Genomic DNA, 54,969 nt, shown 5'->3' with positions numbered 1-54,969 from the left:
TGGGAATCAGGTAGACGAACTTGGGCTTGTGCTGCGCGATGAGCTGCTCCAGTTCGTCCGCGTTCACGCCGTCGCCGTCCACCGGCGCACTGATGAGCTCCGCGCCGTAGAGACGGAAACACTGGATGGTGGCGAGAAAGGTCGGGCCCTCCACGATCACCTTGTCACCGGGTGAAATCAGCGTCTTGCCCAACAGATCCAGCGCCTGCTGGCTGCCGGTGGTGACGATCAGGTCGTTCGCGCCGACGCCGCCGGCCCCCTTGCTGGCGGCGAACGCGGCGAGCTGCTCGCGCAGCGGCTGGTAACCCTCGGTAGCGCCGTACTGCAGGGCGCCGCCCGGCTCCTCGGCCAGCGCGGCGTTCACCGCTTCGCGAATGCCGTCGACGTCGAACATGGCGCTGTCGGGGAAGCCGCCGGCAAAGCTGATGATGCCGGGCTTGCCCAGCAGCTTGAAGAGCTCGCGGATGGCCGAGGTCTCGACGTTGTTGAGCCGGTCGGCGAAAGGAATGGTGAAAGACATGGTGGCGCTGCTCTCTCGTTCGTGTTCGGAAAATGCCAGGGAAGGTCTGCATTGTCGCCAATTCGTTCGATAGACTCCCTGCCGATGAGCCCCACGCAGATCGAAGCCTTTTTTGCCACCCTCAAGGCCGCCAACCCCAGCCCGCAGTCGGAACTGGAGTACACCACCGTCTTCGAGCTGCTCACCGCCGTGCTGCTCTCGGCCCAGGCGACCGACGTGGGCGTGAACAAGGCCACGCGCCGCCTGTTCCCGGTGGCCAACACGCCGCAGGCCATCCTGGACCTGGGCCTCGAACGCCTGGAGGGCTACATCAAGACCATTGGCCTGTTCCGCAGCAAGGCCAGGCACCTGATGGAAACCTGCCGCATCCTGGTGGAGCGCCACGGCGGCGAGGTACCGGCCACACGCGAGGCACTGGAAGCCCTGCCCGGCGTGGGCCGCAAGACAGCCAACGTGGTGCTCAACGTGGCCTTCGGCGAACCCACCATGGCGGTGGACACGCACATCTTCCGCGTCGGCAACCGCACCGGCCTGGCGCCGGGCAAGACGCCGCTGGCGGTGGAGCAACAGCTCATGAAGCGTGTGCCCGCGGCGTATGCGGTCGATTCGCACCATTGGCTGATCCTGCTCGGGCGTTACGTGTGCCAGGCACGCAAGCCGCTGTGCCCGCAGTGCAAGGTGTCGGCCTACTGCGATTTCAAGGCCAAGACCACCGCCTGAGCCGCGCCGGGGTCAGACCGAGACGCAGGTCCAGCCGCCGGGCTCCGGAGCCTCTTTCGGCCACTCGTCCACCGAGCCCACCAGCGGACGGCCGCTGCGCACGATGTGGCTCACCGCCCGGATGACGCCCGCGTGCGTCACCCACACCACCTCGCGCGAGCTCGCGGGTCGCAGGTCGGCCATGGCGGCGGCCACCCGGTAGAGCAGTTGCTGCGTGCTTTCCGCGCCGCCGAAACGGTGGTGCGCGAAGTCCGCCATCCAGGCGTCGAAGGCGTCGCGGGGAATGTGCTCCCAGGGCTTCAACTCCCAGTCACCGAAGTCCATCTCATTCAGGCGCACGTCGATGCGCGCCGCGCCCAGGTCGGGCCGCTCGGCCTGCAAGGCGCCGGCCAGTTGCTGGGCCCGCAGCAGGCCGGACACCCACACCGGCGTGCCCGGCGCGGGCTGCTGCGCAAAGGCGCGCGCGGCATCGCGCGTGCGCTGCGCGTCGGCGGGCACGTCGCTGGCGCCGTAGCACAGGCCCGAGGGCAGCAACACGGGCGCATGCCGCAGCAGCCAGAGCTTCATGCCGCACCACCCAGCGCCAGCGCCATGCCCAGGTAGAACAGCACCTCGCTCACCTGCTGCGTGGCGCCCAGTCCGTCGCCCGTGAAGCCTTGCAGCCTGCGCCGCAGCAGCCGCCACAGCCAGGCCAGGCCCAGCAACGCACCCAGCACACCGGCCCACCAGGGAGCCGAGGGTTCGCACGCCACCACCAGGGCCAGCGCCAGGCCCCACCACAGCAGGCCGGCCAGCAGCGCGCCTGTGGTGATGCGCTCGGCCAGCGGCTTGCTCTTGGACTGCACCGTGTCGCCCACATGCGGCAGGCCGCGGATGACGAACAGCGGCACCGCACGCGAACTCACATGGGCGGCGAACAGCGTGAGCACCGCCACACCTGCATCCACCTGGGCCAGCAAGGCCAGCAGCGCCACCTTGGCCAGCAGCGCCAGCACCAGCGCGATGGCGCCGTAGCTGCCGATGCGCGAGTCTTTCATGATGTCCAGCGCGCGCTCGCGCTCCAGGCTGCCACCCAGACCATCGGCCAGGTCGGCCAGCCCGTCCTCATGGAAGGCCCCGGTGAGCAGGACGCCGAACACCGTGCTGACGACAGCCGCCACCCAGGGCGCGGCCGGCACGGGCGGCAGCGCCACCAGCATCCCCAGGAACAGCGCGGCGGTGAAGAGACCCACGACCCAGCCCACACCGGGAAAGTGCGCGGCGCTGGCGCGCAGCATCGCCGGGCTGTACCCGACCCACGCCGCGAGCCGGCCCGTCACCGGTATGCGGGTGAAGAACTGCAGGGCCAGCAGAAAGTGGCGCACGAACATTCAGGCCTCGGTCGTCTGTCCGTCGCTGCGCGACACGCCGGCGGACTCAAAGCTCGCCATCTCCCGCAGCAGCGCGCACGCGCTCACCAGCAACGGCCAGGCCAGCGCCGCGCCGGAGCCCTCCCCCAGGCGCAGGCCGAGGTCCAGCAAGGGCTCGGCCCGGAGATGGGCCAGCATGAGGGCGTGGCCACGCTCACCCGAGCGGTGGGCAAAGACACAGCGCTGCAGCACCGCCGGCTGCAGCTTCGCGGCGACCAGCACCGCCGCGCTGGCGATGAAGCCGTCGACCACGATCACCCGGCGCTCCACCGCCGCCTGCTGCACCGCGCCGACCAGCGTGGCAATCTCCAGGCCGCCCAAGGCCGCCAGCGCATCCAGCGGCGCGGTGGCGCCCGCGTGCCGGGCCAGCACCTCGCGCAGCACACCGATCTTGCGCTGCACCGCGTCGGCGTCGAGCCCGGTGCCCGCGCCCGTCACTTCGGCCACGTCCAGGCCGGCCAGTCGGGCCAGCAGCAAAGACGCCGCCGAGGTATTGCCAATGCCCATCTCACCCAGCAGCAGCGCATTGCCCGGCAGCTCGCGCACCAGTTCCCGGCCGTGGTGAATCGCCTGCGCGCATGAGGCCGCGGCCATGGCCGGTCCCGTCAATGCATCGGCCGTGCCATGAGCTACCTTGCGCACGCGCAGGCCCTGGCGCGGCGCGAAGTCGTGGTTCACGCCGCAGTCCACCACCGTCAGGCCAATGCCGTGCTGGCGCGCGAGCACGCTCACCGCCGCGCCGCCGGCCAGGAAGTTCTCCACCATCTGCCAGGTCACGTCGCTCGGGTAGGCCGACACGCCGCGCGCGGCCAGGCCGTGGTCGGCGGCGCAGACCAGCATCTGCGGCTCGCGCAGCACAGGCTGGGTGGTGCCCAGGATGAGCCCGATGCGCAGGGCCAGCGCCTCGATGCGGCCCAGCGAGCCCAGGGGTTTGGTCTTGTTGTCCAGGGCCTGTTGCAGCGCCTGGGCGAGCGCGGGTTGGTGAAGATCGGGAATGTTCATGGTGCGGGGGCGATGAGACGGTCGAGCACGCCAGGCTCGAAGTGGGTCTGAATGAAGTCGGCCAGGCCGTCGAACACCGTGTCCAGCGTGGGGGCGCTGACACCGAACAGCGCGTGCAGCACACGCGGGTCCTCGAACAGGCCGTGCAAGTAGATGCCGAGCACGTTGCCCTGCGCGTTGCACCAACCCAGGCCACCGGGCAGCGCCGCTTGCGCCAAATGGCCCGCGGCGGCCATGGCCGGGTGCTGCGCGGTCTGCCCATGATGGATCTCGTAGCCGGCCACGGCCACGCCCGAAAGCGCGGACCATGCGCCAGCCAGCGTGCCGAACGCCGCCTGCGTGTGCCGCACCGTCTTCTCGCTCTCGAACTGCGTCACCAGCGGCAGCAGGCCCAGGCCGGGGGCGTTGCCGTCGATGCCATGGAGGTCGATCAGCGCCTCGCCCAGCATCTGCAGGCCACCGCACACGCCCAGCACGGCACCGCCACGCGCCGCATGCGCGGCCACGGCCCGGTCCAGGCCCTGCGCGCGCACCCAGGCCAGGTCGGCTGCGGTGGCCTTGCTCCCGGGCAGCACGATCCCGTCGGCGCCGACGCAGTCGGCCGGCGTGCGCGCCCAGACCAGGCGCAGGCCCGGCACGTTCTTCAGGGGCTGGAACTCGTCGAGGTTGCTGATGCGCGGGTAGGCCACGACGGCGATCGTGCGCAGGGCGTGCCCAGGTTCGCCGCCGGGCCGAGCCTCGCCGGCACCCGTTTCCGCAGAAGACGGCGCAGGACGCCCGGCGCCCAGCGTGGGGGCCATGTCGAACACGCCATCCTCCTCCGGCAAGCCGTGCTGCCGCCACATCGGCAGCGTGGCTACGGTGGGCACGCCGGTGAGCGCCTGCAGTTGCTGCGGTGCGGGCGCGAGCAGGCTGGCATCGCCTCGAAAACGGTTGAGCACGAAACCATGGATGAGCGCGCGCTCCTCGGGCGGCAGCAGCGCCCAGGTGCCGTACAGATGGGCGAAGGCGCCGCCACGGTCGATGTCGGTCACCAGCAGACAGCGCGCCTGCGCATGCAGGGCCACGCGCATGTTCACCACGTCGCAGTCGTGCAGATTGATCTCCGCCGGCGATCCCGCGCCCTCGATCACCACCACGTCGTTCTCGGCGCGCAGCGCGTCGAGCGCGGCCGCGAGCTGCGGCCACACCTTCAGGCTGCGCCCGCGCCAGGGCATGGCCGACAGCGCCGCGCTCACCTGCCCCATCAACACCACCTGGCTGCGCGTGTCGGCCTCGGGCTTGAGCAGCAGCGGGTTCATGCGCACGTCCGGCTCGGCGCGCGCGGCCAGGGCCTGGAAGTACTGGGCGCTGCCGATCTCACCGCCTGCCACCACGCGGGCGTTGTTGCTCATGTTCTGCGCCTTGAACGCCGCCACCTTCAGGCCCCGGCGCGCGTAGTAGCGGCACAGCGCGGTGGCCAGCCAGCTCTTGCCCGCGCCGCTGGTGGTGCCCAGCACCATCACGCAGCGCGCGCTCATGGAGCAAGCCCCCGCAAACACCGGTCCCGGTTCATGCCACCGCCTCCCGCTGCGCCAGCAGCGCCGCGCGCAACACGGCCTGCGCGGCCGGTGGCTGCACGCTCAGGCGCCAGTGCCCCGGCAGGCCGAACGACCGCGCATCGCGCAGCTTGATGCCCACGGCGCGCAGCGCGCCCACATCGGGCGGTACCGGCGCGCGGGCACAGAAGTAGTTGGCCTGGCTGGGCAGGCAGGGCCAGCCCAGGTCCGACAGCCACTGCAGCTGCGCACTTTTCCAGGCACGCAACTGCGCCCGGCTCTGCGCCAGCCAGTCCTGTACCTGCGGCCGCCTCCAGGCCTCCAGCATGGCCACCGCGTGCGCGCCCAGCGGCCAGGAGGGCGCCATCGCATCCAGCGCCATGGCCTGGGGCAGGGCCTGATCGGGCGCGATGGCATAGGCCCCGCGCACACCCGTCAGGCCCAAGGCCTTGTTGGGCGACCAGAGTTGCCAGACCTTGGCCAGGTCGGCCTCCGCCAGGCTGCCCGCACCTTCCAGGCGCAACGGTTCGTAGGCACGGTCCAGCACCACGACGGCACCGGACGCGGCCACCCGCCGCGCCTCGGGCTCACCACCGCCCAAGGGGCTGGCGGGTTCACACAGCCAGGCCAGTGCGGCCTGCGCGCCATCCGCCACCGGTTCGAGCCGCCAGGTCTGGGCAGCGGCAGCGTAGTCGCCATACGCCAGCGAAGGCAACCATACCCGCCGGCCGCCCTCGCGCGCCACCCAGGCCGTGATGCGCGCGATGAACTCGCTGGCGCTGCCGGCGAGCACGATGCGCCGGGCATCCACCGCATGGAAGGCCGCCAGCGCCTCGCGCAGCCTGGTGTAGGCGGGATCGGGGTAGCGGCGCGCGTCGGCCTGCTGCACGGCCATCAGTGCCAGCGGGCAGGGGCCACAGGCGTTGGCGTTGGTGGAAAAGTCCCACGCGGGCACGCCCAGGGTATCAGGGCCACCGTGCAGGCGCTTCATGCAGCACCGCCCCAAGCCAGCAAGGCCCACAGGCCGCACGCGGCCGCCAGCATCGCCACCACGCGCGCAGCCTGCCGCAGTGCACGCCCGGTGTCCTGAGGCTGTGCCAGCCGGCCTTGCGGGTGCAGCACGTACACACCGGGCTTGGCCAGGCGCACGCCGAGCGTCAAGGCCATCGCCGCCATCGGCCAGCCGCTGTTGGGCGATGGCGTGAGCCGCGCCTGCGCGAACCACGCCCGCCGGCAACGCCAGGCACGCGGCAGCGCCAGCAGCGCACCCGTGATGCGCGCCGGCAACCAAGACAGCACGTCGTCGGCCCGCGCCGCCCACTTGCCGGCCCAGGTCCAGTCGCGGCCGTCCCGTTGGCCCCGGTAGCCCCACATGGCGTCGGCTGTGTTGGCGAACCGGTAAACCGCTGCGCCAGGCAGGCCCGCCACGGCAAACCAGAACAACGGTGCCACCACCGAGTCGTTGAGGTTCTCCGCCAGCGACTCGATTGCGCTCTCCCGCACCTGCGCGGCGTCCAGCCCCGCCACATCACGGCTCACCAGCCAGGACAGGCGCGTGCGGCCCGCCTCCAGCGACACCGCCAGCGCCGACTCCACCGCCCGCACCTCGTCGCGCAGCATGCGCCAGGCCAGCAGGGGCTTGAGCAGAACGCCCAGGACCAGCACCTGAAGCCACCACACCCACGAGGCCACGGCCCAGGCCGCCCCCCAGGCCAGCGCCGCGACCACGCCCGCGCCCAGGCACCAGGCCAGCGCGCCCAGCACAAAGGGGCGCGCGCGCGCCGCACCGGACGGAGGCGCGATCAGTTGCCCTGCGAACGAGAGGTAGCGGCCGATGGCCACGACCGGATGCCAGCGCGCCGCGGGTTCACCCCACCAGCGGTCGATCGCGAGCGCCAGCAGCATGGCCAGCGGCCAGACCGCGTCGGAGAACGAGGTGTCGGCAAACATGGCGCGCCGTGCTCAGTCTTCAATGCCCCGCTGGGCGGGTATGCCGGCCTTGAAGGCGTGTTTGACCAGGGTCATCTCGGTCACGGTGTCCGCCAGTTCGATGATCTCCCGCGGACACCGGCGGCCGGTGATCACCACGTGCACGTCGCGCGGGCGCTCGCGCAGGGTCTGCAACACCTCGTCCAGCGGCAGCCAGCCGTAGATCAGCGGATAGGTCAGCTCGTCCAGCGTCACCATGAAGTGGGTGCCGCCCAGAATGGCCGCGCGGGCCCGCTGCCAGCCATCGCGCGCGAGTTGCGCGGAATGCGCCAGGTCCTGGCTCTTCCAGCTGAACCCGTCGCCCAAACCCTCGATAGGAATGCCCAGTTGCTCGAACACGCGGTGCTCGCCAAAGCGCGCCGACGGCACCTTCATGAACTGGTAGACCTTGACCGACTTGCCACGCCCGTGGGCGCGCACCGCCAGGCCGAAGGCGGCCGTGCTCTTGCCCTTGCCGTCGCCGGTGTGCACGATCAGCAAGCCTCTGCGTTCGCCCTCGGGCCTTTCGTAGCGCCGTTCGGTGGGGGGTGTCTCGATCTGCATCAGGTTCTCCTTGCCGGGTATCCGTTTCTATCGCGGCAACGCCACCCATTGGTTCCCCAGCGGGTGGATGGCGATGCGGTGGTCAAACACGTCTTCCAGCGCCTGGTGGGTTGCCGCATCGTCGCAGGCACCCTGGTGGCGCACACGCCCCGCGGCCACCACCACCATGGCATCGGCGTGCAGGGCCATGCCGATCTCGTGCAGCACGCTGACCACGGTGCGGCCCTGCGCCACCAGCTCGCGCACCAGGCGCAGCCAATCGGCCTGGTGCGGCGGGTCCAGGTTGGCCAGAGGCTCGTCCATCAGCAGCACGTCGGCGTTCACCGCCAGCAGGCGCGCCAGCAGCACGCGCTGGCGTTCGCCGCCAGAGAGCGCGCCGAGCGCGCGGTCGCGCCAGTCCCAGGCCTGGGTCGCGCGCAGCGCCAGCTCCACGGCGTCACGGTCGGCCGGCGAAGGCGGCGCCAGCCAGGGCTGGTGCGGCAGGCGTCCCAGCATGGCCACGTCCCAGACGCTGAGGTCCTCTGCGCCCTGCTCGCCCTGCCCCAGCCAGGCCAGGCGCCTGGCGCGCTCGCGGCCCGGCCAGTGCGGCAGCGGCCGGCCCAGCAACGCCACTTCGCCCCGATGCGGCAGCAGGCCCGCCAGGGTCTTGAGCAATGTGGACTTGCCCGCGCCGTTGGGGCCGACCACGCTGGTCCAGCACCCGGCGGGCAAGGCGATGTCAATGCCGTGCAGCACCTCGGTGCCGCCCAGCGCGACGCCGATGCCGCGCGCCTGCAAGGCCGGTGTCGCCGCGCTCACAGGCCACCCCCGGGCCGCCGGCGGCGGTGCATCAGCCACAACAGGTAGCTGCCGCCCAGCACGGCGGTGAGCACGCCCACGGGCAATTCCTGCGGCGCGATCACCCAGCGCGCCAGCACGTCGGCCGCCATGAGCAACAGACCGCCCATGCCTGCGCTCAGCAGCACCAGGCGGGCGTGCGTGGTCTTTACGATGGAGCGCACCAGATGGGGCGCCGCCAGCCCGACGAAGGCGATCAGGCCGGTCTGTGCCACCGCCGCGCCGGTGGCCAGCGCCAGCACCGCGACCAGCACCGCACGCACCAGCCCCAGCGGCAGGCCCAGGCTGAGCGCCGTGGACTCGCCCAGTGCGAGCCCGTCCAGCACGCGCCCGGTGCTCGCCGCCACCAGCGCCGCCCCCAGCAACATGGCCGCCATCACGCCGCAGGCCGGCCAGCCCACGAAACCGGTGCTGCCCAGCGTGAAGCCCTGCATGGCCTGCAAGACTTCGGGTGCGGCGATGGTCACCAGGTCGCGCGCCGCGCCGAGCACCACCCCCACGATCACCCCGGCAAGCAACAGCCGCAGCGTGTGCTGCACGCCCTTGGCCAGCACCAGCGTGAGCATCACGCCCAGCACCGCGCCCGCGAAGGCCGCACCGGTCAGGCCCAGCCGCACCAGCCACTGCGTGGCGAACGGCGATGCGCCAAAGAGCGCCAGCGCGAGCGCCACCCCCAGCGCGGCACCCGATGCGCTGCCCAGCAGGTAGGGGTCGGCCAACGGGTTGCGGAACAGCCCCTGCGCCACGGCACCCGCCAGTCCCAGCAGGCCGCCGGCCATCCAGGCACCCAGGGTGCGCGGCAGGCGGATGTCCCACAGGATCTGCCACGCCACCGGGTCTTCATGCGCGCGCAGCACGCTGTCGAAGCCTGTGCTGCCGATGCCCGCGCCCAGCAGCAGCACGATGGCCGCAGCCACCAGCAGCGCGGTACCCAGCCACAGGCTGTGGAGCCGTCCGTTCACGGCAACCCCTTTTCGGCGACGCAGCGCGCCAGCAACCGCGCGGCCTCGGCCATGCGCGGCCCGGGGCGCACCAGCACGTCGGACTGCTCGGCGCTGAACACGCACACCCGTTGCTCGCGCAGCGCTTTCATGCCAGCCCATCCCGGGCGTTGCTCCATGCCCTGCACGTTGCGCAAGCCAATCATGATGAGATCCGGGTTGGCGCGCACCACGTATTCCGGGTTGATGCGCGGGAACGGCCCGAGTTCGGGGGTCACGATGTTCTTCAACCCCAGGCGCGCCATCAGCTCGCCGATGAAGGACTGCGTGCCGGCCGCATAGCCGCCGGTGCTCACCTCGTAGTACACCCGCAGGCCGCGCGCGCCCGGCGGCAGCGACTGGGCGGCGGCGGACACGCCGGCGTCGATGGCGCGCCAGATGCGCTGGGCATCGGCCACCTCCAGCAACTCACCCAGCTTGCCCAGCACGCGCCGTGCGTCGGCCGAGTTCTTGGGTTCCATGGCCAGCACCTTCAGGCCCAGCGCCTCCAGCCGCTGCACGCCGCGCGAGGAGGTGGCCATGAGCACCACGTCGGGCCGCAGCGCCACGATCGCCTCGATGCTGGGGTCTATGCCACCGCCGGTCTTGGGCAGCGACTGCACGGAGGCCGGGAAGTTGGAGTAGCGGTCCACGCCCACCAGCCGGGCGCACTCCCCCAGCTCGCACACCGTCTCGGTGAGCGATGGCAGCAGCGAGACGATGCGCTGCGGCGTGCGAGGCAGCGTCACTGTCACGCCCCGGTCGTCGGTGATGCGGATGTCCGCCGCCCGCGCGGGAACCACCGCACAGAGAGCCAGGATCAGCCAGAGGCTGCGCATCAGGGTCAGCGCTTTCATTCGGATGTGTCTTTCAATATCAGGGGCAGGCCGGCGGCCATGAAGGTCACGCGCTCGCACACGCCCGCCACCGCCTGGTTCAATGCGCCCAGCGCGTCCACGAAGGCGCGCGTCTCCCGGCCCAGGGGAATCACACCCAGGCCGATCTCGTTGCCCACCAGCACCAGCGGGCCGGTCGCGTCGCCCAGGGCATGCAGCAGCGCGCGCCGAGGAGCCTCGGTATCACGGGCCGGCCCTTGCGCCGGCATCATCAGGTGGGTCAGCCACAGCGTGAGGCAGTCCACCACCAGCAGCGTGTTCGCATCCCCGTGCGCGCGCAAGGCCTCTCCCAGCGCCAGCGGCTCTTCCACCGTCAACAGGCCGGGCACGCGCACCGCGCGCTCGCGCTGGTGGCGCTCGATGCGCTCGCGCATCTCGTCGTCCCAGGCCTGGCCGGTGGCCACCAGCACCGCGCGCCGGCCGGGTGCGCCCTGCAGCCACTGCCGCGCCAGCGTCTCGGCCCGGCGAGATTTGCCGCTGCGCTGTCCGCCCAGGATGAGTTCGCGGCGCGCGATGCCGTCAGCCATGGCGCACCATCCAGTCGCTGACGATGCGGTGCAACTGCGCCACGCCGTCGGTCAAGGCGGCAGGGCCCGGCTGCAGGATGTCGGCGGACTTGATCTCGAACAGTTGGGCATCGCGCACCGCGCTCACGCCCTCCCACCCGGCTCGCGCGGCCACTTTTTCCGGCCGGAATTTCTTGCCACACCAGGAGCCGATCACGATGTCCGGGTTGCGCCGCACGATCTCGGCGCCATCCGCGATGATGCGGTCCTTGCCGAGCGCCTGCTGCGCCAGTTCGGGGAACACGTCGTCGCCTCCGGCGATGGCGAGCAGCTCCGACACCCAGCGGATGCCGCTGATGTGCGGCTCGTCCCATTCCTCAAAAAACACACGCGGCCGGCGATGCCCCTGCGCCTGCAGCGCACGGACCTGCTCGCGGATGCCCTCCAGCCGCCCACGCGTCTGGGCTATCCAGCGTTGTCCCTCTTCCGCGCAGCCCACCATGGCAGCCACCTGGTAGAGCATGGACAGGATCTCCTCCACGCTGCGCTGGTTGAACACGGTGACCTGTACACCGGCGCGGATGAGCTCGGCCGCAATGTCGGCCTGCAGATCGGAGAACCCGAACACGCAGTCGGGCCGCAGCTCCAGGATCCGGTCGATCCTGGCACTGAGAAACGCACTGACCTTGGGTTTCTCCTCACGCGCGCGGCGCGGCCGCACCGTGTAACCCGAGATGCCCACGATGCGGTGCGATTGCCCCAGCAGGTAGAGCCACTCGGTGGTCTCTTCGGTCAGGCAGACGATGCGCTGCGGGCCCAGGTCGGCGGCACTCATGCCACGCCCTCCGGCAAGAAAAGCGCGGCGGCGGCCGCCGGGGCCGACGCGAACCACGCATGGAAATAGCTGGCCTGCAAGGATCCACTGCGGTACACCGCCTCTCCCGCCCCGCGCGCACCGCCGCGCGCGGGCATGGTGCACATGGCGGGAGCGAGCGGGGTCTCGCAGCGGGAGTAATGGAAGGTGTGGCCGCGCAGCACGCCCTGGGGGAGAGCCAGTTGCTGCGGACCGAGCGCGGCCAGCCTGGGCTGCATCGCGACCTGCCCCGGCAGCACACCCCACATGGCGTGGTGCGCGCCATCGGCGGTGATCAGGCGTTCAAACAAGGGCATCATGCCGCCGCATTCTGCCCACACCGGCCGTCCGGCCTGCAGGTGCGCCATCACGCTGGCGCGGCAAATGCGGTTGGCGGCCAGCGTGGCCGCATGCAACTCCGGATAACCGCCGGGCAGCCACAGCGCATCGCAGGGAGGCAGCGGCTCGTCCGCCAGCGGCGAGAAAAACACCAGCGAAGCCCCATGCGCCTGCAACAGATCGAGGTTGGCGGGATAGATGAAGCAGAAGGCCGCGTCGCGTGCCACCGCGATGGTGCGGCCCGCCAGCATCCGATCGGGCACCGGTGGCACGGGTGCGGGCGCACCGAAGGGCACGTCCCAGGCCGCGAGCGCCGCCGCGTCCATGCGACCCAGCGGCGTACCCGCCAGCGCATCGGCCGCGGCATCCAGCCGGGCCAGCGCATCCGGCAGTTCGGCGGCCACGGTCAGGCCCAGGTGACGCTCGGGCAGGCTGAAGGCGGCGTCGCGCATCACCGCGCCCAGCCAGGTGGCGGACGCGGGCCCCAGCGCCGCCTGCAGCATCTGCGCATGGCGTTCGCCGGCCACCCGATTGGCCAACACCCCGGCCCACGGCAGGCCGGGACGGAAATGCTGCAAGCCAAAGGCCAGCGCGCCGAAGGTGCCCGCCATCGCCGAGGCGTCAATCACCGCCAGCACCGGCAGGCCCAAGCGCTGTGCCAGATCGGCGGCGCTGGGCTCGCCGTCAAACAGGCCCATCACCCCTTCGACGACGATGAGGTCGGACACCTGGGCGGCCGCGTGCAGGCGCGCGCGCACATCGTCCTCGCCCGTCATCCACAGGTCCAGGTTATGGACCGGCGCGCCACTGGCCAGCGTCAGCCAGTGCGGATCCAGGAAATCCGGCCCGCACTTGAACGCCGTGACGCGCCGGCCCGCACGCGCATGCAGGCGCGCCAGCGCCGCGGCCACGGTGGTCTTGCCCTGGCCGGACGCCGGGGCCGCCACCAGGATGGCCGGGCAGCGCACGCTCATCGGCGAGGCTTCCAGTCCAGCGTGACGTAGGCCGCGCGACCCGGCTGGTTGTAGCCCGCCGCCGTTTCGTAGACCTTGTCGGCCAGGTTGTTGAGCCGCAGGTTCACCGACCAGTCCTTGGCCACCTGGTAGCGGGTGTAGAGGTCCAGCGTGGCAAAGCCCGGCAGCCGCACGGTGTTGGCCGCGTTGTCAAAGCGGTCCGACAGCGCTTGCAGCGAAGCGCCCCAGGTCCAGGCACCGCTCTGGCGATCCAGCGCAAAGGTCAGCGACTCGTCGGCGCGGCGCTGCAGCTTGAGGCGGTTGGCCAGGTTGCGCGCGTCCAGCAACTCCAGGTTGGCGCTCCAGGTCCACGGGCCGCTGGCGCCGGCATAGGACAGCGACCAGCCCTCCATGCGCGCGCGCGGCACATTGGCCACCGCCGGCTGCAGCGTGATGAAACCCCGCACGCGGTTGTCGAACCGCGTGAGCTTGACCTCGTGCAGACCCTGCGTGTAGGTCAGACCCAGCTCGCTGTTCTTGCCACGCTCGGGCTGCGTCGTCGGGTTGCCGTTGAAGAATGGCGAGACGTAGTACAGCGTGTTGAACGACGGCATCTTGAACGAGGTGCCGTAGGCAACGTGCGGGCGCCAGTTCGGCGTGATCTGGTAGCCATAGCTCGCAAAGCCCGTGGTGGCGCCACCGAACTGCGAATTGCGGTCACGCCGCAGGTTGGCCTGCCACAGGTGCGAACCCGCCTGACCCTGGATGCCAGCGAAGGCGGCGTTCGTGGTGCGGCTGTTGACCGCATAGGCCTGCGTGCCGGAGACCTCTTCGCGGATCGACTCCAGACCCACCACCACGTTGCCGGCAAAGGTGTTCCAGTCGTGCTGCAGCGTGGTCTGCGTTTGCGCGGTGTTGAAGCGCGAGGTGTCCGCCGCCGTGAAACTGGTGGACCGGTCGTCGGACCGCGAGAGCTTGAGCTGCGTGCGCGAGTCGGCCGACCACTTGCGCTCCAGGCCCCAGGCCGCCACGCGCGTGGTGACATCGGAACGCACGTTGAAAGCACCCGGGCCATTGTCGTATTCGGTGGTGCCGTCGGCCTGGGTGAAGTTCAGGCTGGTCACCCACCCCGGTGCGATCGCCCAGCGCAGCGAACCCGAGACGCTGTCCTGATCAAAGCCATCGTCATCCGGATTGTGGCTGCCAAAAGCCACGCCCGGGTTGGTGGCGGAGAAGCCCCGCTCGCGCACGGTCCCCAGGTTGAGCGAGTAGGTCACCTCGTCGGTGCCGCCGCTGAGGCCGGCGCTGGCGGCGCGGTGGCCATAGCTGCCCAGCGTGACGCTGGCATTCGGATGGAAGCCCTTGGTCCCCTGCTTGGTGAAGACCTGCACCACGCCACCCACGGCATCGCTGCCGTACAGCGCGGAGGCCGGCCCCTTGAGCACCTCGATGCGGTCGATGATGCCCAGCGGAATGTTGTCGAACGACGCCGAGCCGGCGGTCGAAGAGCCGTAGCGCACGCCATCGACCAGCAACAGGACGTGGCGCGTCTCCGTGCCGCGCACGAACAGGCCGGACTGCTTGCCCAGGCCACCATTGGCCGTCATCTGCAGACCGGCGGCGCGTGTGAGCACCTCGGACAACGTGCGCCCGGTGGATTTCTCCAGAGTGTCGGCATCGATCACCACGACATCGCTGAGCACGGCGTCGGTGCGTGTCTCCACGCGGGTGGCGGTCACCACGGTCTCGGCGAGGACCGCGCGGGCCTCGGTCTGGGCGTGGGTGGGGAATGCGGCCAGAACGGCCAGCGGCAGCACGGCCAGTGGCACGCGCAAGGAACGGTTTTTCATGAAAAGAACACTGACTTGGGTGCCCTCGCCGTCTTCCCCGACGGCGCCTGGGCGTCACGGCGGCGCACCCATCGCTGGACGCACCACCACCTCGTTGGCCGGTATCCGGGCTGGCAGTGCGACCTTCATCGCCTTCCCAGACGGCGGGTACGCCGTCCAGTGGCTGTCTGATGAATGCAGAGTGGCCTGGCTGGCGCCAGGTCTCTCGACTGCTTACCGTTGCGGGGGCAGCGCAGGTTAGGTCCGTCCCGGGGGACATTCCCTCCTGCTTCCCGTTGAACTGCGGCATGCGAACCACACCGCGAGCACCAACACCGGGCATTCTAAACGGCCGCGGCGCGGTGCAACCCTACAATGGGCCAACAGCGAGTCCCGACCATGGCCGACCCCAAGCACATTGACCAGATCACGGAGCGCGTGGAGCGGCTGCTGCTGCGCCACGAGGAACTGCAGCGCACCAACAGCCTGCTCGTCGAGCAGGTGCAAGCGCTGCAGGCCGAGCGCGACTCGCTCAAGTCCCGGCTGCTCGCCGCGCGCGCGCGCATCGACGCACTGCTCGACCGCCTGCCGCCCGGCGTCGCCGAACTGGCCGCCAAAGACCCACGCAAGGAACGCTCATGAACAAGCCCGGCAACAAGCAGATCGAGGTCCAGATCATGGGCCAGAGCTACCTGCTGTCCTGCCCGCCGGGCGGCGAGGCCTCGCTGCTGGATGCGGTGGAACGTGTGGACACGGCCATGTGCCGCATCCGGGACGCGGGCAAGGTCAAGGCGCGCGACCGCATCGCCGTGCTGGCCTCGCTCAACCTCGCCTTCGAACTTTCGCAGAAGGAAGCGGTGGCCTTCCAGGCTTCGTCCTTCGGCCAGCCGGAGAACGGCGCCTTCGCCGAAGCGGGCGGCGCGTTCGAACACGAACCGCTCGATCCGCAGACGCAGTCCCGCGTGGACGACCTCATGCGCCGGCTCGACCAGACCCTGGACAAGGACGGCCGGCTCCTCTGACGCGGCGCCGCCGGTCACTGCGTGCGACCGGATCGACCGATGGCCCGCCAGGGGCTCTTGCAGCGCCTACAATCCACACCGTCTGCGGTGCGCGCCGGGCTTTATATTTCCTTGAACCAATGCTCATTGAGCCCGGGCTTGGTACATTGCGTGGCTGGTGCGAGCGTCTCGCGTCAGACGAACCCGAAGCCCCGCTGCCCTCGCCCACCTGAACCCCCGGTTCAGGATGACGGTCCGGCGGCACTTGCAGACACCTTTCATGCCTCTTGACCCCCTCCTGATCCTTGAACTGGCCCTGCTGGGCATCGCCACGGGCTTTCTCGCCGGCCTGCTCGGCATCGGCGGCGGCATGTTGATGGTGCCCTTCATCACCTTCATCCTCGCGGGCCGGGGCGTGGAGGCCGACCTGGCGGTCAAGATGGCCATCGCCACCTCCATGGCCACCATCATCTTCACGTCCATCTCCAGCGTGCGTGCGCACCACAAGCGCGGCGCGGTGCGCTGGGAGATCGTCAAGGGTCTGGCGCCCGGCATCGTGCTGGGCTCGGTCATTGCCAGCCTCGGCGTCTTCGCGGTGCTCAAGGGCTCATGGCTGGCGCTCTTCTTCGCCGTCTTCGTCGGTTTCTCGGCCACCCAGATGCTGCTGGACAAGAAGCCCGCCCCCACGCGCACGCTGCCCGGCACGCCAGGCCTGCTGGGTGCGGGTGGCGTGATCGGGTTCCTCTCCGGACTGGTGGGTGCGGGCGGCGGCTTCGTCAGCGTGCCCTTCATGACCTGGTGCAACGTCAGCATCCACAACGCGGTGGCCACCAGCGCCGCATTGGGCTTCCCCATCGCGCTGGCCAATGCCACCGGCTATGTCTTCTCCGGCATGGGCGTCAAGGACCTGCCTGCCGGTTCGCTCGGCTACATCTACCTGCCCGCGCTCGCCGTCATCGCCACCACCAGCGTGCTCACCGCACCGCTGGGCGTCAAGGCCGCGCACGCCCTGCCGGTGAAAGCCCTCAAGCGCGCCTTCGCGGGCATCCTCTACGTGCTGGCCGCCTACATGCTCTACAAAGGCCTGACGGCCTGAGTCGACCGGTCAGAGGCGGCGGTCGGCGACGACGATGCCGTCCTCGTCGGCATAGAGCCAGTCGCCGGGCCGCACCCACACGCCCTGGATCATCACCGGCACGTCGCGCTGCCCCTCGGTGCGGCGCTCGGTCGGCAAGGGCATGCTGGCCAGGGCACGGATACCGGTCTCGCACGCGGCAAGCTCTGCCACGTCGCGCACGCAGCCATCGATCACCACGCCAGCCCACCCGTTGCGCGCGGCGGCGGCGGCCAGGTTGCCACCGAGCAGCGCACGGCGCAGCGAGGCACCGCCATCCACCACCAGCACCCGCCCTTCACCCGCGCTCTCCACCGCAGCCTTCACAGGCGTGTTGTCCTCGAAGCACTTCACCGTGACCACGGGACCGGCGAAACGCACCACAGCACCAAAGCTGCGAAAGACCGGCGGCAACACGCGGAACGCGCCGCTCGCGTCGCCCTTGTGCGTATCGCACAGGTCGCAGGTGGCTTTGAAGACATCGGAAGCAGGCATGGCAGAACCCCGGAGACGAAGGAAAACATGACGTGAAACCTGCCGGGAATTGAAGCAGAAACGCCCCACAAATGACGCCCCAGGCAGGTCCTTCCTTGCCCTGCGGCGCACAAGTGTTGTTTTCCCAGCCAAAAACAGGCGTTCCCCCCTCGCAAAGCTTGAAAAAACCGGGCTTCGCACCTTGGATTGCGCAGGCATCTCCATTAGCATGCGAGTCACCAGTGAGAAAGCGCGTTTTCCACTGGGAATACAAGTCCACTTCTAGAAGGAAATTCAACATGGCAACTGCGAAGAAAGCTCCGGCGAAGAAGGCCGCTCCGGCCAAGAAGGCCCCGGCGAAGAAGGCCGCCGCTCCGGCGAAGAAGGCTCCGGCCAAGAAGGCCGCTCCGGCGAAGAAGGCCGCTGCGCCCGCCAAGAAGGCCGCTCCGGCCAAGAAGGCCCCCGCGAAGAAGGCTCCGGCCAAGAAGCGCACCCCCAACGCAGCCTTCATGAAGGCGCTGACCCCCAGCGCTGCACTGGCCGCGATCGTGGGCAACAGCCCCCTGCCGCGCACCGAAGTCACCAAGAAGGTTTGGGACTACATCAAGAAGAACAAGCTGCAGGACTCGGTGAACCGTCGCATGATCAATGCCGACGCCAAGCTCAAGGAAATCTTCAAGAAGGCCCAGGCCTCGATGTTCGAGATGACCAAGCTGGTCAACGACCACCTGAAGTGATCCCGCTCTCCGCGCCCTGCGGGCAGGACGCGGTCCCCTCAGCAAAGCCGACATCCGTCGGCTTTGCTGTTTTTGCGGGGTACCCGGGCTGCCAGGGCGCGGACATATGAGAAACTGCAAGCTGTTACATATACCCGTATAGGCATGACGTCCAGCCCGCCACCGACATCGCCGGCCTCCCTGCCCCCGCAGGGAGATGAGTCGGACGTCCCTCCACTGCCGCAGCAGCGGCACAAGGTCGTGCTGGTGATGGATCTGGTGGAATCGGTGCGGCTCATGGCGGCCAACGAGGCCGCCATCATCAACCAATGGCGCGGCTTCATGCACCACGCCGCCACCCAGGTCCTGCCGACCTGCCGCGGTCGTCTCGTCAAGAGCCTGGGAGACGGTCTACTGGCCGAGTTCGACCAGTCCACGGAGGCGGTACAGGCCGCCCTGGCGCTGCACCGCTATTTCATACCGCTCAACCAGACGCTGCCGGCTTCGCAGCAACTGCACCTGCGTGCAGGCATCAACGCCACCCACATCTACGCCGATGAAAACGACATCTATGGCCAGGGCGTGAACCTGGCTGCTCGCGTAGCCGACCTGGCCTCGCCCGGCGAGACGCTGGTCACCGCCAGCGTTTTCGACGGCATCGTGGTGGGTGTGGACGCGGAGGTCGAGGACCGCGGCGAGAGCTATCTCAAGCACTGGCCGGAACCGGTGCGCACCTGGGCCCTGTACCCATTGACACCGGACTCGGTGGCGGCACGCCCCCGCGTGCCCGAGGGGGTGGCCACGGATTTCCGGCCGTCGATCGCCGTGGTGCCGTTCGAGACGCGCAGCCACGCGGCGGAGCAGTACGTGATCGGCGAGCTGGTGGCCGATGGCGTGATCGCGCAGCTCTCGCGCAGCCAGCATCTGCGCGTGATCTCGCGCATGTCCACGACGGCCTTCCGGGGTCGCCAGCGCAGCGCCGACGAGATCGGTCAGCAACTGGACGCGTCCTTCGTGCTCGGTGGCAGCTACGTGACGTACGGGGACAAGGTGGTGATCATGGCCGAGCTGGCCGACAACCGGCGCGGCGAGGTGATCTGGGCCGAACGGCTCACCGGCGACATCCAGGATCTGCTGGAGACCCAGAGCAGCCTGCTCGACGCGCTCTGCGAGGCCTGTGCCCGCGCGCTGCTCAACGACGTGGTGCAACGCACCCTGGTGCTGCCGGTGCCGCAACTCGACAGCAACGCGCTGATGCTGGGCGGCATCACGCTGATGCACCGATCCACGCCGCGAGACCTGCAGCGCAGCCATCAGTTGCTGGAAGCCGTGGTGGAGCGCCACAAGCGGGTGGCAACGCCCTGGGCCTGGCTCGCCAAGTGGCACATCATGCAGGTGGTGCAGGGTCTCTCGGGCGAACCCGCGCGCGACTTCCGGCGTGCCATCGATACCGCGGACCGGGCTCTGGACCTGGAACCCGCGAGTTCACTGGCCATGGCCATCAAAGGCCACGCGCTGTGCCATCTGGGCGACGACGTCGACACCTCGCGCCGCCTGTTGCAGGAGGCCACGCAGAGCAACCCCAACGACCCCATGGCCTGGCTCTACAACAGCGTGTGGTCCACCATGTGGGGCACCCCCGAGGATTCGCTGACGGAAGCAGAAGAGGCGCTGCACCTCTCGCCACTGGACCCGCAGAAATACTACTTCGAGATGATGCTGGCCACCAGTTGTGCCGCCACCGAACAGTGGGCGCGCGCCATCGATCTGTGCAAGGCCTCGTTGCGCAAGAACCGCTACCACTTGCCGACCATTCGCACCCTGCTGATTTCCCAGTACGAGCTGGGTCAGCGACAGGAAGCCCAGGAGACGTTCACTCTCATGAGGCAACTGCAGCCGCAACTGACGGTGCAGCAGTACCTCGCCGCCGGGGGCAGCAGCCCGCTGCGGCAACGCGTGGCCAAGGCGCTTACCCGCCTGGGTCTGCCAGCACACTAACCCAAGGAGGATCGACATGAGCGGTGGTATCAGTGGAGGCATCAGCGGCGGCATAAGCGGAGGCATCAGTGGTGGGATCAGCGGGGGGGTGAGCACGGGCTCGGTGGTATCGGCAGAGGCGCTGATCCTCAGCCGCGCCGCGATCGTCGGTCCGTATGAGGGAGCGGTGCTGCACGTCCAGCAGCCGGGCTTCGACCAGCCCGACAACCTCAAGCTCTGGGCGGAAGGCCCGCGCCACGAGGCCTGCTTCAGCCAGTTGGTGGAAGGGCTGCTGTTCCGCACGCGCACCGGGCCACAGGAAGCGATTCTGGAGTTCGCCAATCTGCAAGCCAGCACCATCCAGCGCAAGCCGCTGGTGCGCCTTCGCGCTCCGACCAAGGCGCAATTCGAAAAACAGCTGGATCTGGTGGCCGCCTATGCCGACCTGCGCGCCGACCGTGCGGCCGAAATCGTGGACCAGCGCACGCCCCCCATCCAGTTCTGGGCCGGTGTCGCCGGCCTGAGCGCGCACCGCCACAAGAAGACGCTGCAGCTCATCGACCTGGTGTTCTCCCTGGCGGTGCTGGTGGAGATGCGCTTCAAGCAGATCTTTGCCAGCATCCGCCCGGTGCAGTTCTCGCCTCAGATCCAGCCCATGATCGAGACGCCGGGCCATGGCAGTTGGCCCAGCGGCCACGCCACCGAGGCCTTCGCGGTGGCGGTGCTGCTGGAGAAACTGCTGGACACCGCCCCCACGCCAACGCCCCCAGCCAACGGCGCGCGCAGCAACGAGCAACTGCAGCGGTTGGCCGCCCGCATCGCCACCAACCGTGTGGTGGCCGGCGTGCACTACCCGGTGGACAGCGCCTGCGGCCGGTTGCTGGGCACGGCGCTGGCGGAATTCCTGGTGGCGCGCGCCACCGGTACGCGCGTTCACGAGCGTGGCTTCGATGGGCGGCTGTTCGAAAAACCCGACGGCGAGCCACTGGATTTCAACGTGCACGAGTCCATGAACCACACCCACGGACATGCCTACACGCGATCGGCCAGCAGCACCGCCGTGGGCAGCGCTCCCCTGCTCAACTGGTTGTGGGAGGAAGCCCGCAAGGAGTGGCAGTGAGCGCGGCCTGGTCGCCGCTGCCGGCGGGCAGCTTCACGGGCACGCCATGGAGCCTGCCCGGCGCCATCGATGGCGAAGATCCCTACCTGGTGTGGGCCGAGGCGAACCACTTCGCGGGCTACCACTTCAAGCGCGGCAGGAAGCAGCCCAAGTGGCTGCCGATCGTGATGGAGCTCAGCGCGCATGCCGATGTGCCGGCACTCGTAGCCGCCTCCTCCACCGCCTGGCTCCAGATTCCCAAGGTGTACCTCAACGTGCCGGGCCTGCGCTTCTGCAGTGCACGCGTGCGCCGGCGTTTCTTTGAGCGCATGCGCAGCGATGCGCACTTGCGCAGCCTGATCCAGCGCTTCGAAATGGGCCTGCCGGTGGGGCACCATACGCGGGCACTGGTCGATCCCTGCACGCCTGGCTGCACTCCGCTGCCGGTGCCGGGACGGCTCGCTGGCAAGGTGCTGGGCCTGATCGATGGCGGCCTGGCGCTGGCCAACGAGCAGTTCCTGAACGCGCACGGCCGCGCCCGGGTGAAGCACTTCTGGCGGCAGGACGACACCATCAACGGATGCTGGCCGGGCAACCAGCCACACCATCCGGAGCCCCTGGACCCGGCACGCGCAGGGCCCACGCCGCACGACATGGGCTACGGCCATGAACTCAGCGGCGCCGCCATCGACGCCGCGATGGCAGCGCACACCCACGGTGGCCGCCTGGACGAGGACGGCCTCTACCAATACCTGCAGCTGTGGGACCTGAGCCGCCCAGTCAACCATGGCACCCATGTGATGAGCCAGGCCTGCGGTCCCGGCAGCCCGCTCGCGCCGGTGGACGACGAGGCTTCGCGCTGCAACCTGGTGGCGGTGCAACTGGACTGGTCGAACGTGCTGGACACCTCGGGCGGCGCCATGAACGTGAGCGTGCTCGACGGCCTGATGTACATCCTCTCGCGCTGCGCACCGAGTGCCGACGTGGTGGTCAACCTCAGTTGGGGCACGCTGGCCGGACCGCACGACGGCACCTCGGTGCTGGAGGCAGCGATGGACGAACTCATCGGCCTGCTGGGTGGGCGCCTGCGCATCGCGGTGCCGGCGGGCAACGCCTACCAGAGCCGCACCCATGCGAACGCCACGCTGGCGCCCGGACAGGCGGTCGACCTGCACTGGCGGGTGCAACCCGACGACCGCACCGAAAGCTACCTGGAGATCTGGCTGCCTGCCGACGCGCAGGGTGTGGTGATCGAGGTGACGCCTCCGGGGCACGACCACCCTCTTCCCGCCCTGGCCCAAGGCCAGGGCAAGGTGTGGACCGACGGTGGCGAGGCCCCCCTGTGCAGCCTGATCTACCCGACCACCAGTGCGCTCGGCAGCCGAGGCACCTGCGCCCTGCTCGCGCTGGCCCCCACCTTCAGCCGGGAAGGCACCACCGCCACAGCACCGTTCGGCCGCTGGCGCGTCACACTGCGCAACACCGGTCCCGCGGCCACGCTATTCGACGCCTACATCGAGCGCGACGACGTTGCCCTGGGCGTGCACACCGGCGCGCGACAGTCCTACCTGGAGGACCGGCACTACGACATGAGCGGCAACGTCGGCTCGTTCGTGGACGATCCGGCCAACCCCACGCCCATCCGGCGCAGCGGCACCTTCAACAGCCTGTCCACCGGCTACCGCACCACCAGCGCCGGCGGCACGCGCCGCCACGCCTCGCCCAGCGGCCACTTCGCGCTGTACTCGCCGCGCCGCCCGGACCCGGACGCCGGGCGACCGCAGCGCCCATTCGTGAAGAAGGTACCGGATGTGATGCGCCCGAGCGACGACAACCCCGCGCTCTGGGGCGTGCTCGGTGCCGGTAGCCGCAGTGGCAGCGTGGTTCGCCTGGCCGGGACCAGTTCGTCGGCACCGCAACTCGCGCGCGAACTGCTCAACGGCGGCTGAACCGGTCACCCTCCCTGCCGCGCGCGCCGCTCACCAGCGCGCCGGCAGCGGCTTGCACAACCAGATCCAGCGCTCGCGCACCGCGACGTAGCCACCGGTCTCCAGGTCCTTGAGCAGTCGGCTGACCATCTCGCGCGAACAAGCCAGGTGCTGGGCGATCTGCTGGTGCGTCAGGCGTTCGCCCAGACGGCGCTCACCGCGCTCGTCGGGCTCACCCGCCATGTCGTTGAGCAGCCGCACCAGACGCCCGTAGACGTCGATCAGGGCCACGCTGCGCGCGCTGTCGGTGGCCAGCCGGGCACGGCGAATCAAGCGGGCCATGAGTTCAAGTGCGAACTCGGGGTGCGAGGCGATGTAGTCCAGCAAAGTGGCGCGCGTGACCACCGCGCAGGTGCTGGTCTCGGCGGCCTCCACATTGGCCGACCGGGGACCGCCATCGAGCGACATTTCGCCCACGTACTCCAGCGGACCGTACTGTCCCAGGGTAAGTTCGCGGCCCTGGTTGTCGGCCACGAAGGCGCGCAGGCGGCCCTGCAGCACGATGTACAGGGTGTCGCCGGTCTCGCCTTCCTGGATCAGCAGGGCACCTCGCCGGTAGCGGCGCGGGGTGCCGAGCGCCGCAAGGGCTTCAATGTGTCGGTTGTCTGCAGGGGGTGCAAAGGGAACGGCGGCGGCGGGCATCCATGCTCACGGGTGGGAAAACTCCGTGGCATTGTGGGGCATGGGCGTGATGATGCGCAAGGCGGGCACCACCGGCGGCAGGCTGTTGATGCGGTGCAGGAGCCGGCGGATGCTCGACGCACCGGCCTTTTCGCGCAGGGTCTTGATCTGGCTGCGCACGGTCGACTGGGCCACCCCGTGCTGGCGCGCGATGTCCGGAATGCCCAGGCCCCGGCACAGGCCCATGAGCACAGCCTCCTCGCTGGGGCTGAGGCTGAGCGTGCGGGCGAACATGCGCACCGCGAGGTTGTCGCAGGTGCTCTGGCGAGAGAGCAGCACCAGCACGGAGGGAGGGTCGGCCTCCAGCGGATGGCTCAGCGGCGTGAAGGCCAGCGAGAGTTCCCGCTCGCCCTGCACCAGCATGATCAGGCGGCGTTGGCCGCGGAGGGAAGCCTCCATGGCCTGCTGGATCTGCCCGGTGAAGCCGGCATGGCTGCCCAGCAGGCTGTTGCCGTAGGACATGATCATGCGCCCGCTGGCCAGTTCGTGGCGAGCCAGGTGGTTGGCGTGCAGGATGCGGCCCTGAGAGTCGATCACCAGCATGCCGTAGTCGATCTCGTCGAAGACCCGCAGCAGCATGTGCGAAGGCAGCCCGGGGCGCGCCCCCGCGGCATCACCCGCCAGGCCGGCGTCGTTCCAATTCACATCACTGCCTTGCTGCCACATGCCCATCCCCCGTTGTATGGATGGCCCAGTCTAGGCAGCGGGGTCACCCGCAGGGTGTGTGCGGATGCCTGAAATCCTGTGAACTATTCACATCACATCAGCGCTGGGGCGCCGCCCTGAGCGCGCTCTCGCGGATGGCGCCCAGCGTGCCGCGCGTGGTGATCACGTCGACATCGAGCACGACCTCGATCAGGCTGCCGCCGGGTGCCGCCAGCGCGCGCAGCAGCGCGGGCTCGAATTCACCGGTGTGCGTGATGCGTTCGGCGCTGTAGCCATAGCCGCGAGCCAGCACGCAGAAATCGGGGTTGGACAGGCCCGAGCCGCTCACACGCGCCGGGTACTCGCGCTCCTGGTGCATGCGGATGGTGCCGTAGCTGCCGTTGTTGAGCAGCAGCACGATGCTGCGCGCGCCGTGCTGCGCGGCGGTGGCCAGTTCCTGGCCATTCATGAGGAAGTCGCCATCGCCCGCGATGGTGAAGGCGGTGCGCCCGGTGAGAATGGCCGCACCGATGCCGGCCGGCACGCCATAGCCCATGGCGCCGTTGGTGGGTGCCAACTGGGTCTTGTGGCCCTTGGCCAGCCCGTGGTAGCGGAAGAAGCGGTGCAGCCAGCTCGCAAAATTGCCCGCGCCATTGGTCAGCACCGCGTCGGAAGGCAGGTGTTTCTGCAACGTGTGGATGATCGCCGGCATGTCGATGCTGCCCGGCAGCACCACCCCGCCGTTGCCCGGGTGAATGTTGGCGAGGTAGTCGGCATGGCAGGCCTGCGCCCAGTCCGCCCAGGGCACGGCGGGCGGCGCTGTCAGCACCTCCAGGCTGCGCGCGGCGGCGTTCATGGTGGCGTTGATGGCCAGCGTGGGCTGGTAGACACGGCCCAGTTCCTCGGCGCTGGCGTGCACATGCACCAGCTTCTGGCGCGGCTGCGGCGCCTCGATCAGCGTGTACCCACCGGTGGTGGATTCGCCCAGCCGGGGGCCCAGTGCGATGAGCAGATCACTCTCTCGCACACGCCGAGCGAGCGCAGGGTTGATGCCCAGGCCCACATCCCCCGCGTACAGCGGATGGTGGTTGTCGAAAGTGTCCTGAAAGCGGAAGGCATTGGCCACCGGCAACTGCCAGTTCTCCGCGAAGCGCTGCAGCGCGGCGGCGGCCTGCGGCGTCCAGCCGCCGCCACCCGCGATCACCAGCGGCCGCGAGCTGGCCAGCAGCAGCGTGCGCAGTTCGCGCAGCGCGCCCGGGTCGCTCCAGGCCTGCACCGGCTCCACGCGCGGCAGCGGCCGCGCGTCCACGGTCTGCGTGAGCATGTCCTCCGGCAGCACCAGCACCACCGGGCCGGGACGTCCGTTCATGGCGGTGGCGAAGGCGCGGGCCACGTATTCGGGAATGCGGCGTGCGTCGTCGATGCGCTCCACGCGCTTGGCCATGCCGCGCGTGGAAGGACCGAAGAAGGCGCCGTAATCCACCTCCTGGAAAGCTTCGCGGTCGCGCGCATCGCTGGCCACGTCGCCAACGAAGAGCACCATGGGCGTGGAGTCCTGGAACGCGGTGTGCACGCCGATGGAGGCGTTGGTGGCCCCCGGGCCGCGCGTCACGAAGCACACACCAGGCCGCCCGGTAAGCTTGCCCTGTGCCTCGGCCATGAAGGCCGCGCCGCCTTCCTGACGATTGGTCACGAAATGGATGCGCCCGGCATGGGCATGGAAACCGTCGAGCACGGCCAGGTAACTCTCACCCGGCACGCCGAAAGCATGGGTGACGCCCTGGGCGATCAGGCATTCGACGAGCAGGTGTCCGGCAAGCTGGGGCATGAGATTGACTTTATTAACTCATTGGTGAATTATCGGATCATGACCTCTGCATCCACCCCTCTCGTCGAAGAGCGCCTGCGGGACGCCGACCGATCGCAGAATACCATCCTGACCGCGGCGCGGGACGAGTTCTCCGAGCACGGCCTGGGCGGTGCGCGCATGGACCGCATCGCCGAGCGCGCAGGCCTGAACAAGCGCCTGATCTACTACTACTTCGAGGACAAGGAGAAGCTGTTCCAGGCGGTGCTCGAACAGGTCTACCGAGACATCCGCGAGGAAGAGCGCAAGCTCAATCTGCTGCACCTCAAGCCCGAGACCGCCTTGCGCCGGCTGGTGGAGTTCACCTGGAACTACTACCTCGAACACCCGGAGTTCCTCACCCTGCTCAACAGCGCCAACCTGCACCGCGGCAGGCACCTGGCCGACTCGCAGAAGGCCCGGCAGCTCAACTCGCCGCTGATCGAGATGCTGGCCGGGATCCTGGAGCGCGGACGCGCCGAGGGCACCTTCCGCGGGGGCGTGGACCCGGTCCAACTCTACATCTCGATAGCGGGCATGTCCTATTTCTACCTGGGCAACAACCACACCCTCTCGGCCATCTTCGGGCGTGACCTCATGACCCCCAAGGCGCACAACGAAAGGCTCTCCCACATGTGCGACGTGATCCTAGGGTATGTCCTGAGAAACTGAGCCCGCCCGCGCCCTTGACGGTGGGCAGGCTGGATCCTATTATTCACCATTCAGTGAATTAACAGGAGACAACGCATGAAGACCACCCTGACCCTTCGCACCGTCCTGAGCACCGCGCTGCTGGCACTGGCCTCCGCCAGCGCCATGGCCCAATGGAAGCCTGACCGACCCATCACCTTGATCGTGCCCTGGGCACCGGGTGGGTCCACGGACCAGGTCACTCGCGTGACCGCTGCCGAGCTGGAGAAGCACCTCGGCCAGAAGATCGTGATCATGAACCAGCCCGGCGCCTCGGGCTCGGTGGGCACCAAGAACGCACTGGCCGCGCCCAAGGACGGCTACACCTGGACCGCCGGCGGCGCCAAGGACCTGGGCACCTACAAGGTGCTGGGCATGCTGGACACCTCGGCCAGCGACTGGAACCTCTACCTGAACGTGGCGCACATCGCGGTGGTGGGCGTCAATGCCGACACGCCGTACAAGACCATGAACGATCTGCTGGCGGCCATGAAGGCCAACCCGGGCAGCATCTCGGTGGCCACCGCCGGGGTGAACTCCAGCGGCCATTCGGCCATCGAGGCGCTCTCGCGCGCTGCTGGCGTGACCTACAAGCACGTGACGTACGACGGCGGCGCCCCCGCGGCCGTGGCAGCCGCTTCCGGCGAGACCCAGGTCACCACCCAGCTCGCGGCCGAGCAGACCGACATGATCCGCGCCAAGAAGATCCGCCCGCTGGCGGTGGTGGGCGACAAGTCGATCGAGATCGAAGGCTTTGGCACCATACCGCCGCTGTCGCAGTTCATCCCGGGCTTCAAGGACCCGATCAACTACTTTGGCATCTTCGTGCCCAAGGGCGCGCCCGCCGAGGTGTACCAGACGCTGGACAAAATCTGGGCCACCGAGATGGTGAAGAACGAGGCCTTGCGCAAGTACGCGCAGTCGCGCGGCGCCATGTTCGCGCCCATGGCCGGGGAAGAGGCGCAAAAGGCGGTCTTCCCGGCCATCCAGTCCTACGCCTGGACACAGCAGGCCGCCGGCAAGGCCAAGGTGTCGCCCGACACCGTGGGCATCCCCAAACCCTGACGCCGCCGCCACGCCATGACCGAGGGTGGACAATCCGCCCGCTCCGACATCTGGGGCGGAGCGGCATGGGCGGGCTTTGGCCTGCTGATCCTGGCGGAGTCGCTGTGCATGGACCGCTTCGAGGCCATGGGCGCGCAGCTCTACACCATGCCGGGCTTCGTGCCCGGCCTGCTGGGTGCCGTGGTGGTGCTGTTTGGGCTGCTGCTGGTCGCGCGCGGCTGGCACCGCAGCCGGCGCGAACCGCACGGTGAAGAAGGGGCCGCGCCGCTGTTCAACGCGCGCGTCGGCCTGACCCTGGCGCTGGCGCTGGTCTATGCGGTGCTGTTGATAGGCCGCATCCCCTTCTGGCTCGCCACGGCGCTCTTCGTGGCCGCCTTCGTCGCGCTCTTCACGCCCCCCACGCGCAGCACGGCGCGGCGCTGGGTGGTTGCGCTGCTGGCGGGAGTGATCACCTCGGCGGTGGTCAGCCTGGTCTTCCAGGAAGTGTTCCTGGTCCGTCTTCCCTGAACCCGCACCATGCTCGACGGCATTCTTCTGTTCGGCCATTCGATCGCCAGCTTCAGCACGCCCTCCACCATTGGCCTGGCGCTGCTGGCCTCGCTGGTGGGTGTGATCATGGGCGCGCTGCCTGGCCTGACCGCCACCATGTCGCTGGCGCTCATGACCACGCTCACGCTCAAGCTGCCGCCCAACCAGGCGCTGCTGATCCTGATCTGCACCTATGTGGGCTCCATCTATGGCGGCTCGCGCTCGGCGATCCTGCTCAACATCCCGGGTACGCCGGCATCGGCCGCGTCCTGCCTGGACGGCTACGCCCTCGCCCGCCAGGGCATGGCGGGCCGCGCCATGGGCATCGCCACCACCGGATCGGTCATGGGCACGCTGATCGGCATGTTCTTCCTGGCCACCTTCACGCCGGTGCTTGGCGGCCTGGCGCTGAAGTTCGGCGCCTACGAATTCTTCTGGCTCGCGCTCTTCGGCGTCATCATCGCCGGCACGCTCACGGGCAACGACCCACTCAAAGGCTGGATCGCAGGCATCGCCGGCCTGTTCATCGCCACCATCGGCCAGGAGCCGCAGTACGGCTACGAACGCTTCGCCTGGGGCCTGCGCGACCTGGCCGGCGGCATCCAGCTGGTGCCGGCGCTGGTGGGCGCCTTCGGTTTCGCCGAATTGCTGACCTCCATGCGCGAGCGGCAGGCGCCGGTCAAGATCAGCGCCTTCGACACCGTGATCCCCAAGGTGCGCGACGTGTTCCAGTACTGGCGCACCATCCTGCGCTCGGGCCTCATCGGCACGGGCGTGGGCATCGTGCCCGGCGTGGGCGAAGACGTGGCCGCCTGGTCCTCCTATGCAGCCGCCAAGCGCGTGAGCAAAGAGAAGGAGACTTTCGGCAAGGGCTCGGTGGAAGGTCTGATGGCCGCCGAGACCGGCGACAACGCCTGCGTGCCGGGCGCGATGATACCGGTGCTCACGCTCGCCATCCCCGGCTCGGCACCGGCCGCGGTGCTGATGGCGGCCATGATCATCCACGGCGTCAAGCCCGGCCCGCTGATCATGGTGGAGAGCCCGCAGTTCGTCTACGACGTGGTGGCCATGATGCTGTTCGCCACCATCGGCATCCTGATCTACGGCCTGGTGCTGACCAAGGCGCTGGTGCAGGTGCTGCGCGTGCCCCAGCACCTGATCGTGCCCATCATCTTCGTGCTCTGCGCGGTCGGCAGCTTCGCCATCGCAGGGCGCCTGTTCGATGTCTACGTGATGCTGGGCTTCGGCGTCATCGGCTACTTCCTGCGCCACTACGGCTACCCCATGGCACCGCTGGTGCTGGGCATCGTGCTCGGCGATCTGCTGGAGAAGAACCTGCGCCGCGCCCTGGTGCTCTCCGACGGCGACCTCACGCCCTTCTTCACCCGCCCCATCGCCGGCACCGTGGCGGCCCTGATCTTCGCCACCGTCGGCTGGAAGCTCTGGAGCGTGTACCGCACCCAGCGCCACCACCGCGAGGCCACAGCATGAAGGCCCGGCTCTCGTTGTGCAACGAAGTCCTGCGGCCGCTGCCGCTGGCGGCGCAGTGCGAAGCCGCCGCGCGCATGGGCTACGACGCGCTGGAGCTGGCTCCCTTCACGCTGACCGACGACCCCACGCAACTCGACGCGGCGGCCGCACGCCAGGTCGCCGCCACCGCGGCCGGGCATGGCCTGCGCATCTCCAGCCTGCACTGGCTGCTGGTGCAGCCCAAGGGCCTCTCGCTGGTGACCGACGACGCGGCCTTGCGCCAGCGCACGCTGGACCTGCTGCGCCGCCTGATCGACTTCTGCGCCGCCTGCGGTGGCGAAGTGCTGGTGCACGGCTCGCCCGGGCAACGTTCGCCCGGCCCCGGCCAAAGCGTGGCCGACGCCTGCCTGCGCCTGGAATCCGCGCTGGCCGAACTCGCCCCGCACGCGGCGGCGGCCGGCGTCGTCTACTGCCTGGAGCCGCTGGGCCGCTTCGAGACCCCGGTGATCAACACCGTGGCCGAAGCCGCCGCGCTGGTGGACCGCGTGGGCTCACCCGCCTTGCGCACCATGCTGGACGTGAGCGCCGCCTCGCTCAGCGAAAGCGAACCGGTGCACACCGTACTGCAGCGCTTCCTGGCCAGCGGCCACATCGCCCACGTGCAACTCAACGACCGCAACCGCCGCGGCCCCGGCCAGGGCGACACCGACCAGCGCCCCGTGCTGCAGACCCTCAAGACGCAGGGTTACGCCGGCTGGATGGCGGTGGAACCGTTCGACTACCTGCCGGATGGCCTGGGCTGCGCCGAGGCCAGCGTGCGCCATGTGCGCGAACTCTGGGAAACCGTATGACCCCTGCCCTGCGCATCACCGAGGTACTGCTGTTCCAGCGCCACGTCACGCTGCGGCTGCCGTTTCGCTTCGGCGCCGCCACCGTCACGCAATGCCCGCAGGCCTTCGTGCGCGTGCGCGCCGAGATCGGCGGCAAGTCGTTCGAGGGTGCCACCGCCGAGCTGATGGTGCCCAAGTGGTTCGACAAGTCTCCCTCGCTCACACACGAACAGAACTTCGAGCAACTGCGCGAGTCGCTGCGCCATGCGCGCGACGCCTTTCTCGCGGGCAGCGACGCGCTCAGCCCCTACGGACACTCGCAGGCCTCGGGCGAGACCGCCATCGGCGTCTCGGTGGCGCGTGGCCTGCCGCGCCTGGCGGCACAGTTCGGCCCGGCGCTGCTGGACAAGGCCGTGGCCGACGCGGCCTTGCGCGCGACCGGCCTGGGCTGGGTGGATGGCGTGCGGGCCGGTGTGCTGGGCGATCCCTGGAGCCAGCGCCTGGAGATCACGCACCCCGCACGGGTGGTGCTGCGCCACACCGTGGGACTGGCCGACCGGCTGGCCGATGGCGACGAAGGACCCGACCCGCAAGACGGCCTGCCGGCCACGCTGGAGGCGGCCGCCAGACACCACGGCCTGCACCACTTCAAGCTCAAGCTCAGCGGCCAGATCGAGGCCGACCGCGAGCGCCTGACCCGCATCGCCGCCGTGCTGCAGCGCCTGGGCGTGGACTACCGCGCCACGCTCGACGGCAACGAAACCTTCACCGACGCCAGCAGCCTGGGCGCGCACTGGCGTGCCCTGCAGGCCGAGCCAGCCCTGGCCGATCTGCTGCGCCGCACGCTGCTGCTGGAACAGCCGCTGGCGCGTGCGGTGGCGCTGCGCGAATCCATCGCCTCGCTGCCCATCGGCGTGCCGGTGATCCTGGACGAATCCGACGACCACCCCGAAGCGTTGCAGCAAGGCCTGGCACTGGGCTACCGCGGCATCTCCAGCAAGGCCTGCAAAGGCATCTACCGCTCCATGGCCAGCGCCCACCGCATCGCGCAAGACCCGCGCCTGCTGCTCTCCGGCGAAGACCTCACCTGCCAGGCCGGCCTGGCGGTGCAGCAGGACACGCTGCTCGCCGCCAGCCTGGGCGTGCGCCACATCGAACGCAACGGTCACCACTACGTGGACGGCTTTGGCGCCGCGCCCGACGAAGAAGCGCAGGCCTTCGCAACCGCGCACCCCGGCTTCTACGAAAGGGGCGCGAACGGTCGCCCTCACCTCGCGGTGCGCAACGGCCAGCTCGATCTCTCCTCCCTGCACACGCCAGGTTTCGCCAGCGCCGCCGCGCCGCACTGGCACAGCCTGCAGGCCATTCACTGATTCCTCTCTCTCACATACGCCTTCACGGAGACCCCACATGGCAACACAACGACTCGGCCTCATCATGCACGGCGTGACCGGTCGCATGGGCATGAACCAGCACCTGATCCGCTCCATCTGCGCCATCCGCGCCGAAGGCGGCGTGACGCTGTCCAACGGCGACAAGGTCATGCCCGACCCCATCCTCATCGGACGCAACGCCGACAAGATGGAGGCCCTGGCCAAGGCCCACGGCATCGCGCGCTGGGGCACAGACCTGGACGCCGCGCTCGCCAACACCGAAGACACCGTCTTCTTCGACGCCGGCACCACCCAGATGCGTCCGGCCCTGCTGGCCAAGGCGCTGCGCGCGGGCAAGCACGTCTACTGCGAAAAACCCATCGCCACCAACCTGAACGAAGCGGTGGAGATCGCGCGCCTGGCCGAAGAGGCCGGCCGCAGTCAGGGGCTTCGGCACGGCGCGGTGCAGGACAAGCTCTTCCTGCCCGGCCTGCGCAAGCTCGACATGCTGCGCCGCGCCGGCTTCTTCGGCCGCATGCTCAGCGTGCGCCTGGAATTCGGCTACTGGGTGTTCGAGGGCGACCTGCAGCCCATCCAGCGCCCGAGCTGGAACTACCGCAAGGAAGATGGCGGCGGCATGATCCTGGACATGATGTGCCACTGGCGCTACGTGCTGGACAACCTGTTTGGCGAGGTCAAGTCGGTCTCCTGCCTGGGCACCACGCACATTCCCCGCCGCTGGGACGAAGCCGGCCAGCCCTACGACTGCACCGCCGACGACGCCGCCTATGCCACCGTGGAGCTCACCGGCCACAACGGCGAGCCGGTGATCGCGCAGATCAACATGAGCTGGGTCACGCGCGTGCGGCGCGACGACCTCGTCACCTTCCACGTGGACGGCACCGACGGCTCCGCCGTGGCCGGCCTGCAGACCTGCCGCGCCCAGTCGCGCGTGGCCACGCCACGCCCGGTGTGGAACCCCGACATCAAGCAGAACATGAACTTCTTCGACCAATGGCAGGAGATCCCCGACTCCGTGGTCTACGACAACGGCTTCAAGATCCAGTGGGAACACTTCATCCGCCACGTGGTGGAAAACGCACCCTACAAATGGACGCTGCCCGAAGGCGCCAAGGGCGTGCAACTGGTGGAAGCCGCGCTGCAAAGCTGGCAGGAGCGCCGCTGGGTCGACGTCCAACCGCTGAAGGTCTGACACCATGGCACTGTCTCTGAAACTCCCGAGCCCCTCCGGGCAGATCGCAACCTACACACTGCGCGGCACCACGCCCGTGAAACCCGCGGCCGGTGTGAAGTTCAACCGCATCGCCTACTCGGCCGCCCACGTGGTCGCCGACCCGCTGGCCGCCATCGACCCCTGGCTGCAGTGCGCGGTGGACTGGGACGCCACCATCGCCTACCGGCGCCGCCTCTGGTCGCTCGGCCTGGGTGTGGCCGAGGCCATGGACACCGCGCAACGCGGCATGGGACTGGACTGGCCGACCTCGCTGGAACTGATTCGTCGCTCGCTCGATGCCGCCAAGGACGTTCCCGGCGCGCTGGTGGCCTCGGGCTGCGGCACCGATCACCTGGTGCTGGACAACGTGAAGACCGTCGACGATGTCACCGCCGGCTACGAGGAACAGATGGCCGCCATCGAGAAACTCGGCGGCAAACTCATCGTCATGGCCAGCCGCGCCCTGGCCCGCGTGGCCCGCAGCCCGGCCGACTACGAGCGCGTCTACGACCGCATCCTCAGCCAGGCGAAACAGCCGGTGATCCTGCACTGGCTGGGCGACATGTTCGACCCTGCGCTCAAAGGCTATTGGGGCAGCGACGACACCGGCAAGGCCATGGACACCGCACTGGCCGTGATCGCCGCGCACCCCGACAAAGTGGACGGCATCAAGATATCCCTGCTCGACAAAGACAAGGAAATCACCATGCGCCGCCGCCTGCCGGCCGGCGTGCGCATGTACACCGGCGACGACTTCAACTACGCCGAACTCATCGCCGGCGACGGCCACGGCAGCTCGCCCACGCACGGGCAGAGCGACGCCCTGCTGGGCATCTTCGACGCCATTGCCCCCGCCGCCGCCGCCGCGCTGGGCGAACTGGCCCAGGGCAACGAGGCGAAGTTCCACGCCATCCTCGGCCCCACCGTGCCGCTGTCGCGCCACATCTTCCAGGCCCCCACGCGCTTCTACAAAACCGGTGTGGTCTTCATGGCCTGGCTCAACGGCCACCAGGACCACTTCACCATGGTCGGCGGCCAGCAAAGCACACGCTCCCTGCCCCACCTGGCCGAACTGCTGCGCTTGGCCGATGCCGCCAACCTGCTGGAACAACCCGATCTCGCGGTACGGCGCATGAACACGCTGCTGGCCCTGCACGGCGTCCAGCCCTGACCACGCCGGCCAAGCCCCCCAAAGGCCCCCCCCCCGTTCGGGCTGAGCCTGTCGAAGCCCTCCACAAGCTCAGCACCCACACACCACCCACATGCGCGACTTCTCCCAAGACCACCGCTGGCTTTCCATCAACACCGCGACGGTGCGCAAGAGCCTTGGCCAGGAACAGCCACTGACCGGCATCATCGAGGCCTGCGCGCGCTTGCAGATTCCCGCCATCTCGCCCTGGCGCGACCAGGTCGCCGCCAGCGGGCTGCCCACCATCCGGCAGCAGGTGAAGACCCACGGCCTGAAGCTCTCCGGCTACTGCCGCGGCGGCATGTTCACCGCCACCGACGGCGCGGGCCTGAGCGCCGCGCACGACGACAACCGACGCGCCGTGGACGAAGCCTGCGAACTCGGCGCCGCCTGCCTCGTGCTCGTGGTCGGAGCACTGCCTGGCGCACTGGCGGGCAAAGCGGCGCACAAGGACATCGCGCTCTCGCGCCAGCAGGTGCACGACGGCATCGGAGAACTGCTCGGCCATGCCAGGGCCAGCGGCATGCCCCTGGCCATCGAGCCGCTGCACCCCATGTACGCCGCCGACCGCGCCTGCGTGAACACCCTGGAGCACGCGCTGGACCTCTGCGACACCTTCGATCCGGAACAGACCGGCGCCCTGGGCGTGGCGGTGGACGTGTACCACGTCTGGTGGGACCCCAAGCTGCAGGCCCAGATCGCACGCGCCGGCGCCAAGCGTCTGCTCGCCTTCCACGTCTGCGACTGGCTCACCCCCACCACCGACCTGCTCAACGACCGGGGCATGATGGGCGACGGCGTGATCGACATCCCGCGCATCCGCGGCTGGGTCGAAGACCAGGGCTTCACCGGTTTCAGCGAAGTGGAAATCTTCTCTACCGCCAACTGGTGGCAACGCGAGCGCGACGAGGTGCTGAACACCTGCATTGAGCGACACCGCAGCGCGGTGTGAACAGGCCCCCTCGCCGGTCACAGGCCGGCCGGATACACAAATGGGGGATGCACCGTGCCCCAGGGGCCGATTTCCTCTCCATGAACCGCGAAAAAATGGGATAACCCCCACCACAGGCCGGCTCGGACTGAGCCGCCGATGGACAGTGGAAGGGGGGATCGATGCATACCGCGAGTGAACAGATCGTGCGTCAGCCGACGCGCGCGGCCGCTGACAGGTTGCCAACGGCCTTCTTCCGATGGCTGTTGCTGCTGGCCCTCGCCGCCCTCATCGCCTGCGGCGGCGCAGACGACGAAAGCCCCGTCCCTCCCGCCTCGGGCGCCAGAACCTTGTCCATAGCCCCCATTGCCCAGCAAACCGAAGTGTGGTGCTGGGCCGCTTCGGCGGAGATGGTGTTTCGCCACTATGGCCTGCCCGCCTTGAATGCGAACTACCAATGCGGCATCGTCGCGGCGTACTTCGGTGGCCCATGCGCGGTCAACTGCTTCACCTGCGTGCAAGCCATCGGCCCCATGAGTCAGATGCACGTGCTGATCAACAACTATGGCGCCGTCGTCTCGCGCGTCACGCCGTCTCGCCACCTTTCCAGCGCCCTGTTGTTCAGCCCGCTGTCGTTCGATCAGGTGGCCGCTCAGATCAACGGCAACCGCCCCATCGTGGCAGGCATCTCGCCAGGAGGCTACGCCTATCCCAATCTGTCACAACACATCGCCGTCATCGTGGGGTACGACGCCACCGGCGGAGGTGCGCGCCTCATCGTGAACGATCCCTTCCCCTACGCGGCGTTTCCCCTCCAGCCCAACCCTTACTTCATCGCGGGCGGTACCCAGACCCGCCCGGGCCAGTACTCGGTGAGCCATGCGGCCTTCGTGTCATTGATGAACTGGGCCAACACCATTCACCAGATCCAGTAACGGGCCCTCGCCCGCCCCACTCCGCCGGAGGTCTGTCCATGAACGCATCCTCTCCATCCGGTACGGCCCCTGCCGTTCTGGACAAGTACCTGGTCTTCGTCTTTGGGGTGCTGTTCATCTCTGTGCTGCTGTGGCTGGTCTTCAGGACCGACGCGCCACTCACGGAAGACCAGGCCAGGCTCGTGCATCTGGTCTCGGCGTTGGCCGCGGCCGGGTTCGGTGCCGCGCTGCCGGGCAGACTGCAGGTCAGGCACCGCTGGCTGTTGCGCGCCAGCGGTTCCTTGGCGCTTTTCGTCCTTGTGTACGTCTTTCAGCCCGAGCGCGCCGTCACACCGCCAGGGGTGTGGCCCAAGACCGACCCATCCCGGGTCGTCGAAGACCATCTCAGGCTGACCGACGCCGGGCGCTACGGCGAAGCCTACGACGCGCTGTCTCCCGAAGGCAAGAAGCGCTTCTCGCGAGACGAAGTGATCGAAGTGTTCCGCACGCACAGGACCCCTTTCGGTGATGTTGAAAAGAGGGTGCGCAACGGTGTGTCAAGCGTTGCAACACTGCCGGATGGGACCGTCGGACCCTTCAGGCTGTATGCGTTCGTCACGACGTTCAAGGACGGCAACCGCGTGCATGAACCCATCTGGGTGATGGCCGTGGACAAGAACACCTGGGGGGTGCTCTTTCACAACGTCTTCCCCTGTCTCAACAACCAATGCGGCAACGCCCCTGAAACGCCCTGACCGGGCGCCGCGCCACCGCCCACCGTCACCGCATCGAATGCAGCCCGACCTTGTTGCCTTCGGTGTCGATGAAGTGCGCGAAGAAGCCGAAGTCGTTGCCGATCTCGGTCTTGGGCACGGCGATCGAACCGCCCGCGGGCTCCACCCGGGCCAGCATGGCCGCCAGGTCATCGCCGCCGTTCAGGTACACGGTGGTGCCCTGCCGGGACGGCGCGGTGCCGTCCTCACCCTGCACGATGGCCCCACCCACCACACCGGGCTCGGGCGCGAGAAAACCCATCTTGACCGGCCCCATGTCCATGGACTGCACCGGGCGCCCAAGCACCGCTGCGTAGAAGGCCCTGGCACGCTCGAAGTCCCGGACCGGGATCTCGAACCAACTGATGGCGTGGGCGTTTGCGGACATGGCTTGTCTCCTTGGAAAGGCCTATCAGATCAGGGAATCGGCTTGAGCAGTTCCCAAGCCTCCACGCCCAGCGCATTCGCCAGCCGCTCAATATTGGACAGCGACACATTCCAGACGCTGCGCTCTATGGCGGAGACGTACGTCCGGTCGAGTTCACAGGCGTGAGCAAGCGCCTCCTGGGACCAGCCCTGCTCCACCCGGAGCGTGCGCACATGCCAGGCGAGAACGCCACGCAGATCACCCTTTGCGGGCTTCTTTCTAGGGGGAGTGGGTTTCGCAGGCACCTCGCGAGAATCGCAAAATGCTACATTTGCATCCACGGATTTTGCTTCTCAAATCAACCATGGAAACGGCGGCGCCAGTCTGCCAGGAGGCCACCCATGACCGAAACCGCGCACAAGCGCCAACCCGACACCTACACCTCGCCGTACCCGCCCGAAGTCCTCGCCCTGGTCGCCCGGTCCGCCCAGCAGGCCTGGGGGCTGAAGGTCTTCATGGGCGCCTACGCCGGCCTCGGGCAAGCCCTGGCGCAGGGCCCGGGCGACGACCTGGATGCCCAGGCCTGGCGCGAGGTACATGGCCATCTGGCGGCCATGGTGCGGGCGTTCAACGAAGAGATGCAGAGGCAGATAGACGCCTTGCTGCAAGACACCCGGACGCTGCAGGAGACCGTGGTGCAGGACCTGCGGCGGCCGTGAGGCCGGGCCTCGTCAGGCCGCCTCGGGCGCCACCGCCCGGGCCTGGGCCGGATGCGTCTCGGCGTTCTTCATGGCCTTGAGCGCCTTTTTCACCACGCCGCCCTGCGCGTCGATCGGCCGCAACTGGCGGTTGGCAATCAGCCGTTCGCAACTGCGCTTGGTCATGGAGTGCGGGCGGCCACCGTGGCTGACGAACATGAACAGCGTGCCTTTGTTGCTGGCCCAGACGAGTTGGGCGCGCAGCCATTCCCGGTGCGAGTAGAGGTCGACCCAGTCGCCCTCGCGCAGGCCAGCCAGGATGGCTTCGGCCTGGATGGATTGCAGCTCCTGCGCTTCCTGCGCGCTCAGGCCCGGCACGGTGGGCGGCAGGTCTTCCGCAGCGTCGTGCGCTTCGGGCATGGGCTCTGCGGCGGGGCGGGATTCGAGTTCGCCGTGGTCGCTGGGCTGCGTGTCCTGGAACCCCGCTGCTTCGAGCTCGCGCTGGGCCAGCCAGGGCTGGGCCTGGGGGCGCGGCTTGCGCTGCTCTGGCGTGGCCGGCAGGGTTTCGTCGAGTTCCATGTTCATGGAGGACGGCGGCGCCGAATCGGTGGCTTCCGCGTGTTCGAGCGCGGAGTTCTGCGCGTCGTGGCGTATGCGCGCGCGGCGCAGGCCGAGCACCGGCTGGTGCAGGCGCATGAGCGCATCGAAAAAGGGTTTGGTTTCCTCGCGCGTCTTGCCCAGCATGTCCAGGCCTTCGTGCAGGTTGGCGAGCATGCCGGGCACCATGGCGAAGAGTTGCTTGGGCAGCTTGAGCGTGACCTCCTTCTTGACGCTCCACAGCAGGTTGGAGACGGTCTTGCGGTAGCCGCCGGGGTCGGCCTGGCGCTGGCTGTCGTTGAGCTGGGCGGAGGCGATCACCAGCGACCAGGGGCCATAGAGGAAGTCCAGGATCACGCCGGGTGCGTTTTCCACATCGGGGCGCTGGCTGAGCTCCCAGGCGATCTGGTCGGCCAGGGCCTGGCGCTCTTCGGCGAAGCGGATGGCCTTGAGGCTGGGGTCCTGCGCCTGCTGCTCCTGGCGGTCTTCCTGCTCCCACCGGCCCTGCAGGCCGGCCAGCGCGTCGGCAAAGACCTGGGGGTCGCTGGTGGCGCTGGCATTGAGGCCGCTGAAGGCCTTGCGCACGGGCTCGAAGAAGGCATCGAACTCCGGCAGGAACTCGTCGTTGTACTTGAAGCTGCGTTGGGCGACGCTCTCCACCAGGCGCCGGCCGGGGTGGTGGTCCTCGTTGAAGAAGCGTGGATTGGCCAGGGCCAGCCGCAGGAGCGCGGGCTCCAGCGCCACCACGGCTTCGCGCACCGGCGCCAGCAGCAGCGGGTCGCGCGCCACCTGGCTGACCAGGGTGCGCACCAGGTCCAGGCCCACGGCCTGGGCCACGCGCTGGGCTTTCTGCTTGAGGTGGATGAGCACGCGCGCGCGCTCGTGGGCGGCGGCAAATTCGCCCCAGGCCTTGCTGCTGAGCTGGCTGGCGGTGCCCACCTCGCGGGCGGGCCGGTCCACCACGGGCAGGTCCCGGTAGCGCGTGCTCTGCTCCAGGATCATGGACTCGTCGAGCACCGGGATCGCGGCGAAGGCCTCGATGGCGGCCAGCTCCTCACTGGCCTGCTCGTAGTAGTCCGCGGTCAGCGCCTGGTCGAAATGGCTGCCGCCGTGGTTCAGGAATTCATGGAACACCTGGTTGTCGACGGCGCTGCGCAGGCGCGCGAGCTCGTGCATGGGCGGCAGGGCTTCGGCCATGGCCCAGCTCGGGCGGTCGGGCAGGCTGACCGGGCCGCTGAGATCGGCCCAATGGCTGGCACTGGCGTGGCCGCCGCCCAGCTCCCCCGAGCGGGTGGACAGGCCACCTGAGCGCGTGGACAAGCCGCCCGAGCGTGTCGAGTGGCCGCCGTCGGCGGCCAGGCGCACGCGGTAGCCGGCCTCGCGCACATTGGCCCGCTGCAGCATCAGCGCGATGCGTTCGTAGAGCTTCTGGAGTTCGCTGCCCAGCGCGGTGCCCATGTGCCGCAACCACAGGCCGCGCATCTCCGGATCCTGCTCCACCGCGGCCATGGTTTCGCCCAGGGCACGCACGAACACCGAGGGGCGCATGGGATTGCGCTCGGGCTGCACGGTGGGCAGCCCCAGCACCGAACTCATGAGGGCGTCGAGCACGCCGAGCTGCTGCTCCACGGCGGGCATGAGGCTGTGCACCAGGCGCGCGGATTCCAGGGATTCGTTGACCGCTTCGTCTTCCACCAGCGAAAGCAGCGAAGACTCGCCCAGCAGCGAGGGGCGCGAACTCTGCACCTCGGGGGCGGCCTCCAGCGCTTCATGGAGTTGCTGGGGAAAGCTGTTGCCCCAATGGATCTTGTTCTGCAGCAGCCCCCACCAGGCCAGCGCCAGGCGGTCGCGCTGGCGGACTTCTCCCGAGGCCTTTTCCGCCGCCTGCAGGCTCGCGATGGCCGCGTCTGTGCTGCGCGCGATCAGTTCGGCAGCGCTGTTGCGTGCTTCCTGGAAGCACTGCTGCAGCAATCGGGAAGGCACCGTCATGGACTCTGTCTGCGGTGTTCTGCCGCGCGGTAAGAGAGGGGAAACGAGTTGTTGTTATACCCCGGGCAACGGTAAAAGACGTGACCACCTGGAGCGCCACCGCCACCGGAGGTCGCGTGGCCGCGACCTGCCCCTGGGCGGCAGCGGTCAGATGAAGCAGAAAGGATTCAAACCGCAGGCACCAGGACGGTGCGCCGGACCCGCCGCACGTTGAAGGCGCTGGCGATCAGCACCGCCTGCACCACCGCCAGCCCGATGAACACACCGCGGAACTGGCCGTGGTCCATCAGCACACCGAAGATCAGCGGCGCCACGGCCTGGCCGATGTCCAGCCCGGCATACACGACGCCATAGACCCGGCCGGTGGCGTTCTCGGGGGTGGAGCGCTTGACCAGCAGGTCGCGCGAAGGCCCGGCGATGCCGGCGGCGAAGCCCATGGCGCCGAACAGCACCGGCACCATCAGGGACGGCAGGTGGCCCAGCCCGAGCAGCAGCGCAATGGCCGCGGCGATGCCAAAGCCCACGCCGACCACGCGCTCGCAGCGCGCGGGGTCGGACGCCAGGAAGCCCCCCAGCACCATGCCCGAGGCGGAGCACACCATGTAGGTGGACAGGCAGACCGCCACCAGGGTCAGCGGCACGCCGTGAAGCTGGCGCGCCGCCTCCGGCGCGAAGGCCTGCACCACGCTCAAGGCCATGGCGTAGAAGAAGAAAAACGCGAAGCACATCCACACCGCCGGGATGCGCATGAAGGCCATGGGGTGCTCCTGCACCGCAGCCGTGGCCCCGGTGGCCGGGGTGGCGCGCGGCGCGGCCGGCAGACTCAGGCGCTCGCGGTGGAACCACAGCACCGCCAGCACCACGAAGGCCACCGCGGCAGCGCAGGCCAGTGCCACGCGCCAGGAATACGCCATGGCGATGGGCACCACCAAGGCGGGCGCGATCGCCCAGCCCAGGCTACCGGTAATGCCATGCACGCTGTAGGCGTGGCCCAGGCGCGGCGCGCTGACCTTGCGGTTGAGCAGGGTGTAGTCCACCGGGTGAAAGACCCCGTTGCCCACGCCGGCCACGGCGGCGAAGAACGCCATCATCCAGTAGTTGGTGCTCATGGCATACCCCAGGCCCGCGACCCCCAGCAGCGCCAGCCCGCCAAAGAGCACGGGGCGTGGCCCAAAGCGGTCCACCACGAAGCCGGAGGCGGTCTGCACGCCGCAAGAGACGACGAAGAAAATCGTCATGAGAAAGCCCAGCTCGGCGTAGCTGGCGTTGAACGCTTCCTTGAGCCAGGGGAACAGCGGCGCCAGCAACAGTTGGCTGAAGTGGCTGACCATGTGGGCCAGTCCTACCAGGCCGATGAGGCTGGCGTCCTGGCGCAGGGGAACGGGTGCAGCGGGAAGGGCGGAGCTTGAGGAAGACATGGCGAGATCGTAGACTTGGCACCCGGTGCTGGATCGCGACGATCCGACACCTTTCCAAGAATACCCGCCAACCCACATGCCGATTCCCCGCCGCAAGCCCCGCCCCACCCCCCTGGGTGACTCGGATGCCTTCACCCCGGACACGGCGCGCCCCGTGCGGGTGCGCGCCCGCGCCCTGGCCGCCGACACCCACTTCGAGCCGCATCGCCACCCCTGGGGCCAACTCGCCTACTGCGCCACCGGCATCGTGCAGGTGATGGCCGCGCCCGACGAGGCCAACCTGCAGGCCGTGACCTACATCGTGCCGCCCTCTCGCGCGGTCTGGATTCCACCCGGCACGCGCCATGCGGTCACCGTGAAGGAAGCCGCCGAGCTGCGCACGCTCTACGTCCACGCCGAGGCGACGCCGCCGGGCTGGCTGTCCTGCCGCATGATCGTGGTCTCTTCGCTGTTGCGCGAACTGGTGCAGGCCATGGACGCGGCCACCCGCCGCGCCGCCGAACCCGCGCGCGAGCAGCTGCTCATCCGCCTGGTGCTGGACGAGCTGGCCCATGCCGACACGCAGTCTCTGGGAGTCCCCCTGCCGCGCGACAAGCGCCTGCGAGCCTTGTGCGAGGCGGTGCTCAACGCCCCGGGCGAACGGGCCACGCTGGCGCAGTGGGCCGCCGACACGGGGGCCAGCGAGCGCACCGTGGCGCGGCTTTTCCGCGAGGAACTGGGCACCACCTACCAGCGCTGGCGGCAACAGGCCGTGCTCGCGCACGCCCTGCCCCTGCTGGCGCGCGGCGTGCCCATCGGCCAGGTGGCGGCGGCCACGGGCTATGCGAGCGACAGCGCCTTCAGCGCGATGTTCAAGGCCGCCATGGGCCATGCGCCCACGCGCTGGGGTTTGCAGGCGCAGGGACAACAGGCCTGAGCTGCCTGGGCGCGGTCTGCGGCGGCCCGCTTACGGCTCGACCCGCACGTCGCACTGCCCGCCCCAGCACATGAACTGGGCGCAGTTCCCGAAATGCACGCCCAGCTGCAATGCGCGACCTTCAGCCGATCCAGCGCAATTGTTGGCGCATGCGGGCACCTCCCCTTTGGGTACCGCAGGCGGGGGTGTTAGCCCCGGATCAGAGAATCTCGCGCACCACGTCCGCAGGACGGCACAGGCGCGTGCCCTTGGGCGTGACGACGATGGGCCGGTTCACCAGCCCCGGGTGGGCCACCATCTGGTCAATGAGCTGTTCTTCCGTCCAATGGCCGGCCGCCAGGCCGAGTTCTTCGTACAGAGGGCCCTTGCTGCGCAACAGCTCACGGGCCCCCAGGCCGGCCGCCGTCATCAACGCCACCAGCTGTGACCGCGTGTAGGGCGTCTTGAGGTACTCCACCACCATCGGTTCCATCCCCGCTTCGCGGATCGTGGCCAGCACCTGGCGCGACGTGCCGCAGGCGGGGTTGTGGAAGATGGTGACGTCGGCTGGGGAGGTGGACTGGGGTGCGTTCATGGCCGGCGAGGATACCGGAGCCCTGCAGGGTACAAAAACCTGTCACAGGAAGCGGGCACAATCGCCCGCGCATTCAGGGAGAACAAACAACATGCCGGACATCCACTGCTACAACAAGACCCCCCAGGCCTGGGAGGCCCTGGCCCGCCCCGACCTGCTGGGCCGGCAGGCCCACACACTGGTGCTCATGGCCAACGGGCGGCGCGGCGTGCACGAGCTGTCCCTGCTGCTCGGCGAAGATGTCTCGGGTCTCGCCCGCACCTTGCAGCAGCAAGGCTATCTGTACGACACAACCACGGCCAGCGCCTCCGTCGCCGTCGACGACGACGCCCTCTCCGATGCCTGAGCGGCCAGTCCGGTTGACCTGCATCAAGCAAGCTGTCGAATGCGGCTGTCCGCACGCCCTGCGAGCTTGATCAGCGGCGGGTGCCTGCCTACAGTGGGCCTTGCGTTTTCGACCCGATGCAAGGAGCAACACCATGGGCAAGGCAATGATGAGAGCGGCTGTGTTCGTCGAACCCGGCCGCATCGAACTCGCGGACAAACGCGTCCCTGACGTCGGTCCCAACGATGCGCTGGTGCGCATCACCACCACCACCATCTGCGGCACCGACGTCCACATCCTCAAAGGCGAATACCCGGTGGCCAAGGGCCTGACCGTGGGCCATGAGCCGGTGGGCGTGATCGAGAAACTGGGCAGCGCGGTGATGGGTTACACAGAAGGCCAGCGCGTGATCGCCGGCGCCATCTGCCCCAACTTCAACTCCTACGCCGCGCAGGACGGCGCACCCTCGCAGGACGGCAGCTACCTGGTCCCGCAGGGCCTGTGTGGCTGCCACGGCTACAAAGCCACGGCTGGCTGGCGCTTCGGCAACCTGATCGACGGCACGCAAGCCGAGTACGTGCTGGTGCCCGACGCACAGGCCAACCTGGCACCGATCCCCGACGGGCTGACCGACGAGCAGGTGCTGATGTGCCCGGACATCATGTCCACCGGCTTCAAAGGCGCGGAGAACGCCAACATCCGCATCGGCGACACCGTGGTGGTGTTCGCGCAGGGCCCCATCGGCCTGTGCGCCACGGCGGGCGCGCGGTTGCTGGGTGCCTCCACCATCATCGCGGTCGATGGCAACGAGCACCGCCTGGGCATCTCGAAGAAGCTCGGCGCGGACGTGACGCTGAATTTCCATCAGTGCGATGTGGTCGACGAAGTGATGAAGATCACCGGCGGCAAAGGGGCCGACTCGTCCATCGAGGCCCTGGGTACCCAAGGCACTTTCGAGTCCGCGCTGCGCGTGCTCAAGCCGGGTGGCACGCTCTCCAGCCTGGGCGTGTACTCGAGCGACCTCACCATTCCGCTCTCCGCCTTCGCCGCCGGCCTGGGCGACCACCGCATCGTCACCGCCCTGTGCCCCGGCGGCAAGGAACGCATGCGCCGCCTGATGAACGTGCTGGCGTCCCAACGCCTGGACCTGGGATTGATGGTGACCCACCACTACCGGCTGGACGACATCGTGGCCGCGTACGACCTGTTCTCGCACCAGCGGGACGGGGTCCTGAAGGTGGCGATCACGCCTTGAATTAGCCCAATCGGCCGCCCCACCCACAGTACGAGCGAAAGCAAGCCACTCCAACACCACGTCAAAGCCAGCGCTTGATCAATCCCATCACCCGCTCGAACCTCGGCCCATAGGGCGGGTAGAACAGGTTGCCCATGGCCCAGCGGGATTGAACCAGCACGGGCTTCTGCTGGGTAAAGCGCAGGAAGCCGGTTTCACCGTGGTAGGCACCCCAGCCGCTCTCACCCACGCCGCCGAAGGGCAGGCCTTCGTGGGCGACGTGCATGAGGGTGTCGTTGACGGTCACGCCGCCGCTCACGGTGTTGTTGAGCAGACGGTCGCGCGCGGCGGTGTCGCGGCCGAACCAGTAGAGCGCCAGCGGGCGCGGGCGGCGGTTGATGGTGGTGATGGCGTCGTCCAGGTTGTCGTAGCTCAGCACCGGGAGGATGGGGCCGAAGAGTTCTTCGTTCATCAGCCGCGTGTCGGCCTGTGGGTTGAACACCAGCGTGGGGTTCATCTGGCGCGACGTGGCCTGGATGGCGGGGGCGGTGGGCGAGACGTCGACCACGCGCGCGCCGCTGGTGCGGGCTTCGTCCAGCAGCGCCTGCAGGCGCGCGAGGTGGCGATCGCTGACGATGGCGGCGTAGTCGGGGTTGCCGGCGATGGTGGGGAAGAGCCGGGCCACGGCGGCGGTGTAGGCGGCTTCAAAGGCGGCCTCCTGGCCGCGCGGGATCATCACGTAGTCTGGCGCGATGCAGGTCTGCCCCGCGTTGAAGAGCTTGCCGTGGGCGATCTTGATGGCGGCATCGCCCAGGTCGCAGGAAGCGTCGATCACGCAGGGGGATTTGCCGCCAAGCTCCAGTGTGGTGGGTGTGAGGTTGGCCGCCGCAGCGGTGGCCACCAGACGGCCGACGGCGGTGGAGCCGGTGAAGAAGAGGTGGTCGAACGGCAGTTGGGCAAAGGCCTGCGCGACATCGGCACCGCCCAGCACGACGCTGAATTCGTCGGCCGCGAAAACCTGCTGCACCAGCGAGGCCATGAGCGCCGAGGTGTGTGGCGTGAGCTCGCTGGGCTTGAGCATGACGCGGTTGCCGGCCGCCAAGGCCGCAGCGGCGGGGCCGAACGTGAGCTGAAGGGGGTAGTTCCAGGGCCCGATGACGCCAACCACCCCCAGTGGCTGCCGCTGCACGTGGCCGCGCGCGGGCATCAGGTACAGCGGCGTGGCCACGCGGCGGGGCTTCATCCAGCGCGGCAGTTGGCGGTGCAACTGGCCGATGGCGGCGCGCAGCACGAACAGGTCGGCCACTTCGGTCAGCGCTTTCGCACGCACGCCAAAGTCGGCTGCAACGGCTTCGCTGAGCGTGTCGGCGTGGGTTTCGATCAGGGTGCGCAGGCGCCCGAGCCGGTCGCGGCGCAGGCTCAGCGGCACGTCGATCTGGGCGCGGCTGGCGCTGTACTGCGCCTCGAAGATCGCCTGCGGGGGGATGGTGGGCGGGATCTGCGTCATATGGGCCATGATAGGCCGGCGATGCCGCCGTGGGTAGAGCCCGGCCTCCATCCGCGATGGATGGCGGCCGGGCTCGCGTTCAGGCTTCGACGATGCCCTCGCCGAACTGGAACACGCCAGGGTCGCGCACGGGGTCGACCTCGACCGGGATCACCGACTTGGGCGGGTAACGACCTTCCAGCAGGTACTTCGAGAGCGGGTTCTCGATGCGCTGCTGGATGGCGCGCTTGAGCGGCCGGGCGCCGAACACCGGGTCGAAGCCGACCTTGGCCAGCTCCGCCAGGGCCGAAGGCGAGACCCGCAGGTGCAGGTCCATCTTCGCCAGGCGGTTTTCCAGCGCCTTGAGCTGGATGGCCGCGATGGACTCGATGTGCTTGGCGTCGAGCGCGTGGAACACCACGGTCTCGTCGATGCGGTTGAGGAACTCCGGGCGGAAGTGGTTCTTGAGTTCGCCCCACACGGCTTCCTTCACCTCGTCGTACGGCTCGCCGACCATGGCCTGAATCATGTGCGAGCCGATGTTGCTCGTCATCACGATGACCGTGTTCTTGAAATCCACGGTGCGGCCCTGGCCGTCGGTGAGGCGGCCATCGTCCAGCACCTGCAGCAGCACGTTGAACACGTCGGGGTGGGCTTTCTCCACCTCGTCGAGCAGCAGCACGCTGTAGGGCTTGCGGCGCACGGCCTCGGTGAGGTAGCCACCCTCCTCATAGCCCACGTAGCCGGGCGGAGCGCCGATGAGCCGGGCCACGGAATGCTTTTCCATGAACTCGCTCATGTCGATGCGCACCAGGTGGTCTTCGCTGTCGAACAGGAATCCAGCGAGCGCCTTGCACAGCTCGGTCTTGCCCACGCCGGTGGGACCCAGGAAGAGGAAAGAGCCGGTGGGGCGGTTCGGATCGGACAGGCCCGAGCGCGAGCGGCGGATGGCATTGGCCACCGCGCTGATGGCTTCATCCTGGCCGACCACGCGCTGGTGCAGCTTCTCTTCCATCTGCAGCAGCTTGTCGCGCTCGCCCTGCATGAGCTTGCTCACCGGAATGCCGGTGGCGCGCGCCACGACTTCGGCAATCTCTTCCGCGCCCACCTGGGTGCGCAGCAACTGCGGCCGGCCGCCCTCCTTCTTGCTGGTCTCGGCGGCCTGCGCGTCCTTCAGGCGCTTCTCCAGCTCGGGAAGCTTGCCGTACTGCAGCTCGGCGACCTTGTTGAAGTCGCCCTTGCGGGTGAACTCCTCGATCTGGTAGCGCAGCTTGTCGATCTCTTCCTTCACCTGCGCGGAGCCTTGGGCCTGTGCCTTCTCGGCTTTCCAGATGTCCTCGTAGTCGGCGATCTCTTTCTGCAGGCGCGTGATCTCTTCCTCGATCAGTTCGAAGCGCTTCTGCGAGGCCTCGTCCTTTTCCTTCTTCACGGCTTCGCGCTCGATCTGCAACTGGATCAGGCGGCGGTCGAGCCGGTCCATGACCTCGGGTTTGGAGTCGATCTCGATCTTGATCTTGGCGGCGGCCTCGTCGATGAGGTCGATGGCCTTGTCCGGCAGGAAGCGGTCGGTGATGTAACGGTGGCTCAGCTCGGCCGCGGCCACGATGGCCGGGTCGGTGATTTCCACGCCGTGGTGCACCTCGTACTTTTCCTGCAGGCCGCGCAGGATGGCGATGGTGGCCTCCACCGTGGGTTCGCCCACCAGGATCTTCTGGAAGCGGCGCTCCAGCGCGGCGTCCTTCTCGATGTACTTGCGGTATTCGTCCAGCGTGGTGGCGCCCACGCAATGCAATTCGCCGCGCGCCAGCGCGGGCTTGAGCATGTTGCCGGCATCGATGGCACCTTCGGCCTTGCCCGCACCCACCATGGTGTGCAGCTCGTCGATGAAGACGATGGTCTGGCCCTCGTCCTTGGCAAGCTCGTTCAGCACGGTCTTGAGGCGCTCCTCGAATTCGCCCCGGAACTTGGCGCCAGCCAGCAGCGCGGCCATGTCCAGGCTGAGCACGCGCTTGCCCTTGAGGGAATCGGGCACCTCGCCCGCGACGATGCGCTGGGCCAGACCTTCGACGATGGCGGTCTTGCCCACGCCGGGCTCGCCGATGAGCACGGGGTTGTTCTTGGAGCGGCGCTGCAACACCTGGATGGCACGGCGGATCTCGTCGTCGCGACCGATCACCGGGTCGAGCTTGCCCTGGCGGGCCCGCTCGGTCAGGTCCAGGGTGTATTTCTTGAGCGCTTCGCGCTGGCCCTCGGCCTCAGGGCTGTCCATCTTCTGCCCGCCGCGCACGGCGGTGATGGCCGCCTCCAGGCTCTTGCGGCTCAGGCCGTTCTCGTTGGCGATGCGGCCGAGTTCGCCCTTGCTGTCGGCCACGGCCAGCAGAAACAGCTCGCTGGCGATGAACTGGTCGCCGCGTTTGATGGCCTCTTTCTCGGTGGCCTGCAGCAGCTTGGCCAATTCGGGGCCGACCTGAACCTGGTCCTGCCCCTGCACTTCGGGCAGGCGCTTGACCGCGGCCTCGGTGGCCTTGGTCAGGCCAGGCACGTTGACACCGGCCCGTTGCAGCAGGGACTGCGGCCCGTCGGTCTGGCGCAGCAGCGCCAGCAGCAGGTGAGCGGGTTCGATGTAGGCGTGGTCACTGCCCAGCGCGAGGGTCTGGGCTTCACTCAGGGCTTCCTGGAACTTGGTGGTGAGTTTGTCGAGGCGCATGGATGGGCTCTCCGTGTATTCAGAACTTCCCAGCACATGGGAGTGCCTGCGCCATTTTCAAGGCGGCGGGCGGCCAAGCCAACCACCGAGGCCGCTGCCCTTGACCCAGATCAAGCGTCGCCGCGGCGCCAGTAGGCGTAAGGCCAGGCGGTGGCGAAGCCGAGGCGGCGGTAGAGCGCCAGGGCCGGCTGGTTGCTGGCGTCCACCTGCAGGAACACGCGGTCGATGCCACGCCGCCTGGCCTCCAGCGCCATGGTGTGCAGCAGCCGGCCAGCCAGTCCCCTGCCCCGCTGGGCGGCCGCCGTGCGCATGCCGTGCACGCCCAGCCAGCCGTGCCCGAAAGAGGCTGCGCCGCAGGCCAGGGTCTGCCCGTCCTCGCGCAGGCTGGCGAACAGGGTGCCGCTGGCGCGGCCCAGGGCTCGGGAGCGGCTGGCGCCGTCCACCGGGTCCAGGCCTTCACCCAGGAACATGGCCATCCAGGCGGCGTCGGGCCGGGTTGCGAGTTCGCCGGGTGGGCCGGCGGTGGGCACCGCGAGCAGGCGCTCCACCTGGGTGGTCTGCGTCAAGGTAGGCTGGTGGCGCTGGAATCCCTTCCCCTGCAGCTCGCGCTGCATGCCCTCGAACGCCGCCAGATCGGGCAGGCGGAACACCGGTGCGAACCCACGGGCCTCGTAGCGCGCCACGATGGCCGAAGCGGCTTCGGCGGCCGGTACGGCGTGGCTCAGGGGCACCGCGCTGTGGGCGCGGCCCACAGTGCCAGCGTCCATGGGCAGCAGCCAGCCCGGCCAGGTCTCCACGGCCTGCGGCGCCACCGCCTGCAATGTGGCGCGCTCCAGGGTTTCGACATCCGCAGGACCCATGTGCTCAACCCTGGTTGCTGGCTTGTATGCCCCAGCGCGCCAGGGCCTCGTCGTCGCTCACACGGGCGTCCACCCAGCGCGCGCCCTCGGGGGTCTGCTCCTTCTTCCAGAACGGTGCCTGCGTCTTGAGGTAGTCCATGAGGAATTCGCAGGCGCGGAAGCTCTCGCCCCGGTGCGAGGAGCTGACCGCCACCAGCACGATCTGGTCCAGGGGCTGCAGCAGCCCCACACGGTGCACCACGCGGGCGGCGAAGATGTCGAAACGCCGATGGGCCTCGTCGATCATGGCCTCGATGGACTTTTCGGTCATGCCAGGGTAGTGCTCGAGCTCCAGCGTACTCACGTCCTGGCCGTCATTGCGGTCCCGGACCGTGCCCAGGAAGCTGCACACCGCTCCCACGCGCCGGTCTTGCGCGCGCAACGCGGCAATCTCGGCCGACAGATCGAAGTCGGCGGTCTGGATGCGGACGCGCATGGTCGTCATGGCCTCAGCCTCCGGTGACCGGCGGAAAAACGCCGACCTCCGCCCCCTCGGTGAGCGCGGCGGACTCGTCGCTCATGACCTGGTTCAAGGCCATGCGCACTGCGCGTCCGCGCGCCAGGGCCTGGGCATGCGCGCCACCGCGCGCCACCAGTTCCTCGCGCAGCGCGCCCAGGGTGGGCGCCGCCGTCTCCAGGGTTTCCGTGCCGGTGCCCAGGGTCTCGCGGATGGAGGCGAAGTAACGGAGATGGACTTTCATGCGAGCAGTTCCGCAAACGGGATGAAGCTGACGAGATCGCCATGTGCGATGGTGGCGCCAGCCGGGTTGTCGACCAGCCCATCCCCCCAGGCCATCGAGGTCAGCACACCCGAACTCTGGTTGGGGAAAAGGTCCAGCCCGCCCGATGCATTGCGGCGCACGCGCAGGAACTCGCGGCGTTTGTCCGCGCGCGAAACCACAAAGTGTGCCGGCAGCTGGATCGCGTGTGGCAAGGCCAGGATGCGCTGTGCCGGAACCCCCCGCAGCTTGAGCAGGAACGGCCGCACGAGCAGCAGGAAGGTGACGAAACTGGAAACGGGGTTGCCTGGCAAGCCGATGAAGTGGCAGGACTGCCCGGACGCACTGCCTGCACCCCCGTCGCGCCGCACACTGCCGTAGGCGAACGGTTTGCCGGGCTTCATCCCGATCTGCCAGAGGTCCAGGCTGCCCAGTTGCTGCACCGAGGGCTTGACGTGGTCTTCCTCGCCGACCGACACCCCACCGCTGGTCAGAATGAGGTCGTGGTGGTCCGCCGCCGTCTTGAGCGCGGCCAGGGTTGCGTCGCGACGGTCGGGCACGATGCCCAGGTCACTGACCTCGCAGCCCATGCGCTGCAGCAGCGTGCGCAGGAAAAACCGGTTGGCGTTGTAGATCGCGCCCGGCGGCATGGCTTCTGGCGCCACCTCGCCGGGCATGACGAGCTCGTCGCCCGTGGAAAAGAGGGCCACGCGTGGGCGGCGCACGACGCGCACCTGGGCGCGTCCCAGGCTCGCCGCCAGGCCCAGGCTGGCCGGTGAGAGGCGCTCTCCACGTGCGAGGACCACCGCGCCACGGCGCACGTCCTCGCCGGCTCGCCGCACCCATTGGCCAGGCTCCGGCATGGCATGGATGTGGACGGCATGGATGTCCCCCCCCACCTCGGTGGTGTCCTCCTGCATGACCACCGCGTCGGCCCCTTCGGGCAGGGGTGCGCCGGTGAAGATGCGGGCACAGGTGCCCGGCTGGAGGGCCTCGCCCATGTGCCCCGCCGCGATGCGCTGGCTCACGGGCAGCACCTGGCTGGCCTCGCGCACGTCGGCCACGCGCAGTGCGTAGCCATCCATGGATGCGTTGTCGTGAGGCGGCACCTGCAGCGCCGACACCAGATCCTCGGCCAGCACGCGGCCATCGGCCTCGAAGGTGGGAACGGTTTCCTCGCCGTCCAGCGCCTGCACACGGCCCAGCAGGTCGGCCAGGGCGGCGTCGAGCGTCATCAGGGGGGCGCGGGCGGTTCTGCTCATGTCGGATTCGTCTGGAATGCCGGGTGGCGTCACCCGGTCGGCACCGCATTGTCGAACAAGCAGCCCACGCCGTCACCGCCTGGGCGCAAAGCCCGCCGACCTCACACCGGCTTGCAATGCGCGGCGATGTAGGCCTGCACCGCGGCTGTGTCTGCCGGCATCACGTGCACACGCCGGGGTAGGTCTTCGATACCTTCGAACCTGGCCGGCCGCTCAGGCGGACGGCCCAGCGCCTCGACGATGGTGTCGGCGAACTTGATCGGCAAGGCCGTCTCCAGAACGACCATGGGCACGCCGGCATCACGGTGCTCCTGCGCCACCTTCACCCCGTCGGCCGTGTGCGTGTCGATCATCACGCCATGGCGTTCAAAGACGCTGCGAATGGTCGCCAGGCGGTCTGCATGCGTGCTCTTGCCGCTCCGAAAACCATAGCGACGCGCCGCATCGGCGAACACCGGATCGGCACCAAGGTCGAAACGACCGGTACGCGCCAGCGTGTCACCAAACAGCGCCTTGGTACGCGCGCCATCACGCCCCAGCAGGTCAAAGACAAAACGCTCGAAGTTGCTCGCCTTGGAGATGTCCATGGACGGGCTGGAGGTCTCGTGCGTGTCCGCCGCGCCGCGCACGCGGTAGGTGCCGGTGCGGAAGAACTCGTCCAACACGTCGTTCTCGTTGGTGGCGACCACCAGTTTGTCGATGGGCAGGCCCATCTGCCGGGCCACATGGCCGGCGCAGACATTGCCAAAGTTGCCTGACGGCACGGTGAATGAGACAGGCTCCGTGTCTTTCACCGTCGCCTGGAAATAGCCCGCGAAGTAGTACACGACCTGGGCCAGCAACCGCGCCCAGTTGATGGAGTTGACCGTGCCGATGCGGTAGTCGCGCTTGAAGGCCAGGTCGTTGCTGACGTTCTTGACGATGTCCTGGCAATCGTCGAACACGCCGGCGATGGCGATGTTGTGGATGTTCTCGTCCATCAGACTGAACATCTGCGCCTGCTGGAAGGGGCTCATGCGCCCGTGCGGGCTGAGCATGAACACCCGCACCCCCTTCTTGCCACGCATCGCGTACTCGGCCGCGCTGCCCGTATCGCCGCTGGTGGCGCCCAGGATGTTGAGCTCCGCACCCCGTCGGCCCAGTTCGTACTCGAACAGGTTGCCCAGCAACTGCATGGCCATGTCCTTGAACGCCAGCGTCGGGCCATTGGACAGGGCCTCCAGGCAGAGACCCGGGTCGAGCCGCTTGAGCGGCACGATCTGCGGCGTGCCATACACCGCTTCGGTGTAGGTCTTCTCGCACAGTGCCCGCAGATCGGCGGCAGGAATGTCGTCGATGTAGAGGGAGAGGATCTCGAACGCCAGCGCCGCGTAACCGCCCGGCGCGCCGTTGTTGAACACCGCACGCCAGCGCGCCAGGGTGGCGGCATCCACCCGGGGATAGTGCTCGGGCAGGTACAGCCCGCCGTCCGGAGCCAGACCTTCCAGCAGGATTTCGCAGAAGCGTTTGCGCCCCGGGTCGCCACGCGTGGACAGGTACCGCATCAGTTCAGCTCTTCCTTGCGAATCCGCACGATGGGCGCCAGCACGGTGGGGAGTTGCTGCAGTTGCGCCAGCGCGTCGCTCATGGTGCCTTCACGCGTGTTGTGCGTCAGGATGATCAGGTCGGTCGAAGTACCGCCTTCACCGCTCACCTCGTCGGCCTCGCGCTGCAGCACCGCGTCGATGCTGATACCGGCGCCTGCGAGCAGACCGGTCACCTTGGCCAGCACGCCGGCCTCGTCGGCCACGCGCAGGCGCAGGTAGTAGCTGGTCACCACCTCGCTCATGGGCAGCACCGAGATGTCGCTCAATGCGTCGGGCTGGAAAGCCAGATGCGGCACGCGGTGGTGCGGATCGGCCGTGTGCAGGCGCGTGATGTCCACCAGGTCCGCGATCACGGCGCTGGCGGTGGGCTCGCTGCCAGCGCCCTTGCCGTAGTAGAGCGTGGCGCCCACGGCATCGCCATGCACCACCACGGCGTTCATGGCGCCTTCCACGTTGGCGATGAGCCTCTTGGCCGGCACCAGGCTGGGGTGCACCCGCAGTTCCACGCCCTTGGCCACGCGCTTGGTGATGCCCAGCAGCTTGATGCGGTAGCCCAGTTGCTCGGCGTACCGGATGTCGGTGGCGCCCAACTGGGTGATGCCTTCCACATAGGCCTTGTCGAACTGCACCGGAATGCCAAAGGCAATGGCGCTCATCAGCGTGACCTTGTGCGCGGCATCCACGCCCTCGATGTCGAAGGTGGGGTCGGCCTCGGCGTACCCCAGGCGTTGGGCGTCCTT

54 protein-coding genes, 1 other RNA gene, 1 pseudogene and 1 riboswitch (2 of these 57 cut by a window edge) are annotated in these 54,969 nt (G+C 68.7%); of the genes and pseudogenes, 24 read left to right on the top strand and 32 right to left on the bottom strand.

What is annotated here, in order from left to right; all coding sequences use genetic code 11:
• On the bottom strand, positions 1 to 508 hold the start of the coding sequence (locus KIT53_RS03290) for a PLP-dependent aminotransferase family protein (RefSeq protein ID WP_297747980.1). Its footprint begins 683 nt before the window's first position; the window shows 508 of its 1,191 coding nt (coding positions 1–508); it begins with the start codon at positions 506 to 508; its stop codon lies beyond the left edge, outside the window.
• Positions 509 to 604: 96 nt separating this feature from the next.
• Between KIT53_RS03290 and nth the strand changes: the two genes are divergently transcribed.
• On the top strand, positions 605 to 1,240 hold the full coding sequence (gene nth / locus KIT53_RS03285; RefSeq protein WP_297747582.1) for an endonuclease III: 636 nt from the start codon (positions 605 to 607) through the stop codon (positions 1,238 to 1,240).
• 12 nt (positions 1,241 to 1,252) lie between these two features.
• On the opposite strand, the gene KIT53_RS03280 is transcribed toward nth, so the two are convergent.
• Genes KIT53_RS03280 through KIT53_RS03215 form a run of 14 tightly spaced genes read right to left on the bottom strand, consistent with a single transcriptional unit; the run spans position 1,253 to position 14,935 of the window.
• A complete protein-coding gene (locus tag KIT53_RS03280; protein ID WP_297747579.1) occupies positions 1,253 to 1,807 on the bottom strand; it encodes a histidine phosphatase family protein in 555 nt (184 codons plus the stop codon).
• Positions 1,804 to 2,610 carry an adenosylcobinamide-GDP ribazoletransferase gene (locus tag KIT53_RS03275; RefSeq protein ID WP_297747576.1) on the bottom strand — a complete coding sequence of 269 codons (807 nt, stop codon included), beginning with the start codon at positions 2,608 to 2,610 and terminating at the stop codon, positions 1,804 to 1,806. The genes KIT53_RS03280 and KIT53_RS03275 overlap by 4 nt, the downstream gene beginning before the upstream one ends.
• Complete coding sequence (cobT, locus tag KIT53_RS03270) at positions 2,611 to 3,651, bottom strand: nicotinate-nucleotide--dimethylbenzimidazole phosphoribosyltransferase (protein ID WP_297747573.1); 1,041 nt, start codon at positions 3,649 to 3,651, stop codon at positions 2,611 to 2,613. It abuts the gene before it with no gap.
• Entirely contained in the window at positions 3,648 to 5,171 is a 1,524-nt protein-coding gene (locus KIT53_RS03265; RefSeq protein ID WP_297747570.1) for a cobyric acid synthase, read from the bottom strand. The genes cobT and KIT53_RS03265 overlap by 4 nt, the downstream gene beginning before the upstream one ends.
• A 31-nt stretch (positions 5,172 to 5,202) precedes the next feature.
• Positions 5,203 to 6,180: an aminotransferase class I/II-fold pyridoxal phosphate-dependent enzyme gene (locus KIT53_RS03260; protein ID WP_297747567.1), complete on the bottom strand. Its 978-nt coding sequence runs from the start codon at positions 6,178 to 6,180 to the stop codon at positions 5,203 to 5,205.
• Positions 6,177 to 7,139: an adenosylcobinamide-phosphate synthase CbiB gene (gene cbiB, locus KIT53_RS03255; protein WP_297747564.1), complete on the bottom strand. Its 963-nt coding sequence runs from the start codon at positions 7,137 to 7,139 to the stop codon at positions 6,177 to 6,179. The genes KIT53_RS03260 and cbiB overlap by 4 nt, the downstream gene beginning before the upstream one ends.
• Positions 7,140 to 7,151: 12 nt before the next feature.
• Positions 7,152 to 7,721 (bottom strand): cob(I)yrinic acid a,c-diamide adenosyltransferase, encoded by a 570-nt coding sequence (gene cobO, locus KIT53_RS03250; protein WP_297747561.1) that lies wholly within the window; start codon positions 7,719 to 7,721, stop codon positions 7,152 to 7,154.
• 27 nt (positions 7,722 to 7,748) lie between these two features.
• Positions 7,749 to 8,519, bottom strand: a complete 771-nt coding sequence (locus KIT53_RS03245; RefSeq protein WP_297747558.1) for an ABC transporter ATP-binding protein — start codon at positions 8,517 to 8,519, stop codon at positions 7,749 to 7,751.
• Positions 8,516 to 9,520, bottom strand: coding sequence for an iron ABC transporter permease (locus KIT53_RS03240; RefSeq protein ID WP_297747555.1), 1,005 nt, complete (start codon positions 9,518 to 9,520; stop codon positions 8,516 to 8,518). The genes KIT53_RS03245 and KIT53_RS03240 overlap by 4 nt, the downstream gene beginning before the upstream one ends.
• Positions 9,517 to 10,377 (bottom strand): helical backbone metal receptor, encoded by an 861-nt coding sequence (locus tag KIT53_RS03235; RefSeq protein WP_297747977.1) that lies wholly within the window; start codon positions 10,375 to 10,377, stop codon positions 9,517 to 9,519. The genes KIT53_RS03240 and KIT53_RS03235 overlap by 4 nt, the downstream gene beginning before the upstream one ends.
• A gap of 14 nt (positions 10,378 to 10,391) precedes the next feature.
• Entirely contained in the window at positions 10,392 to 10,961 is a 570-nt protein-coding gene (locus tag KIT53_RS03230) for a bifunctional adenosylcobinamide kinase/adenosylcobinamide-phosphate guanylyltransferase (protein WP_297747552.1), read from the bottom strand.
• A complete protein-coding gene (locus tag KIT53_RS03225; protein WP_297747549.1) occupies positions 10,954 to 11,775 on the bottom strand; it encodes an ABC transporter substrate-binding protein in 822 nt (273 codons plus the stop codon). Before KIT53_RS03225 ends, KIT53_RS03230 begins: the two co-directional genes overlap by 8 nt.
• On the bottom strand, positions 11,772 to 13,106 hold the full coding sequence (locus KIT53_RS03220) for a cobyrinate a,c-diamide synthase (protein WP_297747545.1): 1,335 nt from the start codon (positions 13,104 to 13,106) through the stop codon (positions 11,772 to 11,774). The genes KIT53_RS03225 and KIT53_RS03220 overlap by 4 nt, the downstream gene beginning before the upstream one ends.
• Positions 13,103 to 14,935, bottom strand: coding sequence for a TonB-dependent receptor (locus KIT53_RS03215; protein WP_297747542.1), 1,833 nt, complete (start codon positions 14,933 to 14,935; stop codon positions 13,103 to 13,105). Before KIT53_RS03215 ends, KIT53_RS03220 begins: the two co-directional genes overlap by 4 nt.
• Before the next feature lie 78 nt (positions 14,936 to 15,013).
• Positions 15,014 to 15,263, bottom strand: a riboswitch (cobalamin riboswitch).
• 50 nt (positions 15,264 to 15,313) lie between these two features.
• On the opposite strand from KIT53_RS03215, the gene KIT53_RS03210 reads away from it, so the two are divergent.
• The 4 genes from KIT53_RS03210 (at position 15,314) to KIT53_RS03195 (ending at position 17,011) form a co-directional block, all read left to right on the top strand.
• Positions 15,314 to 15,556 (top strand): DUF904 domain-containing protein, encoded by a 243-nt coding sequence (locus KIT53_RS03210; RefSeq protein WP_297747538.1) that lies wholly within the window; start codon positions 15,314 to 15,316, stop codon positions 15,554 to 15,556.
• The gene (locus KIT53_RS03205; RefSeq protein ID WP_297747535.1) at positions 15,553 to 15,936 is read left to right on the top strand and encodes a cell division protein ZapA; all 384 of its coding nucleotides are present in this window, start codon (positions 15,553 to 15,555) and stop codon (positions 15,934 to 15,936) included. Before KIT53_RS03210 ends, KIT53_RS03205 begins: the two co-directional genes overlap by 4 nt.
• A 76-nt stretch (positions 15,937 to 16,012) precedes the next feature.
• Positions 16,013 to 16,193, top strand: a non-coding RNA gene (ssrS, locus tag KIT53_RS03200) — 6S RNA.
• Positions 16,194 to 16,195: 2 nt separating this feature from the next.
• Complete coding sequence (locus KIT53_RS03195) at positions 16,196 to 17,011, top strand: sulfite exporter TauE/SafE family protein (protein WP_297747532.1); 816 nt, start codon at positions 16,196 to 16,198, stop codon at positions 17,009 to 17,011.
• A gap of 9 nt (positions 17,012 to 17,020) precedes the next feature.
• On the opposite strand, the gene rraA is transcribed toward KIT53_RS03195, so the two are convergent.
• A complete protein-coding gene (gene rraA, locus KIT53_RS03190) occupies positions 17,021 to 17,524 on the bottom strand; it encodes a ribonuclease E activity regulator RraA (RefSeq protein ID WP_297747529.1) in 504 nt (167 codons plus the stop codon).
• A 278-nt stretch (positions 17,525 to 17,802) separates the two neighbouring features.
• Here rraA and KIT53_RS03185 point away from each other — a divergent pair, with 278 nt between their 5' ends.
• From KIT53_RS03185 to KIT53_RS03170, 4 genes are all read left to right on the top strand, one after another.
• Positions 17,803 to 18,240, top strand: coding sequence for an SWIB/MDM2 domain-containing protein (locus tag KIT53_RS03185; protein ID WP_297747526.1), 438 nt, complete (start codon positions 17,803 to 17,805; stop codon positions 18,238 to 18,240).
• A 144-nt stretch (positions 18,241 to 18,384) separates the two neighbouring features.
• Positions 18,385 to 20,217: a hypothetical protein gene (locus tag KIT53_RS03180; protein WP_297747523.1), complete on the top strand. Its 1,833-nt coding sequence runs from the start codon at positions 18,385 to 18,387 to the stop codon at positions 20,215 to 20,217.
• 16 nt (positions 20,218 to 20,233) lie between these two features.
• Positions 20,234 to 21,316, top strand: coding sequence for a phosphatase PAP2 family protein (locus KIT53_RS03175; protein ID WP_297747520.1), 1,083 nt, complete (start codon positions 20,234 to 20,236; stop codon positions 21,314 to 21,316).
• The gene (locus tag KIT53_RS03170) at positions 21,313 to 23,244 is read left to right on the top strand and encodes a hypothetical protein (protein ID WP_297747515.1); all 1,932 of its coding nucleotides are present in this window, start codon (positions 21,313 to 21,315) and stop codon (positions 23,242 to 23,244) included. The genes KIT53_RS03175 and KIT53_RS03170 overlap by 4 nt, the downstream gene beginning before the upstream one ends.
• A gap of 30 nt (positions 23,245 to 23,274) precedes the next feature.
• Here KIT53_RS03170 and KIT53_RS03165 read toward each other — a convergent pair whose 3' ends face one another.
• The 3 genes from KIT53_RS03165 to KIT53_RS03155 form a co-directional block, all read right to left on the bottom strand.
• Positions 23,275 to 23,925, bottom strand: a complete 651-nt coding sequence (locus KIT53_RS03165; protein WP_297747510.1) for a Crp/Fnr family transcriptional regulator — start codon at positions 23,923 to 23,925, stop codon at positions 23,275 to 23,277.
• 6 nt (positions 23,926 to 23,931) lie between these two features.
• On the bottom strand, positions 23,932 to 24,630 hold the full coding sequence (locus tag KIT53_RS03160; RefSeq protein WP_297747507.1) for a LuxR C-terminal-related transcriptional regulator: 699 nt from the start codon (positions 24,628 to 24,630) through the stop codon (positions 23,932 to 23,934).
• Positions 24,631 to 24,727: 97 nt separating this feature from the next.
• Positions 24,728 to 26,437: a thiamine pyrophosphate-binding protein gene (locus KIT53_RS03155; protein WP_297747504.1), complete on the bottom strand. Its 1,710-nt coding sequence runs from the start codon at positions 26,435 to 26,437 to the stop codon at positions 24,728 to 24,730.
• A 39-nt stretch (positions 26,438 to 26,476) separates the two neighbouring features.
• On the opposite strand from KIT53_RS03155, the gene KIT53_RS03150 reads away from it, so the two are divergent.
• The 11 genes from KIT53_RS03150 (at position 26,477) to KIT53_RS03100 (ending at position 37,434) form a co-directional block, all read left to right on the top strand.
• On the top strand, positions 26,477 to 27,127 hold the full coding sequence (locus KIT53_RS03150; RefSeq protein WP_297747501.1) for a TetR/AcrR family transcriptional regulator: 651 nt from the start codon (positions 26,477 to 26,479) through the stop codon (positions 27,125 to 27,127).
• 75 nt (positions 27,128 to 27,202) lie between these two features.
• On the top strand, positions 27,203 to 28,210 hold the full coding sequence (locus KIT53_RS03145) for a tripartite tricarboxylate transporter substrate binding protein (RefSeq protein ID WP_297747498.1): 1,008 nt from the start codon (positions 27,203 to 27,205) through the stop codon (positions 28,208 to 28,210).
• Positions 28,211 to 28,225: 15 nt separating this feature from the next.
• Positions 28,226 to 28,717, top strand: coding sequence for a tripartite tricarboxylate transporter TctB family protein (locus KIT53_RS03140; RefSeq protein WP_297747495.1), 492 nt, complete (start codon positions 28,226 to 28,228; stop codon positions 28,715 to 28,717).
• A 9-nt stretch (positions 28,718 to 28,726) separates the two neighbouring features.
• Entirely contained in the window at positions 28,727 to 30,229 is a 1,503-nt protein-coding gene (locus tag KIT53_RS03135; RefSeq protein WP_297747493.1) for a tripartite tricarboxylate transporter permease, read from the top strand.
• The gene (locus KIT53_RS03130; RefSeq protein ID WP_297747490.1) at positions 30,226 to 31,059 is read left to right on the top strand and encodes a sugar phosphate isomerase/epimerase family protein; all 834 of its coding nucleotides are present in this window, start codon (positions 30,226 to 30,228) and stop codon (positions 31,057 to 31,059) included. The genes KIT53_RS03135 and KIT53_RS03130 overlap by 4 nt, the downstream gene beginning before the upstream one ends.
• Complete coding sequence (locus KIT53_RS03125) at positions 31,056 to 32,411, top strand: enolase C-terminal domain-like protein (protein WP_297747487.1); 1,356 nt, start codon at positions 31,056 to 31,058, stop codon at positions 32,409 to 32,411. Before KIT53_RS03130 ends, KIT53_RS03125 begins: the two co-directional genes overlap by 4 nt.
• Positions 32,412 to 32,448: 37 nt before the next feature.
• Positions 32,449 to 33,624 carry a Gfo/Idh/MocA family oxidoreductase gene (locus KIT53_RS03120; protein ID WP_297747484.1) on the top strand — a complete coding sequence of 392 codons (1,176 nt, stop codon included), beginning with the start codon at positions 32,449 to 32,451 and terminating at the stop codon, positions 33,622 to 33,624.
• 4 nt (positions 33,625 to 33,628) lie between these two features.
• A complete protein-coding gene (locus tag KIT53_RS03115) occupies positions 33,629 to 34,816 on the top strand; it encodes a dihydrodipicolinate synthase family protein (protein WP_297747479.1) in 1,188 nt (395 codons plus the stop codon).
• Between the two features lie 91 nt (positions 34,817 to 34,907).
• Positions 34,908 to 35,786, top strand: a complete 879-nt coding sequence (locus KIT53_RS03110; protein WP_297747476.1) for a sugar phosphate isomerase/epimerase family protein — start codon at positions 34,908 to 34,910, stop codon at positions 35,784 to 35,786.
• 161 nt (positions 35,787 to 35,947) lie between these two features.
• Positions 35,948 to 36,700, top strand: a complete 753-nt coding sequence (locus tag KIT53_RS03105) for a C39 family peptidase (protein WP_297747473.1) — start codon at positions 35,948 to 35,950, stop codon at positions 36,698 to 36,700.
• A 38-nt stretch (positions 36,701 to 36,738) separates the two neighbouring features.
• Entirely contained in the window at positions 36,739 to 37,434 is a 696-nt protein-coding gene (locus KIT53_RS03100; RefSeq protein WP_297747470.1) for a DUF4019 domain-containing protein, read from the top strand.
• A gap of 25 nt (positions 37,435 to 37,459) precedes the next feature.
• On the opposite strand, the gene KIT53_RS03095 is transcribed toward KIT53_RS03100, so the two are convergent.
• Both KIT53_RS03095 and KIT53_RS03090 read right to left on the bottom strand, forming a co-directional pair.
• Positions 37,460 to 37,840, bottom strand: coding sequence for a VOC family protein (locus KIT53_RS03095; protein WP_297747467.1), 381 nt, complete (start codon positions 37,838 to 37,840; stop codon positions 37,460 to 37,462).
• Positions 37,841 to 37,869: 29 nt separating this feature from the next.
• On the bottom strand, positions 37,870 to 38,124 hold the full coding sequence (locus tag KIT53_RS03090) for a helix-turn-helix transcriptional regulator (protein WP_297747464.1): 255 nt from the start codon (positions 38,122 to 38,124) through the stop codon (positions 37,870 to 37,872).
• A gap of 96 nt (positions 38,125 to 38,220) precedes the next feature.
• On the opposite strand from KIT53_RS03090, the gene KIT53_RS03085 reads away from it, so the two are divergent.
• Positions 38,221 to 38,538: a hypothetical protein gene (locus KIT53_RS03085; RefSeq protein WP_297747461.1), complete on the top strand. Its 318-nt coding sequence runs from the start codon at positions 38,221 to 38,223 to the stop codon at positions 38,536 to 38,538.
• Between the two features lie 12 nt (positions 38,539 to 38,550).
• Here the strand turns inward: KIT53_RS03085 and KIT53_RS03080 are convergent, their stop codons facing one another.
• Both KIT53_RS03080 and KIT53_RS03075 read right to left on the bottom strand, forming a co-directional pair.
• Positions 38,551 to 41,103: a DUF1631 family protein gene (locus tag KIT53_RS03080; protein WP_297747458.1), complete on the bottom strand. Its 2,553-nt coding sequence runs from the start codon at positions 41,101 to 41,103 to the stop codon at positions 38,551 to 38,553.
• Positions 41,104 to 41,270: 167 nt separating this feature from the next.
• Positions 41,271 to 42,521: an MFS transporter gene (locus KIT53_RS03075; protein ID WP_297747455.1), complete on the bottom strand. Its 1,251-nt coding sequence runs from the start codon at positions 42,519 to 42,521 to the stop codon at positions 41,271 to 41,273.
• 76 nt (positions 42,522 to 42,597) lie between these two features.
• Between KIT53_RS03075 and KIT53_RS03070 the strand changes: the two genes are divergently transcribed.
• Entirely contained in the window at positions 42,598 to 43,437 is an 840-nt protein-coding gene (locus tag KIT53_RS03070; RefSeq protein WP_297747452.1) for a helix-turn-helix transcriptional regulator, read from the top strand.
• A gap of 202 nt (positions 43,438 to 43,639) precedes the next feature.
• Here the strand turns inward: KIT53_RS03070 and arsC are convergent.
• Positions 43,640 to 44,011: pseudogene (gene arsC / locus KIT53_RS03065) on the bottom strand (arsenate reductase (glutaredoxin)); the annotation flags it as partial.
• Positions 44,012 to 44,102: 91 nt separating this feature from the next.
• On the opposite strand from arsC, the gene KIT53_RS03060 reads away from it, so the two are divergent.
• Positions 44,103 to 44,357 carry a hypothetical protein gene (locus KIT53_RS03060; protein WP_297747449.1) on the top strand — a complete coding sequence of 85 codons (255 nt, stop codon included), beginning with the start codon at positions 44,103 to 44,105 and terminating at the stop codon, positions 44,355 to 44,357.
• 133 nt (positions 44,358 to 44,490) lie between these two features.
• Positions 44,491 to 45,591 carry an NAD(P)-dependent alcohol dehydrogenase gene (locus KIT53_RS03055; protein WP_297747446.1) on the top strand — a complete coding sequence of 367 codons (1,101 nt, stop codon included), beginning with the start codon at positions 44,491 to 44,493 and terminating at the stop codon, positions 45,589 to 45,591.
• Between the two features lie 61 nt (positions 45,592 to 45,652).
• On the opposite strand, the gene KIT53_RS03050 is transcribed toward KIT53_RS03055, so the two are convergent.
• The 8 genes from KIT53_RS03050 to KIT53_RS03015 form a co-directional block, all read right to left on the bottom strand.
• Positions 45,653 to 47,077 carry a coniferyl aldehyde dehydrogenase gene (locus KIT53_RS03050; protein WP_297747443.1) on the bottom strand — a complete coding sequence of 475 codons (1,425 nt, stop codon included), beginning with the start codon at positions 47,075 to 47,077 and terminating at the stop codon, positions 45,653 to 45,655.
• A gap of 79 nt (positions 47,078 to 47,156) precedes the next feature.
• Entirely contained in the window at positions 47,157 to 49,763 is a 2,607-nt protein-coding gene (gene clpB / locus KIT53_RS03045) for an ATP-dependent chaperone ClpB (protein ID WP_297747440.1), read from the bottom strand.
• Between the two features lie 110 nt (positions 49,764 to 49,873).
• Complete coding sequence (locus KIT53_RS03040; protein ID WP_297747437.1) at positions 49,874 to 50,623, bottom strand: GNAT family N-acetyltransferase; 750 nt, start codon at positions 50,621 to 50,623, stop codon at positions 49,874 to 49,876.
• A gap of 4 nt (positions 50,624 to 50,627) precedes the next feature.
• Positions 50,628 to 51,107, bottom strand: coding sequence for a molybdenum cofactor biosynthesis protein MoaE (locus tag KIT53_RS03035; RefSeq protein WP_297747434.1), 480 nt, complete (start codon positions 51,105 to 51,107; stop codon positions 50,628 to 50,630).
• A gap of 4 nt (positions 51,108 to 51,111) precedes the next feature.
• Positions 51,112 to 51,363 (bottom strand): MoaD/ThiS family protein, encoded by a 252-nt coding sequence (locus tag KIT53_RS03030; RefSeq protein WP_297747431.1) that lies wholly within the window; start codon positions 51,361 to 51,363, stop codon positions 51,112 to 51,114.
• Positions 51,360 to 52,643, bottom strand: coding sequence for a gephyrin-like molybdotransferase Glp (glp, locus tag KIT53_RS03025; RefSeq protein ID WP_297747429.1), 1,284 nt, complete (start codon positions 52,641 to 52,643; stop codon positions 51,360 to 51,362). Before glp ends, KIT53_RS03030 begins: the two co-directional genes overlap by 4 nt.
• Before the next feature lie 101 nt (positions 52,644 to 52,744).
• Complete coding sequence (thrC, locus tag KIT53_RS03020; protein ID WP_297747425.1) at positions 52,745 to 54,187, bottom strand: threonine synthase; 1,443 nt, start codon at positions 54,185 to 54,187, stop codon at positions 52,745 to 52,747.
• Positions 54,187 to 54,969, bottom strand: the 3' portion of a protein-coding gene (locus KIT53_RS03015) for a homoserine dehydrogenase (protein WP_297747422.1). It continues 540 nt past the right edge of the window; 783 of the gene's 1,323 nt are visible here — the last part of the coding sequence; its start codon lies off the right edge, out of view; its stop codon occupies positions 54,187 to 54,189. Before KIT53_RS03015 ends, thrC begins: the two co-directional genes overlap by 1 nt.

Origin of the sequence: Hydrogenophaga sp. (assembly GCF_026125785.1) — a bacterium.
Lineage (GTDB): Bacteria > Pseudomonadota > Gammaproteobacteria > Burkholderiales > Burkholderiaceae_C > Hydrogenophaga.
Note: the sequence above shows the minus strand (reverse complement) of the source record. Positions and strands in the feature narration are given on the sequence as shown.

What these genes read in the sequence shown, in the direction of transcription:
- nth (WP_297747582.1), top strand. Translation starts at nt 605, where the DNA reads ATGAGCCCCACGCAGATCGAAGCCTTTTTTGCCACCCTCAAGGCCGCC.
- KIT53_RS03280 (WP_297747579.1), bottom strand. Translation starts at nt 1,807, where the DNA reads ATGAAGCTCTGGCTGCTGCGGCATGCGCCCGTGTTGCTGCCCTCGGGC.
- KIT53_RS03275 (WP_297747576.1), bottom strand. Translation starts at nt 2,610, where the DNA reads ATGTTCGTGCGCCACTTTCTGCTGGCCCTGCAGTTCTTCACCCGCATA.
- cobT (WP_297747573.1), bottom strand. Translation starts at nt 3,651, where the DNA reads ATGAACATTCCCGATCTTCACCAACCCGCGCTCGCCCAGGCGCTGCAA.
- KIT53_RS03265 (WP_297747570.1), bottom strand. Translation starts at nt 5,171, where the DNA reads ATGAGCGCGCGCTGCGTGATGGTGCTGGGCACCACCAGCGGCGCGGGC.
- KIT53_RS03260 (WP_297747567.1), bottom strand. Translation starts at nt 6,180, where the DNA reads ATGAAGCGCCTGCACGGTGGCCCTGATACCCTGGGCGTGCCCGCGTGG.
- cbiB (WP_297747564.1), bottom strand. Translation starts at nt 7,139, where the DNA reads ATGTTTGCCGACACCTCGTTCTCCGACGCGGTCTGGCCGCTGGCCATG.
- cobO (WP_297747561.1), bottom strand. Translation starts at nt 7,721, where the DNA reads ATGCAGATCGAGACACCCCCCACCGAACGGCGCTACGAAAGGCCCGAG.
- KIT53_RS03235 (WP_297747977.1), bottom strand. Translation starts at nt 10,377, where the DNA reads ATGCGCAGCCTCTGGCTGATCCTGGCTCTCTGTGCGGTGGTTCCCGCG.
- KIT53_RS03230 (WP_297747552.1), bottom strand. Translation starts at nt 10,961, where the DNA reads ATGGCTGACGGCATCGCGCGCCGCGAACTCATCCTGGGCGGACAGCGC.
- KIT53_RS03225 (WP_297747549.1), bottom strand. Translation starts at nt 11,775, where the DNA reads ATGAGTGCCGCCGACCTGGGCCCGCAGCGCATCGTCTGCCTGACCGAA.
- KIT53_RS03220 (WP_297747545.1), bottom strand. Translation starts at nt 13,106, where the DNA reads ATGAGCGTGCGCTGCCCGGCCATCCTGGTGGCGGCCCCGGCGTCCGGC.
- KIT53_RS03215 (WP_297747542.1), bottom strand. Translation starts at nt 14,935, where the DNA reads ATGAAAAACCGTTCCTTGCGCGTGCCACTGGCCGTGCTGCCGCTGGCC.
- KIT53_RS03210 (WP_297747538.1), top strand. Translation starts at nt 15,314, where the DNA reads ATGGCCGACCCCAAGCACATTGACCAGATCACGGAGCGCGTGGAGCGG.
- KIT53_RS03205 (WP_297747535.1), top strand. Translation starts at nt 15,553, where the DNA reads ATGAACAAGCCCGGCAACAAGCAGATCGAGGTCCAGATCATGGGCCAG.
- KIT53_RS03195 (WP_297747532.1), top strand. Translation starts at nt 16,196, where the DNA reads ATGCCTCTTGACCCCCTCCTGATCCTTGAACTGGCCCTGCTGGGCATC.
- rraA (WP_297747529.1), bottom strand. Translation starts at nt 17,524, where the DNA reads ATGCCTGCTTCCGATGTCTTCAAAGCCACCTGCGACCTGTGCGATACG.
- KIT53_RS03185 (WP_297747526.1), top strand. Translation starts at nt 17,803, where the DNA reads ATGGCAACTGCGAAGAAAGCTCCGGCGAAGAAGGCCGCTCCGGCCAAG.
- KIT53_RS03180 (WP_297747523.1), top strand. Translation starts at nt 18,385, where the DNA reads ATGACGTCCAGCCCGCCACCGACATCGCCGGCCTCCCTGCCCCCGCAG.
- KIT53_RS03175 (WP_297747520.1), top strand. Translation starts at nt 20,234, where the DNA reads ATGAGCGGTGGTATCAGTGGAGGCATCAGCGGCGGCATAAGCGGAGGC.
- KIT53_RS03165 (WP_297747510.1), bottom strand. Translation starts at nt 23,925, where the DNA reads ATGCCCGCCGCCGCCGTTCCCTTTGCACCCCCTGCAGACAACCGACAC.
- KIT53_RS03160 (WP_297747507.1), bottom strand. Translation starts at nt 24,630, where the DNA reads ATGTGGCAGCAAGGCAGTGATGTGAATTGGAACGACGCCGGCCTGGCG.
- KIT53_RS03155 (WP_297747504.1), bottom strand. Translation starts at nt 26,437, where the DNA reads ATGCCCCAGCTTGCCGGACACCTGCTCGTCGAATGCCTGATCGCCCAG.
- KIT53_RS03150 (WP_297747501.1), top strand. Translation starts at nt 26,477, where the DNA reads ATGACCTCTGCATCCACCCCTCTCGTCGAAGAGCGCCTGCGGGACGCC.
- KIT53_RS03145 (WP_297747498.1), top strand. Translation starts at nt 27,203, where the DNA reads ATGAAGACCACCCTGACCCTTCGCACCGTCCTGAGCACCGCGCTGCTG.
- KIT53_RS03140 (WP_297747495.1), top strand. Translation starts at nt 28,226, where the DNA reads ATGACCGAGGGTGGACAATCCGCCCGCTCCGACATCTGGGGCGGAGCG.
- KIT53_RS03135 (WP_297747493.1), top strand. Translation starts at nt 28,727, where the DNA reads ATGCTCGACGGCATTCTTCTGTTCGGCCATTCGATCGCCAGCTTCAGC.
- KIT53_RS03130 (WP_297747490.1), top strand. Translation starts at nt 30,226, where the DNA reads ATGAAGGCCCGGCTCTCGTTGTGCAACGAAGTCCTGCGGCCGCTGCCG.
- KIT53_RS03125 (WP_297747487.1), top strand. Translation starts at nt 31,056, where the DNA reads ATGACCCCTGCCCTGCGCATCACCGAGGTACTGCTGTTCCAGCGCCAC.
- KIT53_RS03120 (WP_297747484.1), top strand. Translation starts at nt 32,449, where the DNA reads ATGGCAACACAACGACTCGGCCTCATCATGCACGGCGTGACCGGTCGC.
- KIT53_RS03115 (WP_297747479.1), top strand. Translation starts at nt 33,629, where the DNA reads ATGGCACTGTCTCTGAAACTCCCGAGCCCCTCCGGGCAGATCGCAACC.
- KIT53_RS03110 (WP_297747476.1), top strand. Translation starts at nt 34,908, where the DNA reads ATGCGCGACTTCTCCCAAGACCACCGCTGGCTTTCCATCAACACCGCG.
- KIT53_RS03105 (WP_297747473.1), top strand. Translation starts at nt 35,948, where the DNA reads ATGCATACCGCGAGTGAACAGATCGTGCGTCAGCCGACGCGCGCGGCC.
- KIT53_RS03100 (WP_297747470.1), top strand. Translation starts at nt 36,739, where the DNA reads ATGAACGCATCCTCTCCATCCGGTACGGCCCCTGCCGTTCTGGACAAG.
- KIT53_RS03095 (WP_297747467.1), bottom strand. Translation starts at nt 37,840, where the DNA reads ATGTCCGCAAACGCCCACGCCATCAGTTGGTTCGAGATCCCGGTCCGG.
- KIT53_RS03085 (WP_297747461.1), top strand. Translation starts at nt 38,221, where the DNA reads ATGACCGAAACCGCGCACAAGCGCCAACCCGACACCTACACCTCGCCG.
- KIT53_RS03080 (WP_297747458.1), bottom strand. Translation starts at nt 41,103, where the DNA reads ATGACGGTGCCTTCCCGATTGCTGCAGCAGTGCTTCCAGGAAGCACGC.
- KIT53_RS03075 (WP_297747455.1), bottom strand. Translation starts at nt 42,521, where the DNA reads ATGTCTTCCTCAAGCTCCGCCCTTCCCGCTGCACCCGTTCCCCTGCGC.
- KIT53_RS03070 (WP_297747452.1), top strand. Translation starts at nt 42,598, where the DNA reads ATGCCGATTCCCCGCCGCAAGCCCCGCCCCACCCCCCTGGGTGACTCG.
- KIT53_RS03060 (WP_297747449.1), top strand. Translation starts at nt 44,103, where the DNA reads ATGCCGGACATCCACTGCTACAACAAGACCCCCCAGGCCTGGGAGGCC.
- KIT53_RS03055 (WP_297747446.1), top strand. Translation starts at nt 44,491, where the DNA reads ATGGGCAAGGCAATGATGAGAGCGGCTGTGTTCGTCGAACCCGGCCGC.
- KIT53_RS03050 (WP_297747443.1), bottom strand. Translation starts at nt 47,077, where the DNA reads ATGACGCAGATCCCGCCCACCATCCCCCCGCAGGCGATCTTCGAGGCG.
- clpB (WP_297747440.1), bottom strand. Translation starts at nt 49,763, where the DNA reads ATGCGCCTCGACAAACTCACCACCAAGTTCCAGGAAGCCCTGAGTGAA.
- KIT53_RS03040 (WP_297747437.1), bottom strand. Translation starts at nt 50,623, where the DNA reads ATGGGTCCTGCGGATGTCGAAACCCTGGAGCGCGCCACATTGCAGGCG.
- KIT53_RS03035 (WP_297747434.1), bottom strand. Translation starts at nt 51,107, where the DNA reads ATGACGACCATGCGCGTCCGCATCCAGACCGCCGACTTCGATCTGTCG.
- KIT53_RS03030 (WP_297747431.1), bottom strand. Translation starts at nt 51,363, where the DNA reads ATGAAAGTCCATCTCCGTTACTTCGCCTCCATCCGCGAGACCCTGGGC.
- glp (WP_297747429.1), bottom strand. Translation starts at nt 52,643, where the DNA reads ATGAGCAGAACCGCCCGCGCCCCCCTGATGACGCTCGACGCCGCCCTG.
- thrC (WP_297747425.1), bottom strand. Translation starts at nt 54,187, where the DNA reads ATGCGGTACCTGTCCACGCGTGGCGACCCGGGGCGCAAACGCTTCTGC.